Source organism: Arsenicibacter sp. R0_47, from assembly GCF_057652235.1.
Map to the genome: position 1 here is coordinate 796,363 of NZ_JBYFCJ010000001.1, position 57,671 is coordinate 854,033.

Sequence of the window (57,671 nt, forward strand, 5' to 3'; positions counted from 1 at the left end):
AATACGGTCAACAAGTACCTGGAGCTGAAGGCAAGGGGCATGATATAATCCGGTTTACTTGCCGGACGAAACAAACTAAAACATGAAACGATTTTTCCGTATTGCGGGCCTTGCCCTGGTTGGGCTGCTGGTTGTTTTACTGGTCAATACATTCCGGTTTGCCTCAAAGCAACTCACCGATGTGAAACCGGCCCCGGCGTTGCAGGTTGGCGATTCGGCACTGATCCGCCTGAGTCAGGCGCTGCGGATACGGACAGTTTCGTTTACCGATTATTCCTTGACCGACACTACCCAGTTTGATCAGTTCCTGTCATTTATCCACAAGGCTTATCCACTTATCCACAGTACGTTGACGCAGGAACGGTTTCCGAACTATGCGGTGATGTATACGTGGCCCGGCAAGGACACCAAACGAAAGCCGGTTCTGCTGATCGGACACTACGATGTGGTGCCGGTTATTCAGGGAACGCAGCGGATGTGGAAGCACCAGGCATTCGCAGGTGAGTCTGAGGGCGGTTATCTCTATGGCCGCGGGGCGCTCGATGATAAAGCAACAGTGATGGGCTTACTGGAAGCCGTGGAATACCTGCTGAAAACAAACTACCAGCCCGAACAAACGATTATGCTGGCTTTCGGGCCGGATGAAGAAACGACAGGCCGGGGCGCTAAAACGATGGCTGCTGCGCTGAAAAAACGCGGTATTGAGCCGGAAATGGTGCTCGATGAAGGCGGCGTAATTAAAACTGACGGCGTGGCAGGCCTAAAGAAGCAGATTGCGCTTGTAGGCATTGCTGAAAAAGGCTACGTGAGTCTGCAATTGTCGGCAACCGGTGAGGGCGGTCACTCATCTATGCCACCGAAGCAGACCAGTATCGGCATTATTGCCAGTGCCGTCGCGAAGCTGGAAGCGAATCCGTTTCCCGGTCGTCTGGATGCCGGTCTGAACTATATGTTCCAGTATCTCGGGCCGGAAATGGGCTTCGGACAGCGGCTGGTATTTGCCAATCAGTGGTTGTTTTCGCCGGTCATCAGCTCGATTCTGGGCGGTACACCGGCGGGCGATGCTACCCAGCGGACAACCACCGCACCCACAATTTTTAAAGCAGGAGAAAAAGAAAACGTGCTCCCGATTGATGCTGTGGCAACGGTCAATTTCCGGATCTTACCGGGCGAGACAATCAAGAGTGTGACGGAGCGGGTTATTGAGGTAATCGGTGATGAGCGGGTGAAGGTAGCGCTTATTCCCGGTACGATAGGTTCGGAGCCGTCTCCGGTTTCTGACCCCGATGCCGCGCCGTTTGGGCGGGTACAGCGGGCCATCCAGAGCGTTTTCCCCGAAGTGATTGTGTCGCCGTATCTGATGCTCGGAGCGGCTGATGCACGGCATTACACCGGTATTTGTAAAAATGTCTACCGCTTCATGCCCGTGCGGATGAGCGATGAAACCCTTAAACTGCTCCATGGCACCAATGAGCGCATTGCCGCTAATGACTACCGGCAAATGATTCAGTTCTACATTCAGCTGATTACGCTGGATAAAAACTGATTTCCGGTATACCACAAAGGCACATAGAACACAGAAGTAACCTGCTTTGTGCTCTATGTGCCTTTGTGGTGTAAAAACTAATTATCACTTACGCTTCCCGATACTGACTCGTAGTCAGATTTCAGACGCCCCATTTCGCGGGCCAGAAACGTTTGCAGTTGCCGGTTAAATGCCTCTTTTTCGTCATCAGGCAGGGCATTATATAAGTCCTTCAGCTCCTGATTGATGGCCGCCCGTTCTTCGGCCGTAGCCGCGTTGATGGAGCGGTAGTGGTATTTTCTGAAATCGTAGTCCATAGAGCCATAAAAAAAGCCGTTAAGAAGCAGGGTCACTACCTCTTAACGGCTATGAATGTCTGATAGTTAGTTGTTCAGGATTTCCCGGGCTTCTTTCAGCCGTGCCCGCTCGATTGAGCCTGAAACCAGAATACTGATTTCATACAGCATCGCCAACGGCAGGGCAACGAGAATCTGACTGTAAATGTCGGGTGAAGGCGTAATGATACCGGCAACGACCAGGATAACGATCCAGGCATGCTTGCGGTATTCACGCATGAAACGTGGCGTTAGAATCCCCACTTTTGACAACACAAAAGCCACAATCGGCATCTGGAACATAAGCGCACAACCAAGCGACAGGGTTACCAGTACACCTACGTACGACGTAATATCGAACTGGTTTTTAATCTGGGGCGCAATCCGGAAGTTTGCCAGGAAGTTAATGGCTAGCGGCGAAACGATGTAATAGCCGAACAACAGGCCTAACAGAAACAGCATCGACACATAAAAAACCGCACCTCTTGCTGCCTGGCGTTCTGACGAACGAAGGCCGGGTTTGATAAACCGCCAAAGCTCCCAGAACGCATACGGGAAGGAAAAGCAAAGCCCGATAATGGCTGATGACGTCAGGGCCATCGTAAACGGATCGGCAATGCCGATTGCCTGAAGCTCAAAGTCCAGATCTTTTACACAAAGCGCTTCGTAACCCGAAATCTCGGCCAGCCTACACATTTGCCTGTACGTCCAGAAACCCGGATTAGCAGGGGCTAAAATAACGTACTGGAAGATGTCCTGGATAAAAATGAACGCCACGATCGCAAACACGAAAATCGAAGCCACCGCCCTGATGATGTGCCAGCGTAACTCTTCAAGGTGTTCGAGGAAGGTCATTTCACCACCTTCTTCCGCTTGTTCTTCGTCCTGATCGTACCGATCTTCAAATGCTTGGTCGAGTGCCATATAAAAATTGCGAATGAGTGATTGAGCGATTGAGTGAGAGCAGTTGAAAAAATCGCTCAGTCACTCAATCACTCAATCACAAATAAAGTTATGCGTATAACGGAAACGCCTTCATCCAGGAATTAATTTCCTCCCGAACGGTCTGAATTTTGGCGTCGTTATCGTGGTTCATCAATACCTCATCGATGTAGCCAACGATCTGCTCCATGTCGCTTTCTTTCATACCGCGGCTGGTCATGGCTGCCGTACCGACACGCATACCTGACGTAACCATCGGCGACTTGTCGTCGAACGGAACCATGTTTTTGTTAATCGTAATGTCAGCTTTGATTAGCGTGTTCTCAGCCAGCTTGCCGGTCAGCCCTTTTGAACGCAGGTCGATCAGCATCAGGTGATTATCCGTACCGCCCGAAATGATCTGGTAACCTTTGTCAACAAATGCCTTAGCCATTGCCTGGGCGTTGGCCTTAACCTGTACCGCGTAGTCGTAGAAATCGTCTGACAATGCTTCGCCGAAGGCAACGGCTTTGGCAGCAATCACGTGCTCCAGTGGACCACCCTGCGTACCCGGGAAGACACCCGAATCCAGCAGCGAAGACATTAACCGGATATCGCCTTTCGGTGTTTTGATGCCGAACGGGTTTTCGAAATCATTCCGCATCATGATCAGACCACCGCGCGGACCACGCAGCGTTTTGTGCGTCGTGGTGGTTACGATATGGCAATGCTCCAGCGGATCGTTAAGTAACCCTTTGGCAATCAGACCAGCAGGGTGCGAAATGTCGGCCAGCAGCAGCGCGCCGATCTGATCGGCAATCGCCCGCAGACGAACATAATCCCAGTCACGGCTATAGGCCGATGCACCGCAGATGAGCACTTTCGGACGCTCACGCAGGGCTGTTTCTTCTACAACGTCGTAATTGATAACGCCGGTTTCCCTTTCGACACCGTAGAATGTCGGGCGGAAATATTTACCGGAAATGTTCACCGGCGAACCGTGGGTCAGGTGACCGCCGTGCGACAGGTCAAAGCCCAGGATGGTATCACCTGGTTGCAGACAGGCCAGGAATACCGCCGTGTTAGCCTGTGCACCTGAGTGCGGCTGCACGTTTGCCCATGAAGCCCCGAAGAGTTCTTTGATCCGGTCAATGGCCAGCTGCTCAATTTGGTCAACTACTTCGCAACCACCGTAATACCGTTTACCTGGTAAGCCTTCTGCGTATTTATTGGTTAATACACTGCCGGCAGCCTCCATTACCTGGCGGGAGACAAAGTTTTCAGAAGCAATCAGTTCGATACCTGATTCCTGGCGATGTTGTTCTTTGGCAATGAGATCAAATACCTGCGTGTCGCGGGCGGTAGTTGTCGTTGCAGTTGACATGTTAGTGAACTCCGTTTGGTAAAATTGAACTGTTGACCGCTGATCAGCCGGACGGATAGGTTCCCGGCTTTCGTCAGCCAACTCTTTTTCCGGCAAAGGTACGGCATTTTGTTGTACGGCACAGCATACCAGTGGAGTGGGTAGCGCGACAAGTTAAATTTTTCGGCAGGATCAGCCTCTAAAAACGGTGATCCTGCCGAAAAGCGGGGAGAATGCTAATCGTATTTTAATAGATTTCTTCTTCAACCAGTACCGGAACCTCTTTATCACGGTACAGCGTCTGGTATTTCAGCGGGGTTGTACCGGTCTGTTGCCGGAACTGCCGGTGGAAATGGGAGATATTATTAAACCCGCATTCCAGACCAACCTGCCCGACGCTCATATCGGCCTGGGTCAGCAATTTGCGGGCATGACTGATCCGGAGTTCATTGAGGTATTCGACGAACGATTTGTTGGTTCGCTTGCGGAAATACCGGCAGAAAGCCGCCGGTGCCATGCCGGCAATTGAGGCAATTTCATCAATCCGGATTTCTTTCCGGAAGTTATGCAGCATGTGCTCAAGCACCCGCTTCATCCGTTCGGTCTCGGCTTCATTCGGCGTAAGCTGGTAACTATCGCTGGCCAGTAATACCGCTTCGGTATCGTAGCTGAGTTCGTTCAGGATCTGAAGCCAGTCAATAATCCGTTCCATGCCGCTGCGTGTCAGAAGCCGTTCCATTTTCCGGCCGATGCGCTGCTGAAACTCTTCGCTAAACAAGATGCCATACTTCGCCCGGTGCAGCATCTGCATGATACGGTCTGCTTCCGGGAGCGTGCGGAAAAGGGCATTGTCAAGGTTCGGGCTGAACTGGATAACGTAAGCTTCAGAGGTAAGAAATTCCGGCTGGTCTTCGTCATTGCGCCAGAAATGCGGCAGGTTTGGGCCCAGTAACACCAGATCGCCCGGTACAAAATCCCCGACGTGGTCACCGACAAAGCGTTTTCCGCTGCTGCGGACAATGTAGGTCAGTTCATACTCAGGATGATAGTGCCAGGGAACATTGAAACGGTTGACAGAGACATGTTTGGTGAGCAGCGATTCCTGATCAGCAATGCTGACTTTTTCGAATAGGGCTTTCATAACGTAATGACAATAAATTGTACTTTATTGACCGTAAAAGGAAAGTTGTTGAGGTGAATGAGTCAAAAAAACATACAAATAAGCAAATAATCTGAATGTTTGTCAAGTACTAAGCCCGCATTTTTGTAACAGTAAATAAAGAAATAATTTAACTTTTACCATCATGCTAACTGCCATAGATAAATCATCACGCTTAAACCAGCTGACCGAACCTTTTGCGGTCACACCCGCGCAACGGGCGTTTTATCAGGAATACGGCTTCATTAAGCTGAAGCACGTTTTATCGCCTGAGGTGCTGGCCTACTATGGCAATCTGATTACGGAGTGGGTAATCAGACTGAATACGCTTACAAAACCGATGGAGGAACGTACGACGTATGAACGTGCTTTTCTCCAGATTATGAATTTATGGCGTGAAAACGACGAGATCAAAGAATTTGTCTTTTCCCGTCGTCTGGCACAAATCGCGGCCGACCTGATGGACGTCAGCGGTGTCCGGCTTTACCACGATCAGGCACTGTATAAAGAACCGTCGGGCGGCATTACGCCCTGGCATGCCGATCAGTTTTACTGGCCGCTTGCCAGCCCTAAAACCGTAACCGTCTGGATTCCGTTGCAGGAAACGCCGATGAACATGGGCCCGCTGGCGTTTGCTGCCCGGAGTCAGCACGTGGAAATCGGCCGGGACATCGAAATCAGCGACGAAAGCGAGCGACTGTTGTCGGACGAATTGCAGCGCATGAACTTCGAGATGAACGATACACCCTTCGACCTGGGCGAAGTCAGCTACCATGCCGGCTGGACGTTTCACCGTGCCGGCCCTAACACATCAGATGTACCCCGTAAGGTAATGACGATGATCTACATGGATCAGAATCAGGTTATTATGCCGCCGAGAAATACGTTTCAGCAGGCAGACTGGGAAACATGGCTGGCGTCTTATCCCATCGGAAGCAGCCCGGCCAGCGACCTGAATCCGGTTTTGTATAGCCGGCCCTAACGTTCAAATAGCCTTTTTAACGAAAATATCAGTAATTAGATCGTGTTGTATAGTAGTATTACTGACACGGGTTGTTTTTAGACTATTCGAGTGAATAAAAATTAATATAGGTTGGTTGTTGTTACACCGCCCTGACCATGATGTCGGGGCGGTGTTTTTTGTTATCAGGATGTTAATGGCAGCGATTGGCCGAAGATTTGCGTATGAAGTTATAGGCTGATCGACCATCTTTGTGAATCTGTTCTCAACAATCACTAAACAGGCGTGAAAACATCTGCGGTAGTTTGGAAATATTTTTGCAACGATTCTGTTATACCCAAAGTACTGTCGGTTACGTAAACCTGTACATAACATCTATGAAACGAATACTGGCGCTCTGCGCGTTTTTCCTGCTGAATGTGAGTGTTTATGCCCAGTTCGGAGCGCCCGGACAATCGGGTATTGTTAAACCGGTCCCATCATGGAACTATACCACAAAGCCGGCTAATGCCAGGGTCGGCGATGTTGTGGAATTGTATATTACCGCAAACGTTCAGGAGGGATGGCACATGTATTCCTCAGAATCAAATCCTAAAATGGAATTCGGGCCAATCGCTACCACCGTTTCCTTTAAGAAAAACGATGGGTACGAAGTTGTTGGCAAGCTGAAGCCAATTGGTGCGAAAACAAAATACGAAGAGGTCTTTGAAGGCGATGTTTATTTAATGCCGCGTCCTGCCGTATTTATTCAGAAAATTAAGCTTCTGAAAGATAACCCGAACATTTCGGGTACAGTAGAAGGGCAGGCATGTACAGATACGGATGGTCGTTGTGTACAGGTAAGCGATGATTTCTCGGTAGCTGTAAAAACAAGTGCCGCCGCTACAGTGCCGGCCACTGCCACTGCTACGACTGCTTCGGCTTCAGTGAGCGCACCGGTATCAACAACGGCTGTAAGCGCCACAACGGCACCTGAAGCGGTTGCTGCCACAACAAGTGCTGATACAGTGACTGAATCCGTTGCGCCTGCACCGGAATCAATTACGGGTATTGCTGCCGAAACGGCCGCCGGAACAGAGGGTGATTCGATGCTTGGTTTCATTATTGCCGCCTTCCTGTCAGGGCTGGTAGCCTTGCTGACGCCCTGTGTGTTCCCGATTATTCCGATGACGGTGAGTTATTTTACACATCAGAAAGGCGGCCGCTGGAAAGCCATTATTTATGGTGCGTCGATTATCGGCATTTATGTACTGATCGGAACGCTGGTTTCCCGCATCAACGGACCGGCGTTTGCCAACTTCCTGAGTACCCACTGGGTACCGAATATTCTGTTCTTTGCCATTTTCTTTACGTTCGGGCTGTCGTTCCTCGGGCTGTTCGAAATCGTATTACCACATAGCCTGGTCAACAGTGCCGATGCCAAAGCCGAAAAAGGCGGGCTGATGGGCATTTTCTTCATGGCCTTTACGCTGGTACTGGTGTCGTTCTCCTGCACCGGCCCGATTGTGGGCAGCCTTTTGGTGGCCTCAGCCGGTGGCGAAGTCGTGAAACCGATTGTGGGCATGATGGCGTTTTCGTCGGCCTTTGCCATTCCGTTTACGTTGTTTGCCGCCTTCCCGCAGTGGCTGAAAAGTCTGCCGAAATCGGGCGGATGGTTAAATTCGGTAAAGGTATTATTAGGCTTCCTGGAACTGGCGCTGGCGCTGAAATTCCTGAGCATTGCTGATCAGGTATATCACTGGGGCTTACTGGATCGTGAAGTATTCCTGGCATTCTGGATCGTAATCTTCTCGCTCATCGGTTTCTACCTGCTGGGTAAAATCCGCCTGCCGCACGACTCCGAAACCAAATCGGTAAGTGTGCCGCGCCTGCTGATGGCGATCATTACGTTTGCGTTTGTCGTCTATATGGTACCTGGTCTGTGGGGTGCACCGCTGAAAGCGCTGTCAGGCTATTTGCCGCCGGAAGCATCGCAGGATTTCAGACTGACGGCGGGCGGTTCAGGCGCTTCAGAGCCGGCCAATGCCCTGGGCGAAAAACCGAAATACGGCGATCTGTTTCATTTGCCGCATAACCTGCAGGGATTTTTCGACTATAAGCAAGCCCTGGCTTACGCCAAAAAGGTAAATAAGCCGGTCTTCATCGACTTTACGGGGCATGGCTGTGTAAACTGCCGCGAGATGGAAGCCCGCGTGTGGTCTGATCCGCAGGTGCTGAGTCGTCTGAAAGAGGACTATGTGGTTGTGGCCTTATATGTTGATGATAAAACCGAACTGCCGGAAAGCGACTGGTATACATCGACCTACGATCAGAAGCAAAAAACGACGATTGGTGCCCAGAACGGTGACTTGCAGATTGTAAAATACAATAACAATGCCCAGCCACACTATTGTCTGGTCGATCACGAAGGCAAGTTGCTGGTAGCTCCTAAGAACTACGACCGTGACATCAATAACTTCGTACAGTTTCTGGATGCCGGTAAAGCGAAGTTTAACGGGAAAGGTTAATGTTAACTGATTAACCAATAGTATGGAAGCAATTATGCCAACGCATCTTCCGCTGATATAAAAAAAAGCCGGCCTCGATAAGGGCCGGCTTTTCTGCTTCTAGTTCGTAGGTTCAACAAAAACAGTCAATGAAAAATCTTAGTACCCGCCAATCGGGAATGAATAACCCAGTGATACACTGACACCACGGTTGCGAACCGGTAACTGCACCACCGGTACGTTTACCTGACGGGTGAAACCGTGTGTATAACGACCTTCCAGAATCAGCTTACCGGCGCCAACCGGAGCAGCTAAGCCCAGACCACCCACCGCGCTGAAATCCCAGCGCTGCATCACACCACCCATCGGCACATCCAGATCAATCGGTTTTGAGACAAAGAGCGCTTCGGCACGGGTACGGACCTTGCTGTCAAAGGCATAGCCAATCGACGGGCCGGCAATGATGTATGGCTGAATGGCGCCGTCGCTAAGGTTAATTTGGGCCAGCAGGGGTAATTCAATATTTTTGGTCTGGAAGTTAATCCGGGCGCCCAGCGGCAGTGGTATACCGCCAATATTCAGATTGAGGCCTTCGCGCATCATAAACCCTTTCTGTACATAGGCAATTTCAGGCCGGAACGATACATAGTCGCTCAGCGGAATGTTCAGGAAAAGGGCTCCCTGCGGACCGGCTGCCAGTTTAAATTCAGGCGTGAAGCTGTCAAAGGTAGATGGCTTGGAAACGGTGCCGAAATTAGCGCCACCCCGGAACCCCAGCTCAACCTGAGCAGATGCGTTATGGAACAGAAAAAAACTGCAAGCTGATACTAGTGCGAAAACGATACGTTTCATGGTAGTCAAAAAAGGATTAATTAAAAAGTCGTTTGTAAAAAGTACAGCTTGTGCCATTCAGTAGTTGTTGTTTGTAATGCTTGGACGCAGAAGTTGTGAAAAGGATTAATCAGGCATGAACTATTTTTTTTGGGTATGCCGGTTTCCTTTTTATTGAATTGCACTATTTGTTGAAAACATTGTAAAGTAGTTGTAGCTTTACTACTATAGCCTTCCGTTTGATCGTGATGAAGTACATAAAACCAACGAGATATAGTTATCTGCCTCGGTTTCTGTCGTGGCTGGATGTATTAGGCCTGTTTGAATGCGATCCTTTCGGTAATTCGCTGTTAGTGAAACGGATACTGATCTGCATCATTGGTTGGTTTACCTATGCGCGCTACACGGTAGTAAACCGGATTCAGATTGAAGGCACTGAACATCTGGAAAACCTGCCGATTAATAACGTCTTGTTTCTGTCGAATCATCAGACCTATTTTGCCGACGTCATTGCGTTTTACCATATTTTTTGTGCGGTGAAATGGGGTTTTCAAAATACCATGCTTCCGCCGATTTACCTGTTCGGTCCCCGGGCGAGGAACTATTACGTGGCAGCTACGGAAACGATGAAGAAAGATATTCTGTCCCGTTTATTTGCGATGGGCGGGGCTCTGACTGTCGAACGGTCGTGGCGCGCTGATGGGCGTGATGTAAAGCGGGCAGTCGACACCTCGGCCGGTGACAAAGTAAACAGGGCGCTGGAACATGGCTGGGTAGTAAGTTTTCCGCAGGGCACGACGAGCCCGTATGCACCCGTACGGAAAGGTACCGGTCACCTCATTAAAGACCATCAGCCGATTGTCGTGCCGATTGTGATAAACGGCTTCCGGCGGGCATTCGACAAAAAGGGATTACGGTTTAAAAAACGGAACACGCTGCTGACCGTCCGGTTTAAAGCGCCGATGTATATCGATCCGGATGATAGTGTCGATGATATTGTGGCAAAGGTCCGGAGTGCCATTGAACAGGACACGCCTGAATGGGTTAATAAATAACAAAACGGGCGCTCATCCGCATGGATGAGCGCCCGTTTCAGTATACCCTTACCGGTTTCTTACAGCAACCAGCGCAGGAAAATAAAGAGTGTAAACGAGAGCAGAACAGATACGGGTAACGTCAGTACCCATGCCAGCGCAATGTTCTTAACGGTTCCGGCCTGCAGGTTTTTGATGCCTTTGTTAGCGACCATACTACCTGCGATACCCGATGACAGAATGTGGGTTGTACTAACCGGCACTTTCAGGGCTGAGGCAATGCCGATTGTACTGGCGGCAACCAGCTCGGCCGAAGCGCCCTGCGCATAGGTCAGGTGCTGCTTACCGATTTTTTCACCGACAGTCACTACAATCCGGCGCCAGCCAACCATCGTTCCTAAGCCCAGCGACAAGGCAATCATCAGGATTACCCACGTCGGTGCATAGTCGGTATACCGGCGCAGACCGGTTTTTTCGTCGAGGTTTGCTTTCAGGTCGTCGACCTCGGTTTTGGTCAGAGAGGCTTCGCCGCTGTCCAGAATCTTCTTGACGTTGTTGTTGATCAGCAGCAGATCGCGGCGCACACCCAGACGTTTGGCGGCCGGTAACTTGCCGTCTTCCATCGGTTCTGAAAGCGTTTTATTGAGCTCCGCCAGTTCCGTCCGTGTCTCCACCAGACGCTTACGATCCTGATTCGATAAACGTGATGAGTCAATTTTGTTAATTACCTGCTCAATCCGTACCGTATTCTCCCGCATTTCCAGCGGGTTTTTGGCGTTATTAAGCGCAAAGAACGTCGGCGTAATGCCAATCAGGATCAACATGATCAGGCCCACACCTTTCTGACCATCGTTGTTGCCGTGGAAGTAACTAACCAGCGTGCACGTAATGATCAGAATACCACGGATCCAGATAGGAGGCGGTGAGTTTTTCTTTGGTTCTTTAAAGAGCGCATCCTTGCTTTCCTGAGGCGTCAGCCGGCGGAGCAGGAACATCAGAATGATCACCAGGCTGAAACCAATCATCGGCGAAAGCAGCAGGGCTTCGAAGGTTTCAATGGCTTTGTCCCAGTTAACGGCTGAGCCTGAGGTGTTCTCAGGAAAAGTAGAGAAGGCCAGGCCTACACCGAGGATCGATCCGATCAGGGTATGTGAGCTGGAACTCGGCAGGCCAAAGTACCAGGTGCCCACGTTCCAGATAATGGCGCTGAGCAGCAGCGATAGCACCATGGCAATGCTATGGTAAACATTCTGGTCAACAAGGAGTTCGACGGGAAGCAGGTTAACGATACCCATGGCGACGCCGATGCCTCCGAGGAGTACACCGATGAAGTTCCACATACCGGACCAGACCACCGCAACGGTTGGTTTCAACGAGTTGGTATAAATAACGGTAGCCACCGCATTCGCTGTATCGTGAAAACCATTTACAAATTCAAAAGCACAAGCCGCGAAGAGGCTAACAAAAAGAAGGATGAAAACGTCTGTTTCTAGACCAAACATTGGAGGTATTCTTCTGTAGTTCAAAGCCTATCCAGGTGACAGGCGATTATACCGCAAAGGTAAGGCAATCTTTTAAGCCCCATGTTAAGAAATTGTTAAGTAGGGGCGACCCCACGTGGTCGCCCTGGTGGGTTGCATGATGGCTGTTGCTGCTGATCGGGAATAAAAAGGGGCGACCACATCGGGCCAATAAAAAAAGGCGGCTACGTGAGCCAATAAAAAAAGGCGGCTACGTGAGCCAATAAAAAAAGGGCGACCACGTGGGGTCGCCCGTACGGTGATGCTGCTGATCGGGGAATAAAAAGGGCGGCTACGTGGGGGATAAGTAGGGGCGACCCCACGTGGTCGCCCTGGTGGGTTGCATGATGGCCGTTGAGGTTGATTGGGAACAAAAAGGGCGGCTACGTGGTGCAAATAAAAAAAGGCGGCTATGTGAGCCAATAAAAAAAGGGCGACCACGTGAGGTCGCCCGTACGGGTTATGGATGCTGCATCAAGCCTCAGGATTTGCCGGCGAGTTGCCCGCAGGCAGCGTCAATATCCTTACCACGGCTGCGACGGACGTTTACCGTAACGCCTTTGTTTTCCAGAAATCCCGCGAATTTGTCGAGTGTCTGCGGATCAGTGTTTTTAAAGCTGGCTTCGGCAATCGGATTGTATTCAATAATATTCACCTTGGCCGGTACTTTTTTCGTGAACTCCCAAAGCTCCCGTGCATCCTGCAGCGTATCGTTGAAGTTATAGAATACAATGTATTCGAACGTCACGCGGGTGCCGGTCTTGCGGTAAAAGTAGTTCAGGGCCTCCGCCAGATTTTTCAGCGAATTACTTTCGTTGATCGGCATAATCTGGTCACGCTTCTGGTCATTGGCGGCATGCAGCGACAGGGCCAGATTGAATTTCACCTGATCGTCGCCGAGCTGTTTGATCATTTTAGCGATGCCGGCCGTGGATACCGTAATGCGTTTCGGAGACATGCCCAGCCCGTCGGGCGAGGTAATGCGGTCTACCGACTCCATGACGTTTTTATAGTTCAGGAGCGGTTCGCCCATGCCCATGTAGACAATGTTTGTCAGCGGGGCCTGATAGAACTCATTGGCCTGCCGGTCAATGGCCACCACCTGGTCATAAATTTCGGAGGCTTCCAGGTTCCGTTTACGGTCCATATAGCCCGTTGCGCAGAACTTGCACGTAAGCGAGCAACCCACCTGCGACGATACGCAGGCAGTCATACGGTCGGTATCGTCTGCCCGGAGCGCCGGAATCAGGACACCCTCGACGAGGTTGCCGTCATAGAGTTTGAAAGAGGATTTAACGGTGCCGTCGGCACTGCGCTGCTGGGTAGCCACGGTAAGCGGCCGTATATCAAAGTGACTGTCGAGCTTTTCGCGGGTTGATTTCGACAGATTGGTCATCTGCTCAAACGACTGAGCCGATTTTTTCCAGAGCCATTCGTGCACCTGTTTGGCGCGAAAGCCCTGCTCACCGTTTGCCGTAAACCAGTCTTTCAGCTGGACCGCCGATAATTTGCGAATATCTTGCTTCATTGTTCCGATTGAGTGATTGTGTGAGTGAGTGATTTAGTGAGACAGAATCATACCATTCCGCTCAATCGCTCAATCACTAATTCGCTCATTTAATTTTTTCCCTGCTTCCAGTCCCTTCGGTACCCAGACAGCGGTTTTGCGCATAACGGCCGGTGCCACGGGGCGGATAGCCGGATACAGATACGTGCCTTGTGTCTGATTAGCAGGGATTTCAACTCCCATGTAGCTGAACAACCAAAACAGCACACTAATTCCAAAGACCCACGTAAAAATCCCGACCGCCGCTCCTACGATACTGTCAAAGGTACCAAGCAAGGTATACCGGAGTGATTTCCGGAGTGAATACCCCATCTGGTTGATCATGAAAATGGTGGGAAAAAAAATAACCGAAAAGCCTAACCACGGCAGCAGTCTGCGGGCCAGATCCCGGCTGATGTACGGCGACAGCAGGTCAATGCCGAAGCTCAGAAACTTAAATCCCACAATCATGGCGACAACGAAGGCAACCACGGCAATAATCTCGATCAGCAGTCCCTTACGATACCCATTCCAGGCCCCCCAAATCAACGGAATCAATATAAGAATGTCGAGCGTTTTCATTAATGAGTGATTGTGCGAGTTAGTGATTGAGTGAATAACAAACGCTCATTCACTCAATCACCCAATCACTCATTGTAAAAGCTGCTTCACCGTGGCGGAGATGGCTTTGCCTTCGGCGAGGCCGGCAAGCTCTTTGGTGGCGACACCCATTACCTTACCCATATCCGACGGGGCAGAGGCACCCACGCGGGCGATGATATCCTGTAACTTAGCCTTCAGCTCGTCTTCGGTCAGCTGTTTTGGCAGGTACTTTTCGATAATGGCAATTTCGGCTTCTTCTTTCGCCAGCAGGTCTTCGCGGCCCTGTGTCCGGAACACATCGGCTGAATCTTTCCGCTGCTTCACCGCTTTGGTCAGGAGCTTGATTTCGTCTTCCGGTTTCAGTCCGTCGCCGGCTCCTTCTTTGGTTTCTTCCAACAGAATCAAAGACTTAATGGCCCGTAAAGCCCGCAGACCGTCCTGGTCCTTTGCCCTCATGGCGTCTTTTATATCGGCGTCAATTTGTTGTTTTAATGACATGATTTCGTAAAAGATAACGTAATGATAATTCGTGCAAAGGTAGGAATAAGGGAGCAATAAAGATAAAACGGACATTACTGCCGTTAGTGGTTTACAAACCGGCTGACGCCGGTTTCGTTCAGTTGACTCCTCCCGTTTAGGGGCCTTCCCCAACTGCTTGGTTGGTATTCCCCGTTTATGGGCTTTATCCAGCTGATCTGCTTGTTTTTGCGGAGGAGCCGCCGGAAGTACGGATAGTAAACCGTATCCATCCCATTGAAGTAGCGGGCGTCGATAACTACAGGCCGGTTGGCCGGAAACTGATCAATCAGGGCATTTAATTGCCGTGTATTCTCATCATTGGCCGACAACGTACCATATAAAATATACCCCGTCCCTTCTTTCCGGAACGAAAACGGGTGCGGGAAATAGTTCTCCAGAGTACGCCAATAGCTCATTATCACGGTTTGATTCCGGCAGTGGGTCCACAGGGCGGACGAAATGAAGTTGAACAGCTGAATTTCCGGTGTACCGGCCTTCTCATGTCCGAAAGAAAATGCAAATGCCCCGTACCTTGCTTCTGCTCCTGCACCGTCCGCATAAATTTCTTCAGCTTGCAACTGGTCATTACTGGTATCGCGCAGTGCTTCCGCCTGACGTTCTTGCCTCTCTGTCTGCTTTGCTTTTATCTGAGTCAGGTAGTTCTGCATGGCTGTCCAGCGCTTCCGGTCCGGAATCCACCGGCTGAATGTAATGCTCCCGGACGGGGCATCGGGTCTGATAACCAGCCGGATCTCAAAACCGTCCTGACCAGGTGTCAGCGTAAGCTGGCTGACCGGATGAAAGGCTGGTGTAAAGCGGATAGAAAGTGGCTGACCGGCTGCACAAAAGCCGTAAAGGATCAGCATAAGGATGAGCAGATGGCGGAGCATAGGAAAGAAAAACGGCAGGAGAACCATATTTCGTGTAATGGAGTTAATTTTGGCAGGGCAATTCAATCACATTATTACTCGCTCAACCAATGACTCGTCTCAGTGTTAATATCAATAAAATTGCTACACTCCGGAATGCGCGCGGAGGCAATAATCCGGATGTTGTGCAGGTCGCCCTTGATGCCGAACGCTTCGGCGCTCAGGGTATTACCGTACATCCCCGGCCTGATGAACGCCATATCCGGTATTCCGATGTGCTGGCGCTCAAGGAGGTAGTAACGACTGAGTTTAATATTGAAGGTAATCCCGACGACCGGTTTATTGAACTCGTGAAGCGGGTGAAACCGGAGCAGGTGACGCTCGTACCGGATGCTGTGGACGCCATTACGTCAAATGCCGGCTGGGATACCATTACCCACCGCGAACACCTGACGAATCTGGTAAACATGTTTAAGGCTGACGGAATCCGGGTGTCGGTTTTTGTGGATGCCGACGAGCGGATGGTCGAAGGAGCGAAAGCAACCGGTACCGACCGCATTGAACTCTATACCGAGCCTTATGCAATACACTATGCCGGAGACCGCGAAGCGGCCATTGCGCCGTTTGTGAAAGCCGCACAAAAAGCACAGGAGCTGGGGCTGGGCCTGAATGCCGGCCATGACCTGAGTCTGGAAAATCTGCAGTATTTTGCACAGCATATTCCGGGCCTGCTGGAGGTCTCCATCGGTCACGCACTGATTGCCGATGCGCTTTATTTCGGTCTGGAAAATACCATTCAGATGTACCTGCGCCAGTTGGCCAGCTAAACAGCATGAACGCAAAACAACTCTCCGTCGCTGATTTTCTGAACGAAGCCGGCCGGCTGCCCGTCATCGATGTGCGGTCGCCGGGAGAGTATGCGCATGCCCACATACCCCATGCCATCAACATTCCTTTATTTGATAATGATGAGCGTGCCAAAGTCGGGACAAAGTACAAACAGGCAGGAAAAGATCCTGCGGTCCTGCTTGGTCTGGAGCTGGTAGGGCCGAAGCTGGCCGGCTTTGTGAAGCAGGTGCGCAAGCTGAATCCGGCCGGAAAAGAGGTGCTCGTACACTGCTGGCGGGGCGGTATGCGGAGCGGATCGTTTGCCTGGCTGCTCAATACGGCCGGTATCCGGGCCCGTACGCTGGAGGGTGGTTATAAAGCCTACCGTAACGACGTGCTGACGGCTTTTGCACAGCCCCGGCAGCTTATGATTCTGGGCGGAAAAACCGGCTCGGGCAAAACCGACATCCTGAAAGAACTCGCGCGGCAGGGCGAACAGGTGATTGATCTGGAAGCGATTGCCCGGCATAAGGGCTCATCCTACGGCGCAATCGGACAGTTGCCGCAAGTATCATCTGAACATTTTGAAAATGAGCTTTTTGATACCTGGCGGACGCTGGATCCGTCCCGCCGGATCTGGCTCGAAGATGAAAGCCGGACGATTGGTACCTGCTTCATTCCATACCCTTTGTGGCTACAGATGCAGGCAGCCCCGGCGGTCATTGTAGAGGTGCCTAAAAGCGAACGCATTGCCCGGCTGGTCCGGGAGTATAGTGGTAATAATATTGATCCGGCCGCCCTGATTGATGCTACCCGCCGTATTCAGAAACGGCTGGGGGGAAAAGCCACACAGGATGCCATCGACGCCATACATAAACAGGATTATGCGACTGTTGCCGATATCGTTCTTACCTATTACGATAAGTCATATTTAACCGGCATTTCATTAAAAAAACCGGCAGATTTATATACTTTTGATGCTTCAACGGATAATCCGTCTCTCTCTGCAACTCAATTGATTCTGCAAAAATTTGGAAGAGATTAAAAAAATCTTTCATGTGTTGTTTTTGGCCCGAAAATTGAGATAGTCTCCTCAGCAGCCTTTTACTCAACCTTTCCGCGAAAGTGCGGAGAAAAATCCACATGGTTTGCGCCATGAACTACAATTGCTATAACGTGATGACCCGAATGAGACAAGTTTACGGTGTAATGTTGCTTGCTATGTTGAGCATACCCGGTGCGCAGGCCGGACGATTGAGGGGACCAGAGAGTAGAGCCGTCAGCAAGCCTGCCTCAGCCACAGGAGTACAGCTTACAGGGAATTTGGCCGCTACTCCCCGTAAGGCATTTGTACCAACTGCGACAAAAGGTTATTGGAATATTGATGTTGTGGATGATTTTACCTTACCAATTACAAAAACTATTACTTTTTGTGGGGCAGGGCGGAATCTGCACGTGAACAGTGACTGGCAGAAACTCTTTAAACGAGGTTTCTCTGCAATTGAAAAATCACGGATGACAGTGGATGAGTGTAACAACGATCCTGATCATCCCAAGCCGGCGGGTTGGGTGAGCCGACTTACCCAAAACCAGCGCTCGTGGATTCTGTACCAACAATACTTCAGCGAGAACGCTTATCAAATTCAGTGGGCGAAGAATAGTCAGGATGCGCTTAATACGTTCTACCGGCGCCCTGATGGCGATCCGAACTATGCTAATAGCTTATATAAGGCTATCACAGATATTCAGGGTTCATGCGAGACATTTGGCGACTGTAATCCGGTAAACAAGAAAAGTACATTCGGTACGATCTTTCTGGATATTGAAAATGAAGGTATTTCGTCGGACCTGGGACAGGAACAGGTGAATTTGTATACCTATCTGGCGAAAACATTGAAGGAGGTCGTAAGTCCGCAGACCGAAACCGCTTCAATTGCTCCTGTTCCGGTGAATGGCCACGGTGTATCACCGGGTGGCGATTATTTTCTGCCTGCTGATTATCTCTGGAAAAATACCGCCCAACATACTGCTACATCGCGTAACCGTGGGATGCCGGATGATATTGTCGGAACCTCGTTTTCAGACCATATTACCATGCAGATGCCAGGCGTTTACTTTGTTTATCCTGATTTTGATTATAGCTCAGCTACTACGCATACCGGTGACCGGGATCGTCATTGGCTGGCCCATATTCTACAGGAACAGGAAGTTAATATGGCTTTGTCACCGAAAAAGCGTGTGGCCTGGCAATGGTTGTTCAATACCCAGGATTCGCATTATCTAAACAGCGGTAAAGCAGAGCATCCGGCACCACCGGCTATAGCTGAAGGGTTAGCAATCTTTTATTGGTTTACCGGTGCTCACGGAGCCCTGTTCTGGGATGACCACATTAACCTGGTACCTAACCAGCCGACGCCGACAGACCCGGCTCAGGTGGGTATTGGCAACGACCGGAACTATTCCTGCTACGAACACTATATTCATGGGTTATGGCGTCTGTTCAAACACCATGGTGATATGTTCTCGGGCGGCGAAACCTACCTGAATCAAAACACTGAGTGTTCGTACGATGGCGGGCAGACCTGGCATAAATATAATGCAAATCAGCTCAAAACGAATGGGTTGCCGTTTGTGCGGGCAGTAGTGAAGGGCGATCAGATTCTGGTAGCGGCTACAAAACCTTATGCAGCGGCTGGCGAACAGACGTCAGTGCTCTTGCGCTATGCCGAAAATGGTTATAACTTCGTTACGCAGATTAATATGACAGGGGATGAAATCTTTTTAGGTCGGGCTACTATGCAGGACCCTAATAAAGCGGCTCCCGGTCAGCGAGTCTATAACCTGAGCTTGATTTCAGGCTGTAATTGTAAGTAAATAAACGACATATAACAGAAAAGGCCAGCGCATTTTACGCTGGCCTTTCTTGATTTACGGCTATTTCTTTGGCTGGTTTAACCGCCGTATAACTTCGCGTTTGTGAAACACCAGCCGCCACACCGCCAACGGTTGTTTCTGATCGCCGAAGCAGCTCCGGCAAATCACATTATCCGTCGGAACGGCCGTGTTGTAGACAAGCAGTGTGTCGTTAACCTTCTGAATATTCGGCTGCTGGGCAAGTTTGTTTTCGGCGTTGTACAGGTACGCATCAAGCACTTCGCGCTCCTTTGCCGGCAGCTTCGGATTCTGCACATCGGCTCCGCTGAGCAGATTAATCTCAATGGCATACCGTTTGGCCAGCGCCTGTGTTTTCGGCAGGGCACTGAGATTACATAAACCCGCTACGTCTGCCGGTCCGTCGTTCAGCCGGGTAGTAAGCTCCTGCCGGGCAACATCCGAAATCTGTTTCCCCCAGCTATCAACCGTAAGGTTAATGTCCTCATTGGTGATCCGCTTGATTTTTTTATCCATCATTTCCTGCTTCAACTCCGGTGTCTGCTGAATCCGGTTCTCGGGATTACAGGACGCCAGGGCCCAGATTAATACAAATCCAGCCCATCCGTATGGGCGATTCCATGTGGTCGCCCATAGTCTTGATATGCCCATCGCCTTTGTGAACATTGTGAAGTCCATCGTGTTCTTACTGGTTATAGAATTCCTATCTGCAATAGTACAAAGGTAGTACAGAACGAATTTTGTATTTTTGCAAAATAAGTCTACGATACAACTATGCTCGACCAGTTAGAAGCCATTCGCGAACGCTTCGACGAAGTATCTCAGCAGATCGTGCAGCCCGAAGTGGTCTCTGACCAGAAGCGGTTTGTAAAGCTGAGCAAAGAATATAAAGACCTTGAAAAAATCGTTAATCAGTACCTGGATTTCAAACAGTTGTTACAGGAAATTGATAACGCCAGGGAAATCATCGCCACGGAAAAAGACGAGGAATTCCGGGACATGGCCAAAATGGAACTCGATGAGCTGATGGCGCGTCGGGAGCCGATGGAGGACGTCCTGAAGGAAATGCTGATTCCGAAAGATCCGAACGACAGTAAAAACGTCATCCTCGAAATCCGGGCCGGTACCGGTGGGGACGAAGCTTCTATTTTTGCCGGTGATATTTTCCGGATGTACCAGCGGTTCTGCGATAAAATGGGCTGGCGGATGTCAATCGTCGATTTTACCGAAGGAACGTCGGGTGGCTACAAGGAAATTGTAACCGAAGTAGAAGGGGAGGATGTATACGGTAAACTGAAATTTGAGTCGGGGGTACACCGCGTACAACGCGTACCGGCGACCGAAACACAGGGCCGTATTCACACGTCGGCGGCCAGTGTAGCCGTATTGCCGGAAGCTGAAGAGGTCGATGTCGAACTGAACATGAACGACATCCGGAAAGATACATTCTGTTCGTCGGGAGCAGGAGGGCAGTCGGTAAACACCACCTATTCGGCGGTTCGTCTGACGCACTTACCGACCGGTCTGGTGGTGCAGTGTCAGGACGAACGCTCGCAGCTCAAAAACATGGAGAAGGCCATGACCGTTCTGCGTTCACGGCTCTACGAAATTGAGTTGCAGAAACATAACGACGCCATTGCCTCGCAACGGAAAACGATGGTCGGCAGCGGCGACCGTTCGGACAAAATCCGGACCTACAACTATCCGCAAAGCCGCGTAACCGATCACCGCATCGGGCTGACAGTCTATAACCTGCCGTCGGTAATGGACGGAGAGATCGGCGACTTTATCGAGCAGCTCCGGATTGCTGAAAACGCCGAACGCCTGAAAGAAGGCACAACCGCATAGAAAAGTAAACGCCGCAGGAGTGATCCTGCGGCGTTTGTGTTTACAATCCCCCTGTCTTCCCGCCATCGACCGGCACGTTGATGCCGCTGATCGAAGCAGCAGCCGGCGTGCAGAGGAAGGCAGCGGCAGCGGCTACTTCTTCCGCCGTTGCGAACCGGCCAATCGGAATCTCGCGCTCCATCTGCTGCCGGATTTCTTCGCGGCTTTTATCGGCGGCTTTGGCCCGCGCCGTAATCAGCGACTCAATCCGGTCGGTTTCCGTAGAACCAGGCAACACGTTATTGACCGTAATGCCGTATTGGCCCAGCTCCAGCGACAGGGTTTTGGCCCATTGCGCCACCGCTCCCCGAATGGTATTCGACACGCCCAGACCGACAATCGGCTGCTTCACGGATGTGCTGATAATGTTCACAATACGGCCGAAACCAGCTTCCTTCATCGATGGGAAAACCGCCTGTACTAATGCCTGGTTATTGACGAGGTGATTGTGAAACGTACTCGTAAACTGGTCGGCAGTGGCCTCGATCAGCGGTCCGCCTGCCGGTCCGCCGGTATTGTTGATCAGGATATGCACCGTCGGGTAGTCAGCCAGATAGCGGTCAATGGCAGTTTTGACGGCTCCGGTCTCGCTGAAGTCGGCGACAATATAGCGATGGGTCTGGCCCCGGCTCCCGTCCAGCTCGGGCAGTGTTTGCCGGAGGCTTTCTTCGTTGCGGGCCATCAGGGTTACGTTAGCGCCCAGCAAGGCCAGTTCGATGGCCGTTGCTTTGCCGATGCCCTGCGTACTGCCGCACACCAGGGCCGTCTTTCCGGTTAAATTCAGGTTCATGGACTATGATTGACTATGATTTAATGATTAAATGATTGAGTGATTAGGTGATTGAGTGATTGACTTGTTGAGTAAAGAGAAGGAAGCTAAACGTATAGACGTGGCCTCTGACAGCGGGCTAACAGCTCGTAGCGCTGTGTGCTATGCTCCATTCTGTATATTGCGGTACAAAGATGAAAAACCAGATGAAAAGACAGACATTATTCCTGCTTTTGTTCGTATTTGGCTGCGTGTCAGCCGCGTTTGTCAGTCGCCCGATGGCGGTTGATCATGGTATCTGGGACCGGTTGCTGAAAAAATACGTCAATGAGAAAGGACTGGTCAATTATAAAGGGCTGAAAAAGGAGGAAGGCGAACTGAAGAAATACCTCGATCTGCTGAGCAAAAATCCACCGACAGCTAAGTGGACCAAAAACGAACAGATGGCGTACTGGATCAATGCCTACAACGCCTATACCGTGCAGCTGGTACTGACACACTACCCGATCAAAAGCATCAAGGATATCGGAAGCAAAATCCAGATTCCGTTTGTGAACACCCCCTGGGACATTAAATTCATCACCATCGGCAACGAAAAGTACGACCTTAATAACATTGAGCACGACATTCTGCGGAAGAAGTTTGATGAGCCCCGGATTCACTTTGCGCTCGTGTGTGCGGCCCGTTCCTGCCCGCGGCTGCGCCAGGAGGCTTATGATGCCGACCGGCTGATCAGCCAGCTGGAGGAACAGGGAACCGACTTCCTGAATACACCTTCCAAGAATGCCGTTACCCCGAAATATGCCAGTTTATCGAAATACTTTGACTGGTATAAAGCCGACTGGACCGACCATGGCAAGACAGTTGAGAGCTGGATAAATCAGTATGCAGCCAATAAAATTAATAAAGACACAAAAATTTCTTACCTCGAATATAACTGGGACCTGAACGGGCAATAGGATAAAAACAGAACATTGTTGAGTCGGCAACGGATTAATAATATATTAATTTATCCGTTGCCGACTTTATTTTAATATTTACCGAAATAGTATACTAAATTGATATAGTGTAATTAAATCTCCGGAAAAGCTAATAGCAGGAGAGGGCAGGAAAGTTAGCATATGGTCCCCTGATTATCCTTGTATAGAATTTGATTTTAAAGGGAATTAATTGGGATGATTCAGTATGAATAAACGTCTGCTACGCTCTTACTTGCTCATAGTGACCTGTGTGGCTGCTTTTTGCAGCAGCTGTTCCAAAAAGCAGTGGGATGAGGTATATGCCCGGCCGGAGACCCTTGCACCACCCATTTATCAGCAGCTTCAGCAAAAAGGCCGGTTTACGAATCTGCTGGCTGTCATTGATAAAAGCGGCTATCAACACACGTTGAGCAGTGCAGGTTACTGGACCTTATTTGCGCCGAATGATGATGCTTTTCAAAAGTATTTTCAGAAAAACAGCCTGACACAGGCTCAGATCGACTCCGCGAAAGCCCGGCAACTGGTACAGTATCTGCTGATCTACAATGCCTTCGCCAAGGACCGGCTCGATGATTTTCAGGCTAATACGGGCTGGGTACCGTCACGTGCCTTCCGCCGCAGAACGGCCTACTACACCGGATTCTACAGCGACCAGACTGCCGCCGGTACGGCCGTAAAAGCCATTGCTGCCAACCGCAACGGCCTGAACTACGTCAGCGCGGACAACAACAACAAGTACGTTACCTACTTCACGGATGATTATTTCGCCCAGAAAGGACTGATCGCGACGGACTATACCTACTTCTTTCCGGAAACGGCCTATACCGGTTTCAACGTCATGAACGCTAAAGTGGTCGAGAAAGACGTATTTGCGGAAAACGGAATGATTCACGAAATCGACAATGTCTTTACCAGTCAGCCGTCGCTGGATGAATACCTGCGGACAAAACCGGAATACAGCGTTTTCCGGAATCTGTACGAAAAATACATGGTCAGTTTTGTGCCGAACACCGATGCCACGACCCGCTACCAGATTCTGACCGGCAAAAGCGATCAGGTGTTTGTGAAGCAGTATAGCAGTCTGCTGGCCTACGCCCCCAATAACGAAAACTTCCTGAAGCAGTCGGACAACGACGGGCAGCAGGATTGCTGGAGTTTGTTTGTGCCGACCAACGATGCGCTGAACGCCTATCTGAAAAACGTCATTCTCGAAAACTACACGTCCCTTGATGTATTGCCGCCGCAGATCATTGCCGATCTGCTGAATGCGCACATGTGGACAGGAGCCGTCTGGCCAAGCCGTTTCCGGCAGACCTATAACTCTTTTGCCGAAGAAGCACGGTTTAATCCGGCGTCGGATGTGGTTGAGAAAAAAGTCCTGAGCAACGGCCTGTTCTATGGCACTAATAAGGTGCAGGCGGCAAACGTGTTCTCAACGGTATACGGCAAGGCGTACCTTGACCCGAAATACTCAATCATGACGCGGTTGCTGAACATGGACCTGCGGGCCGTGATTCTGAATCCGAACCTGAAGTATACGGTGTTTATGATGAGCGACGACGCCATCAAGGCCGCCGGTTATGACTACAACGGATCGCTGAACGAATGGGGCTATACCGCTCCTGGTACTACCACCCGTACGACCGGCGACGCCATCCGGAACCGCCTGCTGCGGATTGTCGCCACAAGCGTAGTCGCTACGCCGAACAATGAACTGAACAATGTGACGGGTTCGGGCATCATCGACGCCTTCAACGGCGAATACATCAAATGGGATAAAAATCAGGTGTATTCGGCGGGGATAATGGACAAACCGGCTAAAATTCTGGCGTCAAAAACGGCGCAGAACGGCATTGTCTACTACACCGACGCTGTGCTGAACTTCACGGAACTGAACATCGGCAAGCACATTGAAAACCTCGGTACGGCCACCACGTCGCCGTTCAACTCGTTCTGGCAGTACCTGAAAAACTCGTCGGCCTTCAATGCCACAACCTCCGAGATTGTGGGAACGGCGGCCGGTTCGTTCTACACCGTGTTTGTACCCGATAACGCAGCGATTCAGGCAGCCGTCAATGCGGGACTTTTGCCGGGAACGGGTACCGGAGCGGTAAAAACGCCCAACTTCAACCCGACACTGGCGTCGGAGCGCGAACTGGTTGCCAATTTTATCTACTACCACGTGCTGAACAAAAAGACGGTTATTCCCGACGGTAAGGAATCAGGCGGTATGGAAACCATGCTGAAAGATAACAAGGGGGATGCCATTACGGTAACGGTCCTCAGCTCGCCGGGTGCGATGCAGCTTACGGACTTTGCGAACCGGAAGTCCGGGGTCCGGGCAGCGCAGAGCAATAACCTCTCGAATCGTACGGTCATCCATTTGATTGATAACTACTTACAGTACAAATAATCGCATGAAATCACGTGTACAACTGATACTCCTGACGGGAGTAATGTGGCTCTTGTGTGTGGCCGTGCGGGCGCAGACACCCGCCGCGACCTTTACCATCAAGGGAAAGGTAAAGGATGCAAAAGATAGTTCGGCGATTGTAGGGGTTACGGTAACGGAGCTGGACAAGGACAGCCGCGTGATCAAAGGGGTAACGACCGACGTAGACGGCAATTTCGTTCTCCGCGTGTCGAATCCGAACAACACGATTGCGTTTTCGAGCATTGGGTTCAAAGGCAAAAAGATACCCGCCCGCGGTAACCGTGACGTCACGGTTTATATGGAAGACAATGCGTTTGATGTGGCCGAAGTGGTCGTGACGGCCCAGCAGACCGACAACGGGCTGATGACGACCTCCGACCGGAACTCGACGTTTGCCGTCGCTAAAATTGACGCCAAGGCGCTGGAAGAAATGCAGGGGACATCGATAGACCAGATGTTGCAGGGCCGTCTGGCAGGGGTTGATATTACGGCAAGCTCGGGCGACCCGGGTGCGGGTATGGCCATCCGGATCCGCGGTACATCATCTATCAACTCGTCGGTCGATCCGATGATTGTTGTTGACGGGATGCCTTACGAAACCGCAATTCCGTCGGACTTTAACTTCGGGACGGCCGACGAACTGGGGTATGCCGCCCTGCTCAACATTGCACCCTCTGATATCAAGACGATCAGTATCCTGAAAGATGCGGCAGCAACGGCCCTCTGGGGTTCCAAAGCCGCGAACGGGGTAGTGGTCATCAATACCAAGCGTGGTTCGGTGGGTAAGCCGATTATTACGTATACCTTCAAAGGATCGGTTTCCAAACAGCCGAATGCCATTCCGATGCTGACCGGCGACCAGTATTCGATGCTGATTCCGGAAGAGTACATGAACCGGAACGGGCTCCCGCTGAACACGCAGACGGTGAAGGAGTTCCAGTATGATCCGAATGACCCGTACTGGTTCAATAACTACAGCAACAATACCGACTGGATTAAGGAAATTACGCAGCTGGGGAACTCCCAGGACCATAACGTGGCCATCACGGGTGGGGGCGAAAAAGCCCGTTACTACGCGTCAATGGGTTATTTTAACCAGCAGGGCACAACCATCGGCACGGACCTGAACCGCCTCAATACCCGGATCAACCTCGATTACAACGTGTCGACGCGCATCCGTTTCCGGTCAGATATTGCCTTTACGCATTCCGACAACAACCGGAACTACGTTAACTCCAGCAGCTCGACGGATTTGTTACGCAACGTTGCGTACACCAAAATGCCGAACATGAGTGTGTATGAATACAACGAATACGGCATTCAGACACCGAACTTTTTCTCGCCGCTGAGCAACATTCAGGGCACGTATGCCGGTACCTATAATCCGGTGGCGATGGCCAAGAGTGCCCGTAACAACATTAAATCAGACCGGATTATCCCGCACCTGCAATTGCAGTACGATCTGAAACCAAACATCTGGTCGGCATCATTTGATGTGCAGCTGGATATTAACAATACCAAGAGTCAGTCGTTTTTGCCGCAAGTCGCTACCGGCCAGCGCTGGACGAGTTCGGCGGTAAACCTCGCCTATGACGGTGACGTAGATGTATTCGGGGTAACGACCAAAACCTCGCTGTTCTATACTCCCCGTCTGCTGAACAAAAACCACGAGCTGACGAGTCTCTGGGTGCTCAATACGTCGGACGTAAAAAGCATTTCGCAGCAGGCCTCGGTACCTAACACCGCCTCTGACCAGTTGCAGGACCCGACCAGTTCATCGCGTCAGACAGCTTCTACCCTGGCGTCGTCGGTGTACCAGACCCGTACTGTCGGTTTGTTATGGAATGTGCACTATGGCTTTAAGGACCGGTATATCATCGACGTGGGCGTTCGTGGCGATGGTAACTCGCGGTTTGGTGCCAAATACCGCTACGGCCTGTTCCCGTCAATTTCGGGAAAGTGGATTATCTCGGATGAGTCGTTTATGCGGCCGTTTGCGGGCATGATCGATAACCTGGCATTCCGCGCCAGCTACGGACAAACCGGTAACGCGCCCCGCTACGACTACTCATTTTTCAGCACCTACAGCACCCTCGGATGGTCATATCTGGGCAACGCGGCGGTTGTGCCGTCGAACATGGAGCTGAACAACCTCCGTTGGGAAACCCTGATCGGGCGGAACCTCGGGATTAACCTGTCGATGTTCAAGCGCCGGATCACCTTCGATGCCGAATTCTACAGCAACCGTACCAAAGACCTGTTCTTTAACGGCTTACAGATTCCGTCCTACACAGGGTTCAACTCGGTAAACATGAACGTGGGGACGATGGACAACCAGGGCTGGGAAATTAACCTGGGCCTGATGCCGTACAAAACGAAAGACCTGGCGGTGGAGCTGAACATGAACGTGGCGCACAACATCAACGTGATCCGCGAAATTTCGGACCTCTATCCGCGTCAGGCGGGAAACATCACGGCCAACGGGCAGTACCTGACCTATATGCAGGTCAACAACCCGTTCGGGTCGTTCTACGGCTTCCGGTATAAGGGGGTGTATAGCGATAAGGAGGCCACAGTAGCCCGCGGCAAAAACGGCGAACCGATTATTACGCCGGACGGGCAGGGGGTGTATATGCGCTTCAACTACCCGACAACGGATTACCTCTTCCAGCCCGGCGATGCGATATATGAAGACGTTAACCACGATGGCAATATTAACTACATGGACATTGTCTATCTCGGTAACAGCAACCCGGCGTTTATGGGTGGTTTCGGAGGTACGGTGACCATTAAAGAGCGCCTTAAACTGACGGCGTTCTTCAATTTCCGGTCGAGCTACGACATCGTGAACGGAACGCGGATGCTGACAACGGCCATGTACTCCTACGATAACCAGAGCACCGAAGTACTGAAACGCTGGCGTCAACCCGGCGATGTGACCAACGTACCGCGGGCCCTGTATGCATCGGGCTATAACTGGCTGGGATCAAGCCGGTACGTAGAAGATGCGTCGTTTATCCGCTTCCGGACCATCACGGCCCGTTACACCTTCTCGCCGAAAATCACGCGCCTGCTGCGGGCCAAAGCCTTCAGCGGTTACGTCACGGCCGAAAACCTGTTTACCTGGACGAAATACACCGGCCAGAATCCGGAGGTGACCATGCGCGGTAATGACCCGTTCCGGGTAGCGATTGACTATTCGATGACACCGCCGGGTAAAACCATTACGCTGGGTCTGACGGCTTCATTCTAAGGAAACTGTGGTTCAGGAAACTACGAAATTATTTACGTCGATGTTGAAAAAACTACTTTATACAGTATCCGTCCTGATGTTGCTGCTGGCACCGACCTCCTGCAACAAGTATCTGGATTTGCACCCGCAGGACGGGATTACAAAAGATAAATTCTGGAAGTCAAAAGAGCAGGTACAGGCGGCTGTCATGGGCTGTTATGCCGCTATGCTGAACGGCTTACCGGAAACCCTGTTTCTCTGGGGCGAGTTACGGGCCGATATGCTGAGTACCACCTTCAACACCAGAGCCGAAGAGCTGGACGTGATGAACGTGAACATTCTGTCAACAAACAGCATCACCAACTGGCGGTCTGTCTATCAGATTATTAACTACTGTAACACCGTCATTGATTTTGCGCCGGCCGTACTCGACAACGATAAAACGTTTACGCAGGAAGCCCTGAACGGTTATCTGTCTGAAGTTAAAACGTTGCGGGCACTGATGTATTTTTACCTGGTCCGGAGCTTTGGCGATGTACCGCTGAAACTGGATGCAACCGCCTCTGACGATCAGATTGTGCCGATCGCCAAAAGCACACAGGCAGCGGTACTGGCGCAGATCGTGAAAGACCTGACTGAAGCCGAAGCCAGCGTACCGCTCACCTATGGCAACGTAGCCGCTGATAAGGGCCGGATAACGCGCTATGCCATCAACGCGCTGCAGGCCGATGTTTATCTGTGGCTTGAGAAATACCCTGAAGCCCTGGCCGCCTGCGATAAAATCGTGAAGAGCGCCAGATTCGGGATCATCGAAGGCGGCAGCTTTTTCAATACGGTGTTTGTCCAGGGCAACTCAAACGAAGGCATTTTTGAACTACAGTTCGACCGTCAGAAACTCAACAGTTTCTATTCGCTCTTCGTGACCCCGCGCCGTTTTATCGCCAATAGCTATGTGATTGACGAAATCTATACCCAGGATTTTCTGAATGATCAGAATATCGACATCCGAGGTGACGGAACGGCGCTGCGGGCTACCGATGGCATGATCTGGAAATACGTCGGGCTGTCGTCGAATACGCTGCGGGCCATCGACGGATCGTATGCCCACTGGATGGTGTACCGGTATGCCGATGTGCTGCTGATGCGGGCCGAGGCACTGGCCATGCAGAGCCGCGCACAGGAAGCGCTGAATATCGTCAAAACCATCCGCGACCGCGGCCGTGCGCTGGAGGCAACCAACCGGACGCCGGACGTGACCGATACCGAAGCGGTCATGGACTTTATCCTGGACGAGCGGGCCCGTGAACTGGCTTTTGAGGGCAAACGCTGGTATGATATGCTGCGCCATGCGAAACGAAACAAATACAAGCGTATCGACATCCTGCTCGATATGGTGGCGCGCAGTGTGCAGCCCGACCGGCAACAGTCGGCCATTGCTAAATTCAAGGATGTGAACAGCCATTACTTCCCGATTTTCCAGTATGAGCTGAATACCAACCGGCTGCTGGTACAGAACCCATTCTACAAATAGGCGTACGGTCAACCAACACAAAGACACGAAATCATGAAACAGTTTACGAGCTATCTGCTGCGGTTTTTCATCGGTCTCCTGCCGCTGGCGTACCTGATCGGCTGCCAGAAAATTGACATTGTCGAAGGCACAACGACCGATGTAAACATGTACACTTACCTGACACAGACACCGGCAAAGTATTCGGACTTTGCGGCCATTCTGGAGAAGGCAGGATATGATAACTTCCTGAATGCCTACGGGGCTTACACGATGTTTGTGCCGGTGAATGCCGGCGTGCAGACGTACCTGAAAAGCATCAATAAAACGGTGGCGCAACTGACGGCTGACGAAGCAAAGGCCATTGCCAAAATTCATATCATCCGCGATACGCTGACAACCAAGTCGTTTAAAGACGGTAAACTGCCGCTGGTGACCATGTATGGCCAATACCTGCTGGGCGGGGTGTCGTTTGCCAACGGCGCGTCGAGCTACAGCATTAACCGGCAGGCGCTGGTGCTGGAGTCGAACATTACGACCGGTAACGGGATTCTGCACGTGATCGACAACGTGCTGAAACCGGCCACGCTGACCGTTGCGCAGCAGATTGAGAAAAATACCGCCTACTCCATTTTTACGGAAGCCCTGAAGCAGACCGGCTATTACGATTCGCTGAATGTGGTCAGCACCGACGAAGCTACCCGCTGGACAACCGTTATCGCCGAAACCAATACGGCACTGAATGCCGCCGGTTTTGCCAGCTTTGATGCCCTGAAAAAACGCTATTCCAATACCGGCAACCCGCGTAACAAGGCCGATAGTCTGAATCTCTATGTGGCTTATCACCTGTTGCCGGGTGCAAAATACCTGGCCGACATCATTACCGCCACCTCGCACCTGACTAAAATCCCGCTCGAAGTAGTAACCTCGAAGCTGAACGACCAGACCGTCATGATTAATGACGACGAGTTTAACGGTGTCCACGAAATCGGGGTGGTACTGGACCGCGCCGGTAGTGATAACTCCGGCACCAACGGGGTAGTACACCAGTCAAACGGCCATTTTATGGTGAAGGTACGGACGCCGGTGCCGTCTTACTGGGATGTGGCCGACTTTCCGGAAATCCGGAAATTACCGGCCTATTACGGTAAGCGAAGCTACGATTTCGCGCTGGGCGGTGTGAAGGATATTATCTGGGAGAAAAGCAACTTTAACCTGTCGTACATCTACACCACAGCATCCAACTTTTCGGTCTACAAAAATGATTATCTCCAGATTCCGCTGGGCGGGCCAAACCGAAGCGCCTGGGTAGAACTGAAAACCCCGATGCTGGTGAAAGGCCGTTACAAGGTCTGGGTCTGCTACCGGTCGCAGAAACAGTCGGGTAGTTCGGTGAATATCTGCCAGGCCAGTGTTGACGGCGACATCCTGCCGCGTCCGGTAACGTTTACCGAAACTGCACCGGCCGGTACGGAAGGTGAGCTCGAAGCGCTGGGCTGGAAACTGTATTCGGCACCGGGCACGGACCGGAACCTGTCGTCACGGCTGCTGGGCATTGTGAATATCAAAACAACTGACCGCCACACATTCCGTCTCGACTGCATTCAGGGAACGCAGAACACCAACAACATTGACATGGTGCACTTTATTCCGATTGACATGAAGCAGACACGTCCGTTCTTCAACCGCGACGGAACCCTTGTACCTTAATACCCGACCTGACCATGAAAAAAACATACATTTCGCTGCTGTTGCTGGCTCTGGCGGGTGGATACATGACTGCCTGTCAGCGGTGGGACGACCGGATTACGGTTGCCGACAGTGCCTTGCAACAGGATTTATTCACGACCATCAGTGCGCAGCCCAACCTGACCAGATTCAAGGATCTGCTGGTAAAAAGCGGCTACGACAAACTGCTGCGCTCTTCGCAGAATTATACGGTCTGGGCACCGACCGATAAGGCACTGGCGGCCTTTGATGCCTCAACACTGAAAGACAGTACGAGCCTGCGGGCGTTTGTGGGCAACCACATTGCCTTGCAGCCCTATACCATGCCTGCGACAACAACCGCAACCCGGCTGGTGCTGCTGAACGGGAAGTATACCACTTTCAGCAAAGACCGGTTCGGACAGGTGGCCGTATCGGCGGCCAATCAGTACGTTGCCAATGGGGTGCTGCATGTGATCGATCAATACAATGAGGTGCTGCCGAACCTGTGGGAGTACCTGACCGCCACAACAGCCTATACTCAGAACAAGCTCATCAACGGGCTGACGTATCTGGCCTTTAACCCGTCGAAAGCCATTGTCGACAGCATCAGCGCCACGACCGGCGCACCGATTTACCGCAAAGGCACCGGCTTCGAACCAAAAAACCGCTTTACTGATCAAGTATTCGACGTAAAGGATGAGTCGAAGCAGTATACCTACATCCTGTTGACCGACGATGCCCTGTCGGCGGAGATCAAAAAGGTAACGCCGTATTTTAAGACTAGCACTACAGACAGTACCTATAACCTCTCGGCGTGGCAGGTGGTGAAGGACCTGGCCGTGGAGGGCCTGTATACGGCCGATCAGCTGCCCGCCGCCCTGAAATCGAAGTTTGGCGTGAATGTGCCGGTCGATAAGTCGGCACTGGTGAAATCGGTGCCGGTCAGTAACGGGATGGTGCACATTTTCAGCAAGGCGAACGTTGCCCTGGCCGAAAAGATTCCGACGGTGGTGATCGAGGGGGAAAACTACACCAGTCAGATGCAGTCAGTTGCCTCTACGGCCATTGCCATCCGGCAGAAGTTTAACCCGCTGACGAATCAGAACTTTCAGGATTTATCCGTCATTGCCCACGGCGTCAGTAATTTCTGGGTCGGCTATCAGGCCAAAGAGCTGCCGGCGGCCAAATACAAAGTCTACTGGGTATCGCTGAATGATCAGACGGTGAACTACCGGACCAATACGCTGCCGATTGTGGTCACGCAGAAACTGGCTATGGGAAACCTGGCCGCCACGACGTTTGCCAACATTACGGTGCCGAACAATACCTACAGCGAGGTGCTGCTGGGCGAATATACCACCACGGCATTCGGCACCCTGAATATGTATCTGGTGGCCAGCGGCACCAACAGCATGGCGCTCGACTACATTAAACTTGTTCCACAGCTCTGATCGCATAACCTGACATTCAATGGAATTGATTTTACATACTTCGTGCAAAACGCACCAGCGACGTCGGGCTGTCTGGTATCTCTGTGGGCTGATGCTGGCCGCAGGGCCGGTGATGGCGCAGGCGCCTGCGGTCAGAGAAACGGTGGTAAGCCAGCACCTCACGCAACGGATCAGGGGGGTGGTGACCGATGCCGCCACGAAAAAACCGTTGCTGGGCGTTCGGGTGTTTTACAAAAACCTGACCACGGCCATTACCGATGAAAACGGCGCATTCAGCCTGGCAGTACCGGGTCTGAACGTGTCAGTGAGCGTTGACATGGCGGGTTATCAGACCCGCGACGTGGCCGTCGATGGCCGCAAAGAACTCCGGATTGCACTGAATGACGAAGACAGCCCGTCGGCCTACAAAACGGTGATGTTGCCCAACCAGGCAGCGGCGGCAAACCGGATGTCGGCGGCGGTGGCGTCGGCTGATATGTCGGATGTCTGGACACGGCAGATAGAAACGGCTGACTCTTACCTGCAGGGCAAACTGGCGGGTCTGAACGTAGTCCGCCACTCGGGATCGGCCAATGCGGGAGCCACCCTGTCGCTGCGGGGATATACCTCACTGCTGGCCGGTAACCAGCCGCTGATTGTTGTAGATAACGTAATTTACGATGGCAGCGATTACGGCAGTCCGCTGAATAACAACTTCTTTGCCAATGCCTTGTCGAACATCGACATGCGCGACATCAGCAACATTACTGTGCTAAAAGATGCCGCCGCGGCAGCCGTGTACGGCACCAAAGCGGCCAATGGAGTTGTGCTTATTACGACCTCACGGGCCAAAAATCTCGGCACCCGCATTGACCTCGCCATGAACGGGGGTATGAATCTGGCCCCTGCGTCGCTGCCGGTGCTGAATGCGGGCGACTACCGGACGTATCTCTCCGATGTGCTCAGTTCGGGTGGCCTGTCTACACAGGCGTTGCAGGCCCTGCCGTACATGAACGACAATACCAGCTCGGGTGTCTATTACCAGTACCACAACAACACCGACTGGCAGAAAAAAATGTATAGCAACCGGCCGCTGAACGATATTTACCTGAAGGTGACCGGCGGGGATAACATTGCGAAATATGCCCTTTCAATCAACTACGCAAAGAACAATACGGCGCTGTCGGGCTCGACACTGGGTAAATACAGCACCCGCTTCAATGCCGACCTGAACCTCAGCGCACGGCTGAAAGGAAACGCCAACCTGAGTTTTTCGTACAACGAAGCCACAACAAAAGACCAGGGTTTTGCGCCACGCACGAATCCGGTGTACCTGTCGCTGGTGAAAGCGCCGATTCTGACCGATTACATGATGTCGGGAGCAGGGGTTGCCTCGCCGGACCTCGCCGATGAGGATATTTTTAACGTCAGCAATCCGTCGGCGATTTCGCAGCTGATGCAGGCCGGCTACAAAAACTACCGGTTTCTGGGCGCCATCGGCTTTCAGTACCAGCTGCGGCCGAACCTGATTCTGGGGACCAACGTCGGGGTGGTGTTTGATAAGGTAAAGGAAAACCGCTTTGTGCCGCGTCTGGGCGTGGTTGGCGATACGCTGAGCAATATAATTGTGAAAAATCAGCTTGGTTCGCAGACCAAACGCCTGTTCAATATCTCGAACGACACCTACCTGGCCTACACCAAAACCGTAAATTACTTCCACGAGTTTTCGGCGCGTCTGGGCATGCGTTTCCTGAACAGCAAGGTAGAGCAGGACCGGATTCTGGGCTATAACTCGGCAACGGATGAGCTGGTAAGTGTCGGAAACGGTACGCCGATTCTAAACAAAATCAGCGGCGGTATCGGTCAGTACAACTGGCTGAATACCTACCTGAACCTGAATTATGCGTTTGCCGACAAATACTTCCTGAGCTACAGCATGGCTCTGGACGGTTCGTCGCGTTTTGGCAAGTCGGTTGCGTCGGAGTCGGTGAGTCTGGGGGGGACCCCGTTTGCGGTGATGCCGGCGGTTTCGGCGGCCTGGCTTATTTCGTCGGAAAAGTTCATGGCTAACATGCCGTTTGACCTGCTGAAACTGCGGGCATCGGCCGGCCGGGTTGGCAACGATAACATCGGTAACTATTCAAGCCGCGAATACTATGTGGGCCAGAACCTGTTGGGAATGCAGGGGCTTGTGCGGGGGAACATTGCCAATCCAAACCTGAAATGGGAGTCGGTGACCAAAACAAACCTCGGCCTCGACGTATCGGTGCTGAACGAACGGGTAAGCCTGAGCCTGGATGTGTACCAGAACCGCATCAAGGATATGCTTATGCTGGAGAAGGTACCGGTTATTTCGGGCCTGTCAACGGCACTCACCAACAGCGGCGCCATGACAACCCGCGGGATCGAACTGGGTGTCAATGTGAAGGCCGTAAACAGTCCGTTGCTGAAGTGGGACGTAGGCCTGAATCTGGGACGCGCTGCCTCGGTCGTAAATCAACTGCCCGACGATAATGCGCTGACCCTGTTCGGCAACGCCACCTACATTACCCGCGTGGGCCAGGCCCCGAACCTGTTCTATGGTCACGTGTATCAGGGCGTGTTTGCCACCGATGCCGCCGCGGCTGAGAGCGGGCTGAAAATCCGGCAGAAAGACGGATCGCTGGTAGCCTTTAAAGGTGGCGATGCACGGTTCCTGGACGTAGACGGCAACAAAATCATTGACGACAATGACCGCCAGACCATCGGCAATCCGAATCCGAAACTGTTCGGCGCGCTGATGAACCGCGTATCATACAAGAACCTGACCATCGACGCACTCTGCACGTTTGTGTCGGGCAACAGCCTCTATAACTATACCCGCAGCGTACTGGAATCAGTGTCGGGCAGCAACAACCAGACGCAGGCGGTGCTGAACCGCTGGCGCGGGCAGGGGCAGGTGACAGACGTGCCGCGGGCAGCGCCGGGCGATCCGATGGGCAATGCCCGGTTCTCCAGCCGCTGGATCGAAGACGGGTCGTATTTCCGTGTACGGACAGTTTCGGCTTCGTATAACATCCCGGTTGACCGCGATATTCTGAAGTACGTGACCATCTACGCAGCGGCAAACAACCTCTTCACGGCAACGCGCTACCTGGGCTATGATCCTGAATTCAGTTCGACCAACAGCCTGTTCGGGCAGGGCGTCGACAATGCGCTTGAACCCGTTCAGAAGTCGGTTCAGCTGGGCGTTAAACTCGGGCTTTGATTTGACACGCAATCCGAAGACAAACATGACATTATCGTTTCAAAAAATAGCTGTGAGTGTGGCGCTGGCAACCGGTCTGGTGGCAGGTACGTCGTCGTGCTCAAAAATTTTCGACGTTAAGCCCACGGAAGTGTTGTCGGGCGAGCAGATGTACCGGAATATTTACGATGCAGATGCCGCCATTATCGGGTTATACGGCAAGTTCATGAATCTGGCTAAACAGCACGTGTTACTCAACGAGCTGCGGGCCGACCTGATGGACGTAACCGCCAACGCCGACGAGCAGCTCCGGCAGCTGAATAACCACAACGTGGTAGAAGGGAACGCCTATGCCGATCCGAAACCCTATTACGAGGTAATCCTGAACTGCAACGACATCCTGAAGAATTTCAAACTGATGCTCAGCCAGAATAAGATCAAGGCTGAGGAGTATAACCAGCGTTCGGCCGACGTGATTGCGCTGCGGACGTGGGTATATCTGCAACTCGGGATTCACTTCGGCACCGTGCCCTACGTAACGGATCCGGTCGAAACGGTCAGCGATCTGGCGACGTTGCCGAATGTAACGAAGTTGCCGCTGGAGAATCTGATAAAAGAACTGATTAAGACCATAGAAGCCATTCCGGCGGTCTATCGGGAGCCGTATACAAGCAATACCACACTGGTAACGCTGCCGGTTGACGGCTATCCGCTCAACAAGTTTTTTATCAATAAGCACATACTGCTGGGCGATCTGTACCTGTGGGATAACCAGTACCTGAAAGCCGCGCAGACGTACCGGCTGGTGCTGGAAACCGCTGCCCGCACGGGTGTTGATCCTAACTCGGAGGCATTTTATGCGACCTATAAAATCCACTATGCCGGTACAAACAACAATGATCTGGTGGTTGGCTATGCCGGTGGCGTGAACGATATCAATAAACTGGTCGATGCCAATAATCTGGGCTGGCGTTCGATTTTTGGCCGGAAAACAACGGAATCATGGTTCAACTACGAGTGGATCTGGTACCTGCCGTTCGACAAGAACTTCAATCCGGTAAACCCGTTTGTTGACTTGTTTTCGAATGTGAACGGCAGCTATCTGGTGCAGCCTTCGCAACAGGCGACCGATCTCTGGAATGCGCAGAAACAAACGAATAACTTCCCGTTTGATGCCCGCGGCCGGCTTACCAACAAAAATATGGGCGGCAATCCGGTAATCATGAAGTACCTCTACAGCTATGTTGACCCGGTGACTAGCCTGCCCATCGGGGCGTCGTTGCAGGAGAAAAACGGCCTGTGGCTGCTTTACCGGGCGGCAACGCTGCACCTGCGTTTTGCCGAAGCAGCTAACCGCGACGGTCGCCGGAAACTGGCCTATGCGTTGCTGAACAACGGTATTTCGAGCACATTCGACAGCAACCCGGCCAGTAAAGATCAGACTAACAAACAGGCGACCTTTGATGTGCCGCCATACGATTTCAACGCGCGGAACGGCGACGTGCCCCTGTTCCGTGAGCCGTGGTACCGCAACAACGGGATTCGCGGCCGGGCCCTGCTGCAACCGGTAGCCGTGGCCGGCGATAGCACCCTGTCGATCGAAAACTCACTGATCGAAGAGTCGGCCCTGGAGCTGGCATACGAAGGCCACCGCTGGCCGGACCTGGTACGGATTGCGCTCCGCCGCAACGATCCGGCGTTCCTGGCCGACAAGGTGTATGCCAAGCTGAAAAAAGCCAATAACCCGAATGCAGAAGCCGTCCGGAGCCGTCTGATGAACAAACAGAACTGGTTCCTGCCCTTCAGATGGAAATAAAATAACCGCCACGCTGTCTCTCTTTCAATGTTATCTTATCCCGCAAAAGCAGCGCCGGCCGGCGCTGCTTTTTGTTTTTTGTCATTCGGAGAATATTCTGGCCGGCTTAGCGGGTAAAATGGGGCACTAAGCGATAAATAATTGATTCCGGTCTTTAAAAATCACCATTTTGATGTGTGCTTTCTGTAGATTTGCTCGGTATGAGCTCCGCTAAATCGTATCGTCTGTCGGTGTGGCAGATCGCGCAACTGGCCTTTTTCGTGCTGGTTGTGTACTATCCCATTTTGCTCTACGTCAACCTGCCTGACCGCAGCTGGGACTTTCTGATGCAGGCCCTGCCTTATCTGCTCATGCAGGGCGGGCTCATGTTTCTGTTGTATTTCTTCTGGATCTTTATTGTCGAATGGCTGTTGCAAAAACTGGCCGACCGCTTCGGTGATCAGTTTTTGTTTGAGTTTAAATGGCCGGGTCAGCTGGTATCAATTGTGGTCGCCATCTGCTTTGCCATGTTCTTCAACGTAATTTTTCACCAGATCCGGCGGCAGGTTCTGAAGAATCCGAACCGGCAGGAGGCGGCCCGTCAGCAAATAACCGGCCGGCCCGGCCGACCGGATGCTAACCGGACAGACAAGCCCGCGGATGCCGCCAACGGCCGGAACCGGAACAATAATGGCCGCTGGGAGTTTTTCGAACGATCGAACAATGGACTGGCCGTGGTGATTATGCTTTCCATTTTTTACCTCGCAACTAACCGGCGCGCCAACCGCCGCATGAAAGATATTCAGGTGGAGGCCGAGCGGCTGGAAAAAGAAAATGCACTGGCCCAGTTCGCGGCCCTCAAAAATCAGGTCAGCCCTCACTTTCTGTTCAATAGCCTGAGCATTCTCTCGTCGCTGGTCTATGTCGATCCGGCGTTGTCGGAGCAGTTTATTGACCGGCTGTCGAAAGCATACCGCTATATTCTGGAACAAAAAGATAATGACCGTGTCTCACTCCGGACGGAGCTGGAGTTTATTCAGGCCTATATTTTTCTGCTGAAAATCCGGTTCGACGAGAAATTCAGCGTGGTCCTGGACGTGCCTGATCCGGTTGCTGACCAGAGCGCTATTGCGCCGCTGACATTGCAGCTGCTGATCGAGAATGCGGTCAAACACAACCGGATGACCAGCAAACAGCCCCTGGAAGTGCGGATTGAGGTAACCGGTAACGAGTTAGTGGTCCGGAACCGTATTCAGCCCCGCGATGATCATGAGCCGTCGACGGGTATTGGCTTGCAGAACATTATCAACCGCTATCACCTGCTGACGAATCAGCCTGTCTGGGTTGGTGAGCAGCAAGGCGAATTTGTGGTCCGGATTCCGCTGATTGCCCAGACGGTTGCCATTGCCTGATCCGTATAGTTAGTCACTCTATCACCCAATCGCCCAACCACTCAATGATCATGAAAGTAGTCATTATTGAAGACGAACGCCTGACCGCCAAACGGCTCGAAGGGCTGTTGCTCCGGTACGAACCGACCATCCGGGTGCTTGCTCAGCTGCCGTCCGTGGAGGAAGCCGTCGATTGGTTTTCGACCGTCGAAGCCGCCGAAGAGAAGCCCGATCTGGTGTTTATGGACATTCACCTGGAAGACGGGCTGGCGTTCCGGATCATTGAGCAGACCCGGTTATCAACGCCGATTATTTTCACGACGGCCTACGATGAATACATGATTAAAGCGTTTAAACTCAACAGTGTCGATTACTTGCTGAAACCGGTCAATTACGATGACCTGGTGGCCGCCATTGAGAAGTTTAAATCGTTCCGCGAGATTTTCGGCAGTACGGTGCCGGAGCCGGAAGCAAAGCCGGTGCAGACGCCGGACATGGATGCGTTGCTCAGGCTGCTGGCCCAGCCGCGGGAAACAAGCTACAAGGACCGCTTTATGATTACGATCGGGACCCGCATCCGGAGCGTAGGTGTCGGCGAAATTGCCTACTTCTTCCTTGAAGAAAAAATGGCTTTTCTGGTCACCAGAGATGGTGCGAACCTGCCCGTCGATTATACCCTTGACAAACTGACGCAACTGCTTGACCCAAGGCAGTTTTTCCGGGTCAGCCGCCAGTTTCTGGTGTCGCTCCCGGCCATTCAGGCCATTCATACCTATTCGGCCGGAAAGCTCAAGCTTGACCTGACGCCCAAAGCGCGGCATGAGGTATTTGTCAGCGGCGACCGGATCAGTGATTTTAAGGAGTGGCTGGGGAAGTAGATTAGCGCCGGAAAAACGGTATTTAGCGACCGGAAACCGGCATTCGGTGAAGTTGATTTCCGGAGGGAGTGGCCGCACCCCAACTTTGTGACATCAATCGTAAACAACCTTTGTCATGAAGACGGGACACTCCTTCACTACACAGATAACCTCAGTATCACGGAAATTAGTGGCTTCGGCCATCACCTGTATCGCGCTGACTGCCAGCGTATCTGCTTTCGCTCAACAAGCTGCCGGTCATCCACAAGCCGCCGCCGTTTCGGAGGTTGCCCCGAAAGGAACCGGTAAAATCAGCGGTGTGCTGACCGACTCAACCACCAAACAGCCGGTCGAATTTGCCACAGTTGCCCTGCTTAACGTAGCTACCGGCAAACCCATCGACGGAACGATGTCGGACGATAAGGGTAAGTTCACCATCGCCAACATTGCACCAGGCGCTTACCGCTTACAGGTCTCGTTCCTGGGCTACCAGAACAAGGAAACCAAAACCATCAACATTGCGAAGAGCACGGACCTGAACATCGGCGCGGTTCTGCTGTCGCCGGACGTCCGGACGCTGAGCGAAGTAACGGTGACGGCGCAGGCCTCGATCATCGAAAATAAGGTAGACCGGCTGGTGTATAACGCCGAAAAAGACATGACAGCGAAGGGTGGCGACGCTACAGACATCATGCGGAAAGTGCCGATGCTGACCGTTGACCTTGACGGCAACGTGAGCCTCCGTGGCAGCCAGAACGTGAAGGTGCTGATCAACAATAAGCCATCAACGATTGTCGCGAGCAGCGTGGCGGACGCGCTGAAACAGATTCCGGCCGATATGGTGAAGTCGGTAGAGGTGATCACCAGCCCATCGGCGAAATACGATGCCGAAGGTACGGCTGGTATCATCAACATCATCACGAAGAAAACGACGCTCGAAGGTGCTACGCTGAACGTAGACATGGGTGCCGGTAACCGGGGCTCAAACCTGGCCCTTAACGGCTCATATCGTCAGGGGAAAATGGGCTTCACGCTGAGCGGCTTTGGCCGGGCAATGTACAACGTGAAAGGCGCATTCAGCAATACGCAGACTACGCTCTCGCCGCTGGGCAACATCACAACGCTGCAATCAGCCAATGCGCTGAGCCACGGACAGTTCGGGACGTATCAGTTTGGCTGGGACTATGATATCGACAAAAATACATCACTCTCGGCCAGCGTCCGGTACGGCGTCCGGAACATGATTTCAACGCAGGACAACCTGCTGACCCAGACCTTCCTGCCCAACGTAACATCGCCAACACTGGCCGGCCGTGATGTAAAGACAACTAACCTGTCAGGCACACTGGATGCGAGCGTGAACTATACAAAGATTTACAAGCCGCAGCAGGAGCTGAGTATCATGGGGTTATATAGCCGTAATAACAACACCAACAACTTTGTGGCCGACCTGCTGAACGGTACGGACATGGAAACGATCACGGCCCGCCAGAAAAACAATAACCTCAGCTACAACCAGGAATCGACCTTCCAGCTGGATTATCAGACCCCGATTCAGAAAAATCAATTACTTGAAGTAGGAGCGAAAGGCATCTTCCGGCAGGTTGACAGTGACTACCAATACCTCACTGCTACCGCTACCGGCGATTATGTAGTGGATAACACGCGGCCGTCGAACAGCCTTAATTACGATCAGGATGTTGTGGCCAGCTACCTGTCCTACACCCTGTCGACAAAGAACAAATATACCCTTAAAGCCGGTGCCCGCTACGAATACACGTTTATCAACGCGGCGTTCGGGAATGAGCAAACCAAAGCGCAGAGCATTCCGAACTACGGTGTGCTGGTGCCAAGCCTGAACCTGTCGAAAAACATCGGCGGTACCAAAACCATCAAACTGGCCTATAACCGCCGGATTCAGCGTCCGGGCATTCAGTTCCTGAACCCGAACGTAAACGCCGCCAACCCGACCAACATCAGTGTGGGTAACCCGTACCTCTCGCCGGAACTGACCGACAACCTGGAGGCTGGTTTCAGCGGCAATATCAGCAAGATTTTTCTGAGTGCTACGCTCTATGCCCGTCAGACTAACAACGCCATCAGCAGTGTTCGGGATACGCTTTCGCAGAGCCTCAACGGCGTAACGCAGCAGGTGATTCAGACGTCGTACGCCAACATCGGTAAGCAGAACGCGGTCGGCCTGAACCTGTTCGCTAACGGCACATTTGCTTCAAAATTACAGCTGGGTGCCAGCTTCGATATCTACCACGTTGACCTGACCAGCAACAGCAGCAACCAGCTTTACGGGCAGTCGAACTCGGGCTGGGTCGTGGGTGGTCACCTGTTCTCGACACTGACGCTGGGTAACGGCTGGGCGGTACAGGCGTTCGGTGGCGGACGCGGTCGTCAGGTGCAGCTACAGGGTACACAAGGCAGTTTCATGTTCTACAATCTGGGTGTGAAAAAAGAGTTCGCCAACAAACGGGGCAGTGTCGGTCTGGTTGCCGAAAACTTCCTGAACAATCCGTATAACATCCGTACCGAAATCGCATCGCCGCTGCTGACACAAACCAGCATCAACAGCATGTACAACGCCGGTTTCCGGATCAACTTCAGCTACAAAATCGGTAAAATGAGCTTCGACGGATCAGGTTTCTCCCTGGGCAAAAAGAAGAAAAGCATTAACAACGACGACGTGAAAGGCGGCGATGATAACAGTCAGAGCCAGTCGGCTTCACCCCGCGGGTAATTAGTGAACGGAAGGAGTAAGTAGTAGTGTAGTGGTGGCACGACCGGCAGGCGAACCTGTTTAAGTCGTGCCACCACTCTTTTGTAGGCCACCACTTTTGATTTTTTTGCAGTTTTGCGGCGCAGAACAATCGCGCTATGAAAAGCACTACCCGATTTCTTATCATTGCCGGCCTGATGGCCCTGACTGGTTCCGTACAGGCGCAGTCAACCCCTAAAACTTTATTCGTTATTGTTGACGGTATTTCGTCGGATGCGCTTGAAAAAGTAGCGCGGCCCAATCTGGAGGCCATTGCCAAAGCGGGTGGTTACGCCCGTGCCTACGTGGGTGGCGGGAAAGGCACGTATTCGCAGACGCCGACGATCTCGGCCGTGGGCTATAACAGCCTGCTGACCGGCACCTGGGTCAACAAACACAATGTCTGGGATAACTCCATCAAAGCCCCCAACTACCACTATTGGACTATTTTCCGCTACTTCCATGAGCAGTACCCCGCTGCCCGGACGGCCGTTTTTTCGACGTGGCTCGATAACCGCACAAAGCTCGTGGGCGAAAATATGCCGGAAACCAACCACCTGCGGCTCTCGTATCATTTCGATGGGTTTGAACTCGATACGGTGAATTTTCCGCACGATAAAGACAAGCAGTACATCCGGCAGATCGACGAACGGGTGGTGAACGAAGCTACCCGGTACATCAGCGAACAGGGACCCGACCTGTCGTGGGTTTATCTGGAATACACCGATGATATGGGCCATCGCTACGGGGACAGCGAACAGTTTACGAAAGCCATTCAGCTCATGGACGATCAGATGGGCCGGTTATGGAAAGCCGTTGAGTACCGCCGGAAAGAGTTTAAGGAAGACTGGCTGGTGGTGATCACAACCGATCACGGGCGCGATGCCGTGGCGGGTAAAAACCACGGCGGGCAGTCGGACCGGGAGCGGAATACCTGGATGGTGACCAATGCGCACGGGCTGAATGTCAATTTCCGTCAGTCGGCAGAAGATAAGCCGGCCATTGTGGACATCATGCCCACCATTGCCCGGCACATGCAGGTGACGATCCCGAAAGAGCAGGCATTTGAGGTGGATGGCGTGCCCCTGACAGGGCCGTTATCATTGATAAAGCCCGTAGTCCGGAAGACAGATACACGGATTGAGGTCAGCTGGCTGCCGGTTGGTCCGGAAGGCAACGTAAAAATCTGGCTCACTACCACTAACCTGTTTGAAGAAGGCAAACAGGACCTGTACCGGCTGATGGCCGAGGTGCGCGTAACGGCCGGCAAAGCAACCATCGACGTATCGAAACTGCCGTCTAAATTCTACAAAATCGTACTGGAAGGCCGGCATAACACCATGAATCGCTGGATTGTGGAATAACGGGTTACGTTTTTGAGTAATACGCAGACAACCAATCCAAAAGGTATGTAGATTTGAGGCCATTGTAACGAAATATTGAAACCTCTATGAAACATTCACTTTGGCTGGCGCTGGGCATACTGGCCGGTACGCAGGTACTGGCTCAGCAACCCAATCCGGCAACGCCGCCTGCTCCTGAAAAACACCTGAAAAATATCCGTCAGCTGACCTTTGGCGGCAACAACGCTGAGGCTTATTTCAGCCGCGACGACCGCTATATTTCGTTCCAGTCGGATAACCCGAAATGGGGACTGGAATGCGATCAGATCTTTATGATGGATCTGAAAAAGGGCTTGCAGGACCCTAATGCGCGGCCTCCGTTTATCAGCACGGGACATGGGCGGACGACCTGCTCGTTTTTCATGCCCGACGGTAAGCATGTGCTTTATGCCAGTACGCACGAAGGGGGCGGGCATGCCTGTCCGGTACCGCCGCCGACGGGCCAGAAATACCTGTGGGCCATTTATGAATCGTTTGATATTTACATCAGCGACCTGAAGGGCAACATCAAAAAGCGGCTGACCAACACACCGGGCTATGATGCTGAAGCAACGGTTTCGCCGAAAGGAGATAAAATTGTGTTTACCAGTACCCGCGACGGCGACCTAGATCTGTACATCATGAACATTGATGGCTCAAACGTAAAGCGGATCACGCACGAACCAGGGTATGACGGCGGGGCGTTTTTCTCGCCCGATGGCTCGAAACTGGTCTTCCGGGCGTCGCGTCCGAAAACAGAGGCTGAAAAGCAGGAATACCTCGATTACCTGAAAAAAGGACTGGTGGCGCCGACAACTATGGAAATCTATGTCTGCAACGTCGACGGCTCGAACCTGCATCAGGTAACGAACCTGGGTAAGGCCAACTGGGCACCCTATTTTCATCCCGATGGCAAACGTATTATCTTTTCTTCGAATCACCACAGTCAGCGGGGGTATGATTTCCAGCTGTATATGATCAACGAGGATGGGACCGGTCTTGAACGGATTACGAACAACAGCATTTTTAACGCATTTCCGATGTTTTCGTATGATGGTAAACGGTTGATCTTTAGTTCGAACCGCGACAACGGGAATACGCGGGATACGAACCTGTTTATCGCCGATTGGGTCGATTAAGAACACATTCAGGCAGGCCCTCACTAATTGGATAGAGGGCCTTTTTTCTTTCTATCCTCATGAAACAGTTATTCACAACACTTCTTTCCCTGACTGTACTGCGCATGGCAGTTCCGGCAGCGGAGGCACAGTCTATTTCGGAGAAAAACCTACGGGAACACATTGGCTACCTCGCCTCTGATGAATTACAGGGCCGTGGTACATCGACCGACGGTGAAAAAAAAGCGGCTGACTATCTGGCGAAGCAGTTCAGAAAATATGGTCTGAAGCCGATGGGGACCGATGGCTATTATTATCCGTTTACGTTCAAAACCAACCCGAACCCGCACGATACTGCAACGGCTAACCTGCCGCTGCGCAATGGGCTGGACGTAGTCGGTTTTCTGGACAACGGGGCCGAAAACACGGTAATCATCGGCGCTCACTTCGACCATCTGGGCCTTGGTAAAGACCGTAATAGTTTACAGGCCAATTCGGAAGGCATGATCCATAATGGTGCCGACGACAATGCGAGTGGTACAGCGGGGATGCTCGAACTGGCGCGTCATTTTTCGCAGAATAAGGAAAAAGAACCCTTTAACGTTCTGTTTATGGGCTTTTCGGCCGAAGAGCTGGGGTTGCTTGGCTCTAAAAAATGGTGCGAAGCCCCGACCTACCCGCTTGAGAAGGTGAATTACATGCTCAACATGGACATGATCGGGCGGCTGAATCCCGATTCACGGACGTTGCTGGTATATGGCGTCGGGACATCGCCGGTATGGGTGACGGGCTGACATCTTCGTTGAAGATCGTGAAAGACAGTTCTGGCATCGGGCCGAGCGATCAGACGTCGTTTTATCTGAAAAATATTCCGGTCCTTCATTTCTTTACGGGGCAGCACGGAGATTACCACAAGCCAAGTGACGATGCCGACCGTATCAACTATGCCGGCGAGCGTGACGTATTGGAGTATATGCTGGCGGTCATCAACCAGACAAAAGACAAGGGCAAACTTGCCTTTCTGACTACCCGTAATACGAGCATGACCCGCTCGGCTTTCCGCATTACGATGGGCGTTATGCCCGACTATGCGTTCGACGGCGCGGGCATGCGCATTGATGGCGTGACCAACGGGAAGCCGGGGCAGATCGCCGGACTGCAAAAAGGCGATGTGCTCATACACATGGGCGATGACGACGTGAAAAACGTGGAAGGCTATATGAAAGCCCTCGCCAAAGTCAAAAAGGGTGATACCGTCAAGGTAAAGGTCCTGCGGGAAGGAGAAGGAAGTGGAGGTGACGTTTTAAGGGATGCCGGATGGTTGAGGTTAGTTGCTGGTTGTTCTGATTGTTGCTGGTGGTTGTTGGGGTGCTGTACGGAGTCAGGCTAATTTTAAACAAAAAATCCCGCAAACCACTTACCTTGGTTAATAGAACCACGTAATTCACTTATGCCTAAACGTATTATTTATTGGTTTCGGAATGATTTGCGGCTGCACGATAATGAAGGGTTGAACCGTGCACTGGAAAGCGCTGATGAAATCCTTCCCGTATTTGTTATTGATCCGCGCTGGTTTGGCCGGCATCCTGTGCTTGGCTTTCACAAAACCGGCATCTATCGGGCAGCTTTTTTACTGGAGTCACTGGCTGATTTGCGGCAATCGCTCCGGAGCCGGGGCGGGGAGCTGATTATCCGGACCGGCAACCCGGCCATGATACTGAGCGAGCTGGCAGAGGAACTGGATGCCGAAGCCATCTATGCCAGTAAGGAGGTGACGCAGGAAGAAACCGATCTGGAGTCGACACTGAGCAAGCGGCTGAAACCCATGAATATTGATCTGGAGCTCTTCTGGATGTCAACACTGTACCACGTCCGTGATCTGCCGTTCAGTATTGTGAAACTGCCGGATGTATTTACGGTATTCCGTAAACAGGTGGAGGAGCGGGCAACGGTGCGCGAAACCTGGCCCGTGCCCGATCAGATGCACTTTGTGAAAGGCATCGACGCCGGTGAAATTCCGTCATTGACAGAACTGGGCTTTGAGAATGCCGCCGTGATCGATCCGCGCGCTGCCATTCAGTTTAAAGGGGGAGAAACCGCCGCCCTGGCACGGCTGAAACACTATCTTTGGGATACAGATTCGCTCAAAGTCTATAAGGAAACCCGCAATGGTTTGCTGGGCGAAGACTTTTCGAGTAAGTTTTCGGCCTGGTTGTCGCTGGGCTGTCTGTCGCCGCGCTGGATTTATGACGAAGTATGCCGTTACGAAGACGAGCGGGTACGTAACGACTCGACCTACTGGCTTACCTTTGAGCTGATCTGGCGTGACTACTTCCGCTTTGTGGCCCTCAAGTATGGGACACGCCTGTTCAAACCGGCCGGCATTAAGTACGAAATGCACAAAAAGTGGATTCAGGACAAGGCGTTGTTTATGAAATGGGTTGACGGTGAGACCGGCATCCCGTTTATCGATGCCAATATGCGGGAGCTGAAACAAACCGGCTTTATGTCGAACCGCGGCCGGCAGAACGTGGGCAGTTTTCTGGTCAAAGATCTGGGAATTGACTGGACATGGGGAGCCGCCTGGTTCGAAAGCATGCTGACCGATTACGACGTATGCAGCAACTGGGGGAACTGGAACTATGTGGCCGGTGTCGGCAATGACCCGCGCGAAGACCGGTATTTTAACATCTACAGCCAGGCAACCCGCTACGACGAACAGGGGGCGTACGTAAAACACTGGCTGCCGGAACTGAAGCGTGTACCGGCCCGGAAGGTGCACCTTGTCTCAAACCTGAACCCGCAGGAGCAGGAGACATTCGGGGTGTCCATTGGCCGCGATTATCCGTCGCCGGTCATAAATCCGAACAAATGGATTAAAAAATGATTTACGTATCAAAAGCACCGATCAACACAAAATAGTCGGAATTGATTGGTAAGTTAACCACATTTGCTACCGGCAATTGCCACTCAAAAAAGCATAAAACTATGTCAAAAGGACTCATAATTTTCGTTGTCATCGCCCTTATTTTAGGCATGTACGGTTGTAGTTCGTACAATGGACTCGTAGAAAAGGATACAAAAGTTGAACAAGCATGGGCCAACGTGCAGACCCAGTACCAGCGTCGGGCAGACCTGATTCCGAACCTTGTCCGGACAGTACAGGGAGCTGCTAACTTTGAAAAAAGTACGCTGCAGGCCGTTATTGAAGCCCGTTCAAATGCAACATCCGTTAAGCTGACCGCCGACCAGCTGACGCCCGAAAATATACAGAAGTTTCAGGCTGCCCAGAACCAGTTAGGCGGGTCATTGTCACGTTTGCTGGCAGTAGCTGAGAGTTATCCGCAACTGCGGGCTACCCAGAATTTCTCGGATCTGCAGGCTCAGCTGGAAGGTACAGAAAACCGGATTACGGTTGCCCGTAATGATTTTAACGGGGTAGCAACGACCTACAATCAATCGGTCCGTTCATTCCCGAATAACATTTTTGCCGGCATTTTTGGCTTCCAGCGTAAGGGCTTATTTGAGGCTTCTCAGGCTGCCCAAAACGCACCGACCGTACAGTTTTAACGACCGAAGAGCTTAGCGTACAGAGCGTAGGGCATGGAGCATAGAAACCTTAGCGCTATGCCCCATGCTCTTTGCATTACCACTATGGAAAACGTAGTATTTACACCGGAGCAGCAACATCAGATTATGGAGGCGATCCGGGAAGCCGAACTGGCTACATCGGGTGAAGTACGGCTGCATGTTGAGGCTAAATGCCCGGAGGGCGATCCGGTTAAGCGGGCCATTGAGGTCTTTGCGCATCTGGGTATGCACCAGACGCGGGAGCAGAACGGGGTCTTGTTTTATCTGGCCGTCGACGACCGGAAATTTGCCGTTATCGGTGATAAAGGTATTAACGAAAAGGTACCGGCCGGTTTCTGGGACAGCACCAAAGACCTGCTCCGGCATCACTTCAGACAGGGGCAGCTTACCGACGGGCTGTGCCGGGGTATTGTCGAAGCGGGTTTGCAGCTCAAAGCCTTTTTCCCGCGGCAGGACGATGATGTCAACGAATTGCCCGACGATATTTCGTTTGCTTAGCCCACCCCGAAGCAGCATCGCTGTTTCGTCAACTTGTTTTTTATGAGCTTACTCGCAAATAAATCATTGGTACGGTTGCTGGGAGCAGTGTTACTGACACTATGTTCTCTGTTACCGGTATGGGCGCAGGATAAGCCGAACGATGCCGTTATCCCTGACCGGCCGAATCCGCCGCGGTTAGTAAACGACTTTGCCGGCATGCTACAGCCCTCAGAGCGCTCGCAGCTGGAGCAGAAACTGCGGACCTACAACGACTCTACGTCAACGCAGATCACGATTGTTATTGTCAAGACGACCCAGCCCTATCCCATCGGCGATTTTGCCTTTCAGGTAGGACGGAAATGGGGCGTTGGCCAGAAGGGTAAAAACAACGGGCTGGTACTGGCCTGGGCTACGGATGACCGTAAGATTTACCTCGCTACCGGTTATGGACTCGAAGGGGCTATACCGGACGCCGTTGCTAACCGGATTATCAAAAACATCCTGTCACCGGCGTTCAAACAGCAACAGTATTATCGGGGACTTGACGACGCGACGACCGAAATCATCAAGCGTGCCAGCGGCGAATACAAGGCCGAGGAATCATCGGATGACGGCGGTGGGGGCGGCCCGTTTTTCTTCTTTCTGATCTTAGGAATTATTATCCTGATTGTCATCATCAGCCGGCGTAACGGCGGTGGCGGTAACCGCTACCGGGGTGGTGGCGGCGGTCCGATTTTCTTTCCGCCAACGACCTACTCCGGCTGGGGCAGTTCATCCGGCGGTTGGGGTGGCGGCGGCAGCAGCGGCGGTGGCTTCGGCGGTTTTGGCGGCGGCAGCTTCGGCGGCGGCGGCGCCGGCGGTGATTATTAGGGAGCTAAATTGTTCAGTTACTTTTTTTGATTGAATAGCAGCTATTGTAAAATACCCCTCTCCTGATTTCAGGAGAGGGGCAGGGGTGAGGTTGCTACTGTTTCCTGATCACCACATCATCTACATAAAAAACAGCCCGCGTCACCGGTTCGTCTGCACCGGCCAATGGCGGATGGGGATCTTCGTTCGGCGTTTTCCGGTTTGGTAAGTCACGGTAAGGACCCGTACGAAGCGATAACCGTTCTACCGATTTAACTGCCTCCGCCAGCGCGGCATGCTCAACTACTTTTTTACCGTTAATAATCACATCAAACCAGCCACCGGACAACTGCGCATGCACGGTCAAACTGATCGTATACCATGTTCCCGCCTCATAGGGCTGCACGATTTTTTCAGTACCACCGTCGGTCACCACAATATGGCCTTTGTCGTCAAAACGCAGGCGGACAGGGCGGTTGCCGTAGCGGTCGGTCAGGTCAATATCGAGCATTCCTGCCTGCTGCTGTGCCGGTGAAACGGACAACGAGCAGGCAATGTGGCTACCTTCTTCAAAGACCCGGATGGCCCGCGCATAGTCGTACGGATCTTTATCAGCCAGTTCGAGGCATTTACCGGCTTTTTGAGGTGTGTTTACTACCGTTACGGGTGCCCATTGCGGTGCATACAGGTTCCAGTCCGGTACATTGCCGTTCAGCGCCAGCCCATCAAACGAATCGTTGACTGCGCCCTTTACTTCGTAGCGGACGGGTACAGGAATGCGGCTGATCCAGATGTCCTCCTTATTCATACTGTACGACAGCCACATGTCATTGCCGGGCGGATTGCCGTTGCCTTCTTCAATGCCGCGCATGTAACAGGGGCCGAAATCTTTCCAGCGACCGAAGAAACGCCTGGGTGGTACCTCGCCCTGAACCAGCAGCATGTTGTCGAAAATAGCTCCGTCTTCGCCGGTGATAATTACCAGCGGAAACCGGTGCTCGTCCATCTCAACCGGGTTGTAACAGATCGCATAACGCCCGTCGCCGGTCTGTTGCCCCCATTGTTTACCACCCGCCATGGTGAGCGTCGGCACCTTGACCGGCGCCGAAAACGTAGTGCCTTCATCAGCCGACAGGGCTGCTTTTGACCGTTTCCAGAGTGCGACGACCTGTCCGTCTTTGCGGTGGTAATACGAAAGCGCCTGAATGTCGAGCGATTTGTCCAGATTATTTTTGTAAAACCCGTCGAGCCCGTTGTCCTCTTCCCGCCATTGCAGTGTCATGAGCTTATTGTTCAGCAGGTAGTCGCAGGCCTGAACAAAGCCTGCATCCTCTGATCGCTGGTAGAAGGGGTAGGTAGTATTTTTCTCTGTCCATTGTGTACCGTTTACCGCCTTGTGGCTGCTGTAGCGGATAAAATAAATAGGCCCGAACGTACCGTCTTTATAGGCTTCGCGCACGACGCGGCCAATGCCACCTTCCCGGAACGGTTCTTCGGCATGAGCATAAAATCCCAGAACGAGCAACCGGCCGTTAGGGGCCGTATAAAAGCCCATCCGCTGATGCATCATATAGCCTTTCGACCCCTTGGGTACTTTAACGCCTTTGGGTGCTTTGTAAGGGGGAAACACAACGGTTGGTTGACGCCAGGTCCGTCCGTCGGGCGAGGTGACGATCAGTGTCTGACCAGGTGCAATGTGCTCGTCGGCCGGGTTGCTGAGATACTGCTGATAAAAGGTGTTGTTCCAGTAGCAAAGGTTCGAGGCGTGGCTGTAGGTCCAGCCAAAACCGTCGGCCAGTTCCGGATGTGTCCGGTTGACACGGAGCGTTTGCCGGCTTTCAACGCCGATGGCATAGCGCAGCCGCCCTTCATGCACCTGCGGATCAGCACTGACGCCACCCACGTAGCGCACCGGTTCGTGGATGCTGCCGGTCTGGCCAGAGACGGTCTGCAGCCCTGAAAGCAGTAAAAGGCCGCCCGCGTATAGTTTTTTCATGCGTTATGGATCGTAGTTGTACAGAATACTGTCATTGGGGCTATTCAGGCTAATCATCCGTCAGGATACTGCTGCGATGCAAACAAACGTACCGCTACGACGTTATACCGCCATGTCCATCGTTACAGTAACTGTTTTACAATACCGGAAAGGTGCCCGGTTCAGGGCATTCGGCAATATGGGACGCTTTCTGATGAAGCCTTTTCAGGCATCCGGATTACGATTTCAGAAGCTCCTCGGAAGTGGCCGCAACTTCGGCGTAGTGCCTGACTTCACACAATATGTTTTTCTGGGTGTCTGGGACTCCATGGAGCAGGCGCAGGCGTTCCGGCAATCCACAGAAGCCGGTTGGCTGTTGCAGGGTACATCCGCTACCGGCACCCTATACCTGCGTCCGTTCCGTTCGCACGGCAACTGGGACGGGCAGAACCCGTTCATGACTAACCCGCTGCCCGACGATCATCAGCATGGGCCTGTTGCGGTGCTGACCCGCGCCACCATCCGCTGGCGGGCGCTGCCGGATTTCTGGCGGCATGTGCCACAGGCCCGTCAGATGCTGCAACACCATCAGGACCAGCTGCTCTTTGCGCTGGGGGTGGGCGAAAAACCGCTGGTGCAGCAGTGTACGATCAGTATCTGGCGCGACGGAGCGGCTATCAATCAGTACGCATATCGGCAAAGCGGGCATAAGGAAGTTGTGCAGCGCACGCGTCAGCGACGCTGGTACAGCGAAGAATTGTTTGCCCGATTCAGCGTAATCGCCGCCGAAGGACCGGTTTTTCAGGAAATCGGCATGGAACTTGCTCGGTAGCGTAGGGCAGGGGGGCAGGAGGCTGAGGGCGGAGAGCTTAGGGTATAGAGTAAAGGGCAGAGAACACGGAACTCCCTGCACTATGCTCTCCGAACTATGCTCTGCGCCCCACATTCTTAGCGCCCTGCACACCAGTACTTTACGAAACCTTTTGTTTCTATTTGTAAACCAGCAAGGAAAATTGTTATTTTGCGGTTCTAAATGTTGTTCAAACCGAGATGTCGTTAATTAACAAAATCAGAGAACGATCTGGTATCGCTGTCGCGATTGTGGCCATTAGCTTGATTCTTTTCATTGTAGGGAGTGACCTGATGATGGGACAAAACTCGCTATTTGGCGGAAATAGTCAGAAAGTAGGAGAAATCAGCGGGCAGACGATTGATTATCAAGACTTCAATTTAAAAGTAGATCAGCTGCGTTCAGAGTACGAGCAGCAAACCGGCCGCGCACCTGCCGAACAGGATATGATTCAGATTCGGGAGCAAGCCTGGAATCAGTTAGTCTTTGACATTGCCTATCAGGAAGAATTCGACAAGCTCGGTCTGAAAGTGTCGCCGGATGAACTGTTTGACATGGTACAGGGTAAAAACATCAGCCCGTCTGTCCGTCAGGCATTCACCAATCCGCAAACGGGTGTGTTCGACAAAAACCAGATCATCAGCTACCTGAAAGGGATGCGTAACCTGCCGCCTCAGCAGCAGGCTGCCTGGGCCAGCTTTGAGAAAAACCTGAGCTCTGACCGTCTGCGCGAGAAGTACGAAAACCTGATGCGTTTATCGGTATTTGCTACCTCGGCGGAAGCTAAAAAAGAATATGATGCACAAAACAGCAAAGCGGACGTTAAGTTCCTGTTTGTGCCTTACTATACCATCAACGACACAACGGTAAAAGTTACCGACTCACAGCTGAAGGATTATCTGGGTAAACACAAGGATGAGTATCCGGGTGCCGACAGCCGTTCAATGCAGTACGTAACGTTCTCGGTAGTTCCGTCGAAAGAAGACAGCGCCGGCCTGTACGACGAGATCAAAACGCTGGCCCGTGGTTTAGGTGCTGCGAAAAATGACTCTTCGTTTGCTATCGTAAACTCCGATGTGCGTCTGCCGCTGTACATGACAACCGGCGAAATTCCGGAGCAGATCCGTACGTCACTGAGCACATTTGCGCCGGGTGGTGTTTACGGTCCTTTCCGTGAAGCCAACACGTACTTCATCGTAAAATACGGCGGAACGAAAAAAGACACAAGCTACACAGTACGTGCCAGCCACATCCTGATCCGTCCGACAGCTCAGACCGATTCGGCAAAAGCTCAGGCCCGCCGTCGTGCGGAAGACATTCTGAAGCAAATTCAGGGTGGTGCCAGCTTCGAAGCACTTGCGCAGGCTAACAGCGCCGATGGTTCAGCACAGCAAGGTGGTGACCTGGGTTATTTCAAAGACAATGGCCAGATGGTGAAGCCGTTTGAGCAGGCAGTTTTTGCGCAGAGCGGCACAGGGTTGTTACCTAAAGTAGTAGAAACTGATTTTGGTTTCCACATCATCAAAGTAACAGAAGCTAAAACAAATACACTTTATCGCCTGGCTACGGTTGGTAAAACGATCACACCAAGCCAGATTACACGTGATGAAGTATTGCGTAAAGCCGATCAGTTTGCTTCTGAAGCCCGTACGAAAGACGAGTTCATGGCGAAAGTGAAAGAAGATAAGTCTCTGGTTGTTGCTACAGCAGACCGGATTCCGGAAAGCGCTAATACCGTGAACGCCCTGACGGATGCCCGTCAGCTGGTTCGCTGGGCATTTGACGACAAAACAGACCTGAACGCCGTATCGGAACCATTTGATCTGGGTGAACAATATGTAGTGGCTGTACTGACCGGTAAGAGCGACAAAAACAACGTATCAGTTGATGACTACCGCCAGGAACTGACTGCTAAAGTTCGTAACGAACTGAAAGCTGAGCAGATCATCTCGAAATTAGGTGCTGCCGGCGGTACACTGGAAGCCATTGCACAGAAGTATGGTTCAGGTGCCTTGGTAGAAGATGTAACGGATGTGAATCTGGCAACAGGCTTCCTGCGCAGCGCCGGTGTTGACCCGGTAGCATTGGGTAAGGCCTTCGGTCAGAAAGCCGGTAAGCGTTCTAAGCCATTCGCCGGTGAAGCTGGTGTACTGGTACTGGAAACAACACGCGTAACACCTGCTCCTGCTGTTGCTGATTACGCCGTGTACAAAAACATGCTGCAGCAGAATGTATCGTCACGGACTGGTTTCTACATCAACGAAGCTATCAAAGACGCTGCTAAAATCGAAGATCGCCGCGCTAAATTCTTTTAATCAGCGCCGGATATAAATATAACAGAAAGGCCCCGTCTCAATTTGAGACGGGGCCTTTCTGTTATATACCTGCTGTTAGCAAACGCCTTTCAGTGGCGTCAGATAGTACTTATCCGTGAATCTGCTCCGTGAGATAAGCCGTCAGACCTGCCAGTGCTCTGGCGCGGTGGCTGATCTTATTTTTCTCCTCCAGCGACATTTCGGCAAAGGTGCGGTCAAAGCCATCGGGTACAAATACCGGATCATAGCCGAAACCACCGCTGCCGCCTGGCGCCGTCCGGATAGTACCCTCGACCACACCTTCGAACTGATGTTCCACACCGTGCAGAATCAGCGTAAAGACCGTCCGGAAACGGGCACGGCGGTTGGTAACACCCGTGAGGTTTTTAAGGAGTTTTTCGATGTTTTTCCCGTGGTCGCGGGTTCCGGAATAAAACGCAGAATCAACGCCCGGCTCGCCGTTCAGGGCATCTACTTCAAGGCCTGAATCGTCGGCAAAGCACGACACACCGTAGTGTTTATAGACATATTCTGCTTTCTGGCGCGAATTCCCCGGGATGGTACCGGAGGTTTCAGGAAGTTCTTCATTACATCCGATTTCCTGTAAAGTCTGAAGTGTGAAGGCGTTCCCTAAGCCGTGGGCTACTTCTTCAAGCTTGTGTGCGTTGTTAGTGGCAAAACAGAGTGTCATAGTGGAAATAAAAAAAGCCGTTCGTAAAACTACGAACGGCCAGGGAGATTCCGGATTTAAATTTATTTTGAGCTCAGTACTCTGATTTCAAAAACAAGCGGAGCGTATGGAGGAATAGCCGTTGTGCCTGAGCCGCTGCCTGCAATACCATACCCGACGGTTGATGGCAGAATGAGAATAAATGTTTCCCCTTTCCGGACGAGCGGCAGGGCAATATCCCATGCTTTAATAACAGACCCTTCGCCGATTTTGAACGAAAAGGCATTGGTGGAGTCCTGACGGCTGTCAAACTGCGTACCATTCAGCAATTTCCCTTTATACAATACAGAGGCTGTCTGGCCAGTTTGTGCAAGGGCTGAATCCGGTTTCGCCGAGGTTACCGCAATGCGGATACCTTCGTCGGTTTTTTTAGTAACCGTCAGCTTATTTGCCGCAATGTAGTCTTCAATCTGCTGGTCTTCGGTGCGGATATTCACAACGCGCACGTCATAGCGGATGGGTGAGTACTGAGGCAGGAGCAGTGTGCCAACACGACCGTTATCCAGGTAAGACGGAACCAACAGGGTAGCGGCTTCTCCCTTCCGGAGGCCTTTGCCTTTTACGGTACCCGAGTTAATAATGCCGTCGTATAGACCGGCTGTAATACCGGTATACACACCCGCAATAAATTTGTTCGGGAGGTTGGCGGCAATTTCTGTACTGTCGACAATGGTACCGTCGAGGCGACGGGCAATGAAATGGTATTGTACTTCGTCGCCGGTCGCCGCCGTTTGCGCTGTCGGAAGCGAAGTAGTTACCATGTAGTAGGTACCGACATCCGTCTGCTGGATTTTATCCCGCAGCCCGTTTTTATCGATATACTGGTTTATTTCAGCATCATTCTGCCGTTTGTACCGTTCGGTCAGTGCTTCATCTGCCTGCTCGCATCCCCAAAGGCTGACAGCGAATCCTGCCAGAAGCAGCAGCTTCGTATGTATGTTTACTCGTAAAGGCATGTTTGCTTAAAGTTGGTAAGCATAACGGGCGAACAAGGCGGCAGT

45 protein-coding genes (1 of these 45 running past the window's edge) are annotated in these 57,671 nt (G+C 52.1%); 30 read left to right on the forward strand and 15 right to left on the reverse strand.

The annotated features are described in order from the left end of the window. Positions 1-48: the end of a DUF58 domain-containing protein gene (locus AC23NW_RS03165; RefSeq protein WP_487447642.1), read on the forward strand. It extends 1,299 nt beyond the left edge of the window; only the last 48 of its 1,347 coding nucleotides appear in the window; the start codon falls outside the window, past its left edge; its stop codon occupies positions 46-48. Between the two features lie 34 nt (positions 49-82). Beyond that, the gene (locus tag AC23NW_RS03170; RefSeq protein ID WP_487447643.1) at positions 83-1,546 is read left to right on the forward strand and encodes a M20 family peptidase; all 1,464 of its coding nucleotides are present in this window, start codon (positions 83-85) and stop codon (positions 1,544-1,546) included. A gap of 77 nt (positions 1,547-1,623) precedes the next feature. Here the strand turns inward: AC23NW_RS03170 and AC23NW_RS03175 are convergent, their stop codons facing one another. From AC23NW_RS03175 to AC23NW_RS03190, 4 genes are all read right to left on the reverse strand, one after another. Then, a complete protein-coding gene (locus tag AC23NW_RS03175; protein WP_293834897.1) occupies positions 1,624-1,842 on the reverse strand; it encodes a hypothetical protein in 219 nt (72 codons plus the stop codon). A gap of 66 nt (positions 1,843-1,908) precedes the next feature. After that, positions 1,909-2,784, reverse strand: a complete 876-nt coding sequence (gene tatC, locus AC23NW_RS03180) for a twin-arginine translocase subunit TatC (RefSeq protein ID WP_293834869.1) — start codon at positions 2,782-2,784, stop codon at positions 1,909-1,911. 88 nt (positions 2,785-2,872) lie between these two features. Next, a complete protein-coding gene (locus AC23NW_RS03185; protein ID WP_293834871.1) occupies positions 2,873-4,165 on the reverse strand; it encodes a serine hydroxymethyltransferase in 1,293 nt (430 codons plus the stop codon). Positions 4,166-4,391: 226 nt separating this feature from the next. Then, entirely contained in the window at positions 4,392-5,285 is an 894-nt protein-coding gene (locus AC23NW_RS03190) for a helix-turn-helix domain-containing protein (RefSeq protein WP_293834873.1), read from the reverse strand. A gap of 163 nt (positions 5,286-5,448) precedes the next feature. On the opposite strand from AC23NW_RS03190, the gene AC23NW_RS03195 reads away from it, so the two are divergent. Further along, positions 5,449-6,285: a phytanoyl-CoA dioxygenase family protein gene (locus tag AC23NW_RS03195; protein WP_487447646.1), complete on the forward strand. Its 837-nt coding sequence runs from the start codon at positions 5,449-5,451 to the stop codon at positions 6,283-6,285. A gap of 356 nt (positions 6,286-6,641) precedes the next feature. Further along, positions 6,642-8,771, forward strand: coding sequence for a protein-disulfide reductase DsbD family protein (locus AC23NW_RS03200; protein WP_293834876.1), 2,130 nt, complete (start codon positions 6,642-6,644; stop codon positions 8,769-8,771). Positions 8,772-8,909: 138 nt separating this feature from the next. On the opposite strand, the gene AC23NW_RS03205 is transcribed toward AC23NW_RS03200, so the two are convergent. Continuing rightward, positions 8,910-9,602, reverse strand: a complete 693-nt coding sequence (locus AC23NW_RS03205; RefSeq protein WP_487447648.1) for a porin family protein — start codon at positions 9,600-9,602, stop codon at positions 8,910-8,912. A 227-nt stretch (positions 9,603-9,829) separates the two neighbouring features. Between AC23NW_RS03205 and AC23NW_RS03210 the strand changes: the two genes are divergently transcribed. Beyond that, on the forward strand, positions 9,830-10,636 hold the full coding sequence (locus AC23NW_RS03210) for a lysophospholipid acyltransferase family protein (RefSeq protein WP_293834899.1): 807 nt from the start codon (positions 9,830-9,832) through the stop codon (positions 10,634-10,636). Positions 10,637-10,695: 59 nt separating this feature from the next. Here AC23NW_RS03210 and AC23NW_RS03215 read toward each other — a convergent pair whose 3' ends face one another. The 5 genes from AC23NW_RS03215 to AC23NW_RS03235 all read right to left on the reverse strand — a co-directional run bounded on the left by AC23NW_RS03215 (position 10,696) and on the right by AC23NW_RS03235 (position 15,669). Then, a complete protein-coding gene (locus AC23NW_RS03215) occupies positions 10,696-12,117 on the reverse strand; it encodes an inorganic phosphate transporter (protein WP_293834881.1) in 1,422 nt (473 codons plus the stop codon). Positions 12,118-12,616: 499 nt separating this feature from the next. Next, positions 12,617-13,663, reverse strand: coding sequence for a dual-specificity RNA methyltransferase RlmN (gene rlmN, locus AC23NW_RS03220; RefSeq protein WP_293834882.1), 1,047 nt, complete (start codon positions 13,661-13,663; stop codon positions 12,617-12,619). 69 nt (positions 13,664-13,732) lie between these two features. Next, positions 13,733-14,263, reverse strand: coding sequence for a CvpA family protein (locus AC23NW_RS03225; protein ID WP_487447650.1), 531 nt, complete (start codon positions 14,261-14,263; stop codon positions 13,733-13,735). A gap of 69 nt (positions 14,264-14,332) precedes the next feature. Beyond that, the gene (locus AC23NW_RS03230) at positions 14,333-14,782 is read right to left on the reverse strand and encodes a GatB/YqeY domain-containing protein (protein ID WP_487447652.1); all 450 of its coding nucleotides are present in this window, start codon (positions 14,780-14,782) and stop codon (positions 14,333-14,335) included. 83 nt (positions 14,783-14,865) lie between these two features. Further along, positions 14,866-15,669 carry a hypothetical protein gene (locus AC23NW_RS03235; protein ID WP_487447654.1) on the reverse strand — a complete coding sequence of 268 codons (804 nt, stop codon included), beginning with the start codon at positions 15,667-15,669 and terminating at the stop codon, positions 14,866-14,868. A 113-nt stretch (positions 15,670-15,782) separates the two neighbouring features. Here AC23NW_RS03235 and AC23NW_RS03240 point away from each other — a divergent pair, with 113 nt between their 5' ends. The 3 genes from AC23NW_RS03240 to AC23NW_RS03250 all read left to right on the forward strand — a co-directional run bounded on the left by AC23NW_RS03240 (position 15,783) and on the right by AC23NW_RS03250 (position 19,374). Further along, on the forward strand, positions 15,783-16,499 hold the full coding sequence (locus AC23NW_RS03240) for a pyridoxine 5'-phosphate synthase (RefSeq protein ID WP_487447656.1): 717 nt from the start codon (positions 15,783-15,785) through the stop codon (positions 16,497-16,499). Between the two features lie 5 nt (positions 16,500-16,504). Further along, positions 16,505-17,545, forward strand: a complete 1,041-nt coding sequence (gene mnmH, locus AC23NW_RS03245) for a tRNA 2-selenouridine(34) synthase MnmH (protein ID WP_487447658.1) — start codon at positions 16,505-16,507, stop codon at positions 17,543-17,545. Positions 17,546-18,015: 470 nt separating this feature from the next. Further along, on the forward strand, positions 18,016-19,374 hold the full coding sequence (locus AC23NW_RS03250; protein ID WP_487447660.1) for a hypothetical protein: 1,359 nt from the start codon (positions 18,016-18,018) through the stop codon (positions 19,372-19,374). Positions 19,375-19,434: 60 nt separating this feature from the next. Here the strand turns inward: AC23NW_RS03250 and AC23NW_RS03255 are convergent, their stop codons facing one another. Then, on the reverse strand, positions 19,435-20,070 hold the full coding sequence (locus AC23NW_RS03255; RefSeq protein ID WP_487447662.1) for a hypothetical protein: 636 nt from the start codon (positions 20,068-20,070) through the stop codon (positions 19,435-19,437). Between the two features lie 96 nt (positions 20,071-20,166). Here AC23NW_RS03255 and prfA point away from each other — a divergent pair, with 96 nt between their 5' ends. Beyond that, a complete protein-coding gene (prfA, locus tag AC23NW_RS03260) occupies positions 20,167-21,240 on the forward strand; it encodes a peptide chain release factor 1 (protein ID WP_293834896.1) in 1,074 nt (357 codons plus the stop codon). Positions 21,241-21,280: 40 nt separating this feature from the next. On the opposite strand, the gene AC23NW_RS03265 is transcribed toward prfA, so the two are convergent. Then, positions 21,281-22,069 (reverse strand): SDR family oxidoreductase, encoded by a 789-nt coding sequence (locus AC23NW_RS03265; RefSeq protein WP_487447664.1) that lies wholly within the window; start codon positions 22,067-22,069, stop codon positions 21,281-21,283. Positions 22,070-22,254: 185 nt separating this feature from the next. Here AC23NW_RS03265 and AC23NW_RS03270 point away from each other — a divergent pair, with 185 nt between their 5' ends. From AC23NW_RS03270 to AC23NW_RS03360, 19 genes are all read left to right on the forward strand, one after another. Next, the gene (locus AC23NW_RS03270) at positions 22,255-23,007 is read left to right on the forward strand and encodes a DUF547 domain-containing protein (protein ID WP_487447665.1); all 753 of its coding nucleotides are present in this window, start codon (positions 22,255-22,257) and stop codon (positions 23,005-23,007) included. Between the two features lie 226 nt (positions 23,008-23,233). Next, positions 23,234-25,441 carry a fasciclin domain-containing protein gene (locus AC23NW_RS03275; RefSeq protein ID WP_487447667.1) on the forward strand — a complete coding sequence of 736 codons (2,208 nt, stop codon included), beginning with the start codon at positions 23,234-23,236 and terminating at the stop codon, positions 25,439-25,441. 4 nt (positions 25,442-25,445) lie between these two features. Next, complete coding sequence (locus tag AC23NW_RS03280) at positions 25,446-28,715, forward strand: SusC/RagA family TonB-linked outer membrane protein (RefSeq protein ID WP_487447669.1); 3,270 nt, start codon at positions 25,446-25,448, stop codon at positions 28,713-28,715. A gap of 40 nt (positions 28,716-28,755) precedes the next feature. After that, entirely contained in the window at positions 28,756-30,225 is a 1,470-nt protein-coding gene (locus tag AC23NW_RS03285) for a RagB/SusD family nutrient uptake outer membrane protein (RefSeq protein ID WP_487447671.1), read from the forward strand. A 33-nt stretch (positions 30,226-30,258) separates the two neighbouring features. Further along, a complete protein-coding gene (locus AC23NW_RS03290) occupies positions 30,259-31,914 on the forward strand; it encodes a fasciclin domain-containing protein (protein WP_487447673.1) in 1,656 nt (551 codons plus the stop codon). 14 nt (positions 31,915-31,928) lie between these two features. Next, positions 31,929-33,365, forward strand: a complete 1,437-nt coding sequence (locus AC23NW_RS03295) for a fasciclin domain-containing protein (RefSeq protein WP_487447675.1) — start codon at positions 31,929-31,931, stop codon at positions 33,363-33,365. A gap of 19 nt (positions 33,366-33,384) precedes the next feature. After that, the gene (locus AC23NW_RS03300; RefSeq protein ID WP_487447677.1) at positions 33,385-36,591 is read left to right on the forward strand and encodes a SusC/RagA family TonB-linked outer membrane protein; all 3,207 of its coding nucleotides are present in this window, start codon (positions 33,385-33,387) and stop codon (positions 36,589-36,591) included. A gap of 25 nt (positions 36,592-36,616) precedes the next feature. Then, positions 36,617-38,386: a RagB/SusD family nutrient uptake outer membrane protein gene (locus AC23NW_RS03305; RefSeq protein WP_487447679.1), complete on the forward strand. Its 1,770-nt coding sequence runs from the start codon at positions 36,617-36,619 to the stop codon at positions 38,384-38,386. A gap of 200 nt (positions 38,387-38,586) precedes the next feature. Next, complete coding sequence (locus tag AC23NW_RS03310; RefSeq protein WP_487447680.1) at positions 38,587-39,777, forward strand: sensor histidine kinase; 1,191 nt, start codon at positions 38,587-38,589, stop codon at positions 39,775-39,777. Positions 39,778-39,827: 50 nt separating this feature from the next. After that, positions 39,828-40,634, forward strand: a complete 807-nt coding sequence (locus tag AC23NW_RS03315) for a LytR/AlgR family response regulator transcription factor (RefSeq protein ID WP_487447682.1) — start codon at positions 39,828-39,830, stop codon at positions 40,632-40,634. Between the two features lie 115 nt (positions 40,635-40,749). Next, a complete protein-coding gene (locus AC23NW_RS03320) occupies positions 40,750-43,362 on the forward strand; it encodes a TonB-dependent receptor (protein ID WP_487447684.1) in 2,613 nt (870 codons plus the stop codon). A 137-nt stretch (positions 43,363-43,499) separates the two neighbouring features. Further along, on the forward strand, positions 43,500-44,744 hold the full coding sequence (locus AC23NW_RS03325) for an alkaline phosphatase family protein (protein ID WP_487447685.1): 1,245 nt from the start codon (positions 43,500-43,502) through the stop codon (positions 44,742-44,744). An 86-nt stretch (positions 44,745-44,830) separates the two neighbouring features. Continuing rightward, the gene (locus tag AC23NW_RS03330) at positions 44,831-45,901 is read left to right on the forward strand and encodes a TolB family protein (RefSeq protein ID WP_487447686.1); all 1,071 of its coding nucleotides are present in this window, start codon (positions 44,831-44,833) and stop codon (positions 45,899-45,901) included. A gap of 59 nt (positions 45,902-45,960) precedes the next feature. Next, a complete protein-coding gene (locus AC23NW_RS03335) occupies positions 45,961-46,674 on the forward strand; it encodes a M20/M25/M40 family metallo-hydrolase (protein ID WP_487447688.1) in 714 nt (237 codons plus the stop codon). 17 nt (positions 46,675-46,691) lie between these two features. Next, complete coding sequence (locus tag AC23NW_RS03340; RefSeq protein WP_487447690.1) at positions 46,692-47,270, forward strand: PDZ domain-containing protein; 579 nt, start codon at positions 46,692-46,694, stop codon at positions 47,268-47,270. A gap of 60 nt (positions 47,271-47,330) precedes the next feature. Next, on the forward strand, positions 47,331-48,767 hold the full coding sequence (locus AC23NW_RS03345) for a DASH family cryptochrome (RefSeq protein WP_293838040.1): 1,437 nt from the start codon (positions 47,331-47,333) through the stop codon (positions 48,765-48,767). A 101-nt stretch (positions 48,768-48,868) separates the two neighbouring features. After that, positions 48,869-49,450: a LemA family protein gene (locus tag AC23NW_RS03350; protein ID WP_293838042.1), complete on the forward strand. Its 582-nt coding sequence runs from the start codon at positions 48,869-48,871 to the stop codon at positions 49,448-49,450. An 84-nt stretch (positions 49,451-49,534) separates the two neighbouring features. Beyond that, positions 49,535-49,969: a TPM domain-containing protein gene (locus AC23NW_RS03355; protein ID WP_293838045.1), complete on the forward strand. Its 435-nt coding sequence runs from the start codon at positions 49,535-49,537 to the stop codon at positions 49,967-49,969. 42 nt (positions 49,970-50,011) lie between these two features. Beyond that, a complete protein-coding gene (locus AC23NW_RS03360; protein ID WP_487447692.1) occupies positions 50,012-50,821 on the forward strand; it encodes a TPM domain-containing protein in 810 nt (269 codons plus the stop codon). A 94-nt stretch (positions 50,822-50,915) separates the two neighbouring features. On the opposite strand, the gene AC23NW_RS03365 is transcribed toward AC23NW_RS03360, so the two are convergent. Beyond that, positions 50,916-52,796 (reverse strand): hypothetical protein, encoded by a 1,881-nt coding sequence (locus tag AC23NW_RS03365; protein WP_487447694.1) that lies wholly within the window; start codon positions 52,794-52,796, stop codon positions 50,916-50,918. Between the two features lie 112 nt (positions 52,797-52,908). Between AC23NW_RS03365 and AC23NW_RS03370 the strand changes: the two genes are divergently transcribed. Both AC23NW_RS03370 and AC23NW_RS03375 read left to right on the forward strand, forming a co-directional pair. Next, complete coding sequence (locus AC23NW_RS03370; protein WP_487447695.1) at positions 52,909-53,607, forward strand: DUF3291 domain-containing protein; 699 nt, start codon at positions 52,909-52,911, stop codon at positions 53,605-53,607. A gap of 218 nt (positions 53,608-53,825) precedes the next feature. After that, positions 53,826-55,940, forward strand: a complete 2,115-nt coding sequence (locus AC23NW_RS03375) for a peptidylprolyl isomerase (protein ID WP_293838055.1) — start codon at positions 53,826-53,828, stop codon at positions 55,938-55,940. Positions 55,941-56,049: 109 nt separating this feature from the next. Here the strand turns inward: AC23NW_RS03375 and rdgB are convergent, their stop codons facing one another. Next, the gene (rdgB, locus tag AC23NW_RS03380; protein WP_487447697.1) at positions 56,050-56,631 is read right to left on the reverse strand and encodes an RdgB/HAM1 family non-canonical purine NTP pyrophosphatase; all 582 of its coding nucleotides are present in this window, start codon (positions 56,629-56,631) and stop codon (positions 56,050-56,052) included. Positions 56,632-56,693: 62 nt separating this feature from the next. Then, a complete protein-coding gene (locus tag AC23NW_RS03385) occupies positions 56,694-57,626 on the reverse strand; it encodes an FKBP-type peptidyl-prolyl cis-trans isomerase (RefSeq protein ID WP_487447698.1) in 933 nt (310 codons plus the stop codon). Positions 57,627-57,671 lie beyond the last annotated feature (45 nt).

What these genes read in the sequence shown, in the direction of transcription:
- AC23NW_RS03170 (WP_487447643.1), top strand. Translation starts at nt 83, where the DNA reads ATGAAACGATTTTTCCGTATTGCGGGCCTTGCCCTGGTTGGGCTGCTG.
- AC23NW_RS03175 (WP_293834897.1), bottom strand. Translation starts at nt 1,842, where the DNA reads ATGGACTACGATTTCAGAAAATACCACTACCGCTCCATCAACGCGGCT.
- tatC (WP_293834869.1), bottom strand. Translation starts at nt 2,784, where the DNA reads ATGGCACTCGACCAAGCATTTGAAGATCGGTACGATCAGGACGAAGAA.
- AC23NW_RS03185 (WP_293834871.1), bottom strand. Translation starts at nt 4,165, where the DNA reads ATGTCAACTGCAACGACAACTACCGCCCGCGACACGCAGGTATTTGAT.
- AC23NW_RS03190 (WP_293834873.1), bottom strand. Translation starts at nt 5,285, where the DNA reads ATGAAAGCCCTATTCGAAAAAGTCAGCATTGCTGATCAGGAATCGCTG.
- AC23NW_RS03195 (WP_487447646.1), top strand. Translation starts at nt 5,449, where the DNA reads ATGCTAACTGCCATAGATAAATCATCACGCTTAAACCAGCTGACCGAA.
- AC23NW_RS03200 (WP_293834876.1), top strand. Translation starts at nt 6,642, where the DNA reads ATGAAACGAATACTGGCGCTCTGCGCGTTTTTCCTGCTGAATGTGAGT.
- AC23NW_RS03205 (WP_487447648.1), bottom strand. Translation starts at nt 9,602, where the DNA reads ATGAAACGTATCGTTTTCGCACTAGTATCAGCTTGCAGTTTTTTTCTG.
- AC23NW_RS03210 (WP_293834899.1), top strand. Translation starts at nt 9,830, where the DNA reads ATGAAGTACATAAAACCAACGAGATATAGTTATCTGCCTCGGTTTCTG.
- AC23NW_RS03215 (WP_293834881.1), bottom strand. Translation starts at nt 12,117, where the DNA reads ATGTTTGGTCTAGAAACAGACGTTTTCATCCTTCTTTTTGTTAGCCTC.
- rlmN (WP_293834882.1), bottom strand. Translation starts at nt 13,663, where the DNA reads ATGAAGCAAGATATTCGCAAATTATCGGCGGTCCAGCTGAAAGACTGG.
- AC23NW_RS03225 (WP_487447650.1), bottom strand. Translation starts at nt 14,263, where the DNA reads ATGAAAACGCTCGACATTCTTATATTGATTCCGTTGATTTGGGGGGCC.
- AC23NW_RS03230 (WP_487447652.1), bottom strand. Translation starts at nt 14,782, where the DNA reads ATGTCATTAAAACAACAAATTGACGCCGATATAAAAGACGCCATGAGG.
- AC23NW_RS03235 (WP_487447654.1), bottom strand. Translation starts at nt 15,669, where the DNA reads ATGCTGATCCTTTACGGCTTTTGTGCAGCCGGTCAGCCACTTTCTATC.
- AC23NW_RS03240 (WP_487447656.1), top strand. Translation starts at nt 15,783, where the DNA reads ATGACTCGTCTCAGTGTTAATATCAATAAAATTGCTACACTCCGGAAT.
- mnmH (WP_487447658.1), top strand. Translation starts at nt 16,505, where the DNA reads ATGAACGCAAAACAACTCTCCGTCGCTGATTTTCTGAACGAAGCCGGC.
- AC23NW_RS03250 (WP_487447660.1), top strand. Translation starts at nt 18,016, where the DNA reads ATGACAGTGGATGAGTGTAACAACGATCCTGATCATCCCAAGCCGGCG.
- AC23NW_RS03255 (WP_487447662.1), bottom strand. Translation starts at nt 20,070, where the DNA reads ATGGACTTCACAATGTTCACAAAGGCGATGGGCATATCAAGACTATGG.
- prfA (WP_293834896.1), top strand. Translation starts at nt 20,167, where the DNA reads ATGCTCGACCAGTTAGAAGCCATTCGCGAACGCTTCGACGAAGTATCT.
- AC23NW_RS03265 (WP_487447664.1), bottom strand. Translation starts at nt 22,069, where the DNA reads ATGAACCTGAATTTAACCGGAAAGACGGCCCTGGTGTGCGGCAGTACG.
- AC23NW_RS03270 (WP_487447665.1), top strand. Translation starts at nt 22,255, where the DNA reads ATGAAAAGACAGACATTATTCCTGCTTTTGTTCGTATTTGGCTGCGTG.
- AC23NW_RS03275 (WP_487447667.1), top strand. Translation starts at nt 23,234, where the DNA reads ATGAATAAACGTCTGCTACGCTCTTACTTGCTCATAGTGACCTGTGTG.
- AC23NW_RS03280 (WP_487447669.1), top strand. Translation starts at nt 25,446, where the DNA reads ATGAAATCACGTGTACAACTGATACTCCTGACGGGAGTAATGTGGCTC.
- AC23NW_RS03285 (WP_487447671.1), top strand. Translation starts at nt 28,756, where the DNA reads ATGTTGAAAAAACTACTTTATACAGTATCCGTCCTGATGTTGCTGCTG.
- AC23NW_RS03290 (WP_487447673.1), top strand. Translation starts at nt 30,259, where the DNA reads ATGAAACAGTTTACGAGCTATCTGCTGCGGTTTTTCATCGGTCTCCTG.
- AC23NW_RS03295 (WP_487447675.1), top strand. Translation starts at nt 31,929, where the DNA reads ATGAAAAAAACATACATTTCGCTGCTGTTGCTGGCTCTGGCGGGTGGA.
- AC23NW_RS03300 (WP_487447677.1), top strand. Translation starts at nt 33,385, where the DNA reads ATGGAATTGATTTTACATACTTCGTGCAAAACGCACCAGCGACGTCGG.
- AC23NW_RS03305 (WP_487447679.1), top strand. Translation starts at nt 36,617, where the DNA reads ATGACATTATCGTTTCAAAAAATAGCTGTGAGTGTGGCGCTGGCAACC.
- AC23NW_RS03310 (WP_487447680.1), top strand. Translation starts at nt 38,587, where the DNA reads ATGAGCTCCGCTAAATCGTATCGTCTGTCGGTGTGGCAGATCGCGCAA.
- AC23NW_RS03315 (WP_487447682.1), top strand. Translation starts at nt 39,828, where the DNA reads ATGAAAGTAGTCATTATTGAAGACGAACGCCTGACCGCCAAACGGCTC.
- AC23NW_RS03320 (WP_487447684.1), top strand. Translation starts at nt 40,750, where the DNA reads ATGAAGACGGGACACTCCTTCACTACACAGATAACCTCAGTATCACGG.
- AC23NW_RS03325 (WP_487447685.1), top strand. Translation starts at nt 43,500, where the DNA reads ATGAAAAGCACTACCCGATTTCTTATCATTGCCGGCCTGATGGCCCTG.
- AC23NW_RS03330 (WP_487447686.1), top strand. Translation starts at nt 44,831, where the DNA reads ATGAAACATTCACTTTGGCTGGCGCTGGGCATACTGGCCGGTACGCAG.
- AC23NW_RS03335 (WP_487447688.1), top strand. Translation starts at nt 45,961, where the DNA reads ATGAAACAGTTATTCACAACACTTCTTTCCCTGACTGTACTGCGCATG.
- AC23NW_RS03345 (WP_293838040.1), top strand. Translation starts at nt 47,331, where the DNA reads ATGCCTAAACGTATTATTTATTGGTTTCGGAATGATTTGCGGCTGCAC.
- AC23NW_RS03350 (WP_293838042.1), top strand. Translation starts at nt 48,869, where the DNA reads ATGTCAAAAGGACTCATAATTTTCGTTGTCATCGCCCTTATTTTAGGC.
- AC23NW_RS03355 (WP_293838045.1), top strand. Translation starts at nt 49,535, where the DNA reads ATGGAAAACGTAGTATTTACACCGGAGCAGCAACATCAGATTATGGAG.
- AC23NW_RS03360 (WP_487447692.1), top strand. Translation starts at nt 50,012, where the DNA reads ATGAGCTTACTCGCAAATAAATCATTGGTACGGTTGCTGGGAGCAGTG.
- AC23NW_RS03365 (WP_487447694.1), bottom strand. Translation starts at nt 52,796, where the DNA reads ATGAAAAAACTATACGCGGGCGGCCTTTTACTGCTTTCAGGGCTGCAG.
- AC23NW_RS03370 (WP_487447695.1), top strand. Translation starts at nt 52,909, where the DNA reads ATGTCCATCGTTACAGTAACTGTTTTACAATACCGGAAAGGTGCCCGG.
- AC23NW_RS03375 (WP_293838055.1), top strand. Translation starts at nt 53,826, where the DNA reads ATGTCGTTAATTAACAAAATCAGAGAACGATCTGGTATCGCTGTCGCG.
- rdgB (WP_487447697.1), bottom strand. Translation starts at nt 56,631, where the DNA reads ATGACACTCTGTTTTGCCACTAACAACGCACACAAGCTTGAAGAAGTA.
- AC23NW_RS03385 (WP_487447698.1), bottom strand. Translation starts at nt 57,626, where the DNA reads ATGCCTTTACGAGTAAACATACATACGAAGCTGCTGCTTCTGGCAGGA.